The organism is Desulfosoma sp., from assembly GCF_052743555.1.
This window is the reverse complement of sequence record NZ_JBRAHS010000008.1, coordinates 32,619-90,289: the sequence shown is the minus strand read 5'-3', so window position 1 is coordinate 90,289 and position 57,671 is coordinate 32,619. Positions and strand designations below refer to the sequence as shown.

The following is a 57,671-nucleotide window of genomic DNA, read 5'->3' as shown; positions in this document are numbered from 1 at the left end:
CTGCTGGGCATCATCGTTTCCTCGGTTCGGGCTCTGAAACTTTTTCTGGCCAGAGCGGCTCGCGTTCAGCGCGCTCCCGATTACGTGGTGGTGGAAGGTCCGTTGGCTGGCGGGCACCTGGGTTTCGGCCTGGACTGGCATCGATTCGATCTCAAAACGATCTTTCAGGACGTCATGCACTTTTTGAAAAAGGAAAGGCTCTCTATTCCCGTGATTCCCTCGGGCGGCATCTTCACGGGCACCGATGCCGTGGAGTTCATGGAAGCGGGAGCGACAGCCGTCCAGGTGGCCACCCGCTTTACCGTCACCAGGGAATCGGGACTTCCGGATGTGGTGAAACAGCGCTACTTTCAAGCGACGCCGGAAGACATCGAAGTGAACATGCTTTCGCCCACGGGTTACCCCATGCGCATGCTCAAGACCTGCCCGGCCGTGTCCCAAAGGGTTCCACCCGCCTGCGAAGCCTACGGCTACCTTTCGGACGGCTCGGGACGCTGCGCGTACCTGGATGCCTACTATCAGGTGGGTCACAACAGCGGCGCCGAGAAACTCAAAAAGAGTCAAAAAGTGTGCCTGTGCACCCATATGCGCCGCTACCAGTGCTGGACCTGCGGTCATACCACCTCTCAGCTCAAGGACACCACGCGAAAAAATCCCGACGGCACTTACCAAATTCTCAGCGCCCAACACGTTTTTCAGGACTACCAGTTCAGCACCGATCACCAGGTGGCGCTGCCCAAAGAGGTGCCCCGGTCGATCCCCCGATGACCTTGAGCCGCTTGGCTGAAAGTTCCCCCCCTGACGCCGAAAGCGCCCGGCTTCCCCGCCGTATTCTCTGTGAAAACACGGCACGGCGTGACACCACACGGCTTCATGGGGAACGTCAGCTGTGCCGTGATCCTCAGAAGCCTGTCCAAGAATGCCGATTCTGGCCAGTTTCTGCCCCATAACTAGTTGAAATTGCTAGATCGCCGTGGGGCGAAAACGAGTTCTCAAACGGCCTCCTTCGCTGCCGACGCATAACACCCTCTCTCCATGCCTGCACGGGCATTTCCTGACGGCCACACCCCCAAAGGGAGCCGCCGGGGTCGTTTGGGCCAGCCTTGCGGTGTCACTTACGCTGCCCTTGACACAATCCTGCAAAAGCGATAAAGGATCTACGATTCACAACGTGGGGATGTAGCTCAGTTGGGAGAGCGCAGCCTTCGCAAGGCTGAGGCCACGGGTTCGAATCCCGTCATCTCCACCAACCTTCCAAGCTTCACCCCCTGCCATGGCCCTCCATCCCTCAGTGCACCGAGGGTTTTTTATGGTCGTAGGACACACAATTCGCCCTGTCGCTTCAAGCAACGTAGATCTGGAAGCTCATTCAACCCCCAAATCCCTCCAAGACGGCCCGAAGTTTAATTGACTTGCGCCTCTCGCTCGGCTTGGCAAAAGCGGGTCGGAAAGTATGAAAGGACATCGAGCGGCTCCTGGGCCATGGTGGAATGGACTGCGCCATAGAAAAAGTCCGCGCCTCTCGGCCCAAAAGCTTTGGGTAATCATCCCGGTCAGCCCACCTCCGCTTGGTTGCCTACGCTCGATGGCCTGAGAAGCCACTGCAATGGATCCATTCCCAGACCAGTAATCAGGCGTTGAATATCAACACAATTTTTATTATACGCTTTTCAATCCTTGCAGCATCCCCATCACGTACGGAATCGTGGCAAAGCGGTTATACCGTTTAGCGCGGAGCGGAAAGGTATGGAAAGCCAGTACCCTTGGGCAACTTTCGAAAAGGGGTGAAAAATGCTACCGCATTTCGCACAGATACTGGCGGATTTTCTGGTGAGTCGAGCCGGGGTGATCACTATTTGTGTCCTCATTGTCGCCGTCTTCCTATTCCTGTGTTATCGCTTTCTTCGAGATTTAAATCCGCTGAGCGAGGAACTCAATAAAGCTCTGAATCTCGTGACGGCTCAACCGTCAATGAGTGATTTTTCAACATGTCTTCAGGATTTCTCAAATGAAATAGAAAGTTATAAGACTCTTGGCCCCTTCTGGCGCGAGTTTTACGAAACGCTTATTTTTCCGCAATCACAAGATAAAGACCAATCCATTCGAAACACTAAGGAAGTCGCCTCGTGTTTTAATGAAAGCACTATACTTGCTCCCAATATAGACCTTCCCTATTATGCCGCCGTTCCCAACTATCTCACCGGCTTCGGCATCCTGGGAACCTTTATGGGGCTCGTTGCGGGTATCTACAGAGCAAGCCAGGGCTTGGCTTCGAGCGATGCCGAGGAACTGCGCCACGCTCTAGAAGGGCTTCTCGGGGGCGCTTCCATGGCCTTTTGGACCTCGATTGTGGGGTTGGCCACGTCCATTCTTTTTTCCTGGTTTGAAAAGCGGCAGCTTCATGGCGTCAGGCGGCTCATCACCCGTTGGAATGACGAGCTGGAACGAAGAATCAAACGGATCACCCATGAAGATCTCGCCGGACTACAGCTGCAGGAACTCCGCAAGCAATCGGACTTCCTGGAGGAGTTTACGACGCACATTGCCTACAACATCGCCGGTGCACTGGGAGATAAGATGAATGATCGGCTGGTCCCGGCCCTGGAACAGTTGACTCACGCGGTCGAGGAGATGCGCGACCACCGCAACCAGACGAATACAGAAATGCTGGTAGAGATTGTTCGGGAATTCAAGAACACGTTAACGGCGAACGCCGGCGAGGAGATGCAAGCTTTATCCCACAGTTTGGAGAAGATGAACAATTCCTTGAGGCCGCTTTTGCAAGAAATGGCGGATGTCCACAAGCAATTCAAGGATGCCTCGCAGGCGATATCGACCCATATCATGGAATCCTACAAGTCCGGCTCCGAGGAATTTGCCAAGTGCGTGGTGGACACCATGAATCATGTGAGAACGGCTACAGGTGAATTGGGTGAGCTGCTCTCTAACCAGCTTAGATTAACCTTTGAGCAGGGGCGTCGGGAGTTCGAAGCCTTGATGGGTTTATTTGCGGAAAGGTTACATGACTTGGAAAAAGCAGGGCAGACCTTTCGAACTGTGTTGAATGATGCGGAGATCACACTGAAGGGCTTGAAGGAGGCCGTCGAGCATGTCAACGATCTGTCGCAAAAATTTGCATCTGTTTCAGAGCATCTTAGCGATGTGTCTACTCGTATGCAGAGAATCGCCCAAGAAACGGGCCATACCCATGCATCACTTCAAAGTCTGGCCGCCAAAGTCAATGACGGTTTAAACCAGTTTTATCAAGTGCAGGAAACCATCAAAAATCAATGGCATAGTTATTTAAGTCGCTTTGAAAACGTAGATGCGGCGCTCAATCGCGTTTTCATCATCCTGACCAACGGCCTGGAAAGCTTCGCTGCGAATACAAAAGACTACGTGAAAGCTTTGGACGAGCATACGGGGCAAATCACAACCAGCTTTGGCGGCGCAGTGAAAGAACTCCAGGAAGCGATCGAGGAGTTGAACGAAGCACTGAATTCTCGAAGACAACCATCATAGTGCCAGCGAACGGATCACACCTCACGGATGAGTTGCTATCAGTTCATTTTTAACTCATATGGAAGGGAGATATGCAATGAAAGGGGAAGACGGCGGGCAAAGTTATCTGATTTCCGTCAGTGACATGATGTGTGGACTTCTTTTCCTATTTATTATTACTCTAATGGTTTTTGTCATAAATTTTCACGTAGAAACATTGAAGAAGACGGAAGCTCTTGAGCAAGCCACCAGAAACAATGAACATGTCGCAGAGAAGTTGAGAAGCTTGGCGTCGGATTACAGAAAAAAGACACAGGAACTTACCCACACACGCGAAGCCCGCGCCCAGCTGCTGGAGGAGGTCAAAGCGTTTCTTGAAAAACAAGGTCTGCAGGTCTATGTGGATCAGGATCAAGGAGTCCTACGTCTGCCTGAAAAAATTCTTTTTCCTCTGGGATCTGCGGACTTGCAGGCCGAAGGAAAGGAGAATCTGCGCAAACTCGCTCTCGCCCTCCGTGCGACCGTGCCATGCTACGCGGGAAGCCATTCAGCCCCACGGCCGCCCACGTGTTCGCAGGACAACTTTCGGCCTGGGACTCTCGAAGCGATTCTGATCGAAGGTCATACGGACAATGTTCCCATACGGGAGGGTGGGCAATTTAAGAACAATTGGGAATTGTCCGCCAAGAGAAGCATCGTCACCTACTTGGAAATGCTGCGGGCTGAACCAACGCTCGCAGACTTGAAAAACCCCAATGCGGAGCCTCTGCTAGGTGTCAGCGCCTATGCGGAGACTCGTCCCATTGTTCGGCATGAGAAAGAGGCGCCAGAGCCCTTGAACCGGCGGATCGACTTGCGGTTCTTGATGGCTCCCCCATCTCCGGAGCGGATAGAGCTTTTGAAAGAGGTTGAATAAACTGATGGCTGGCTCCTTTAAAAAAAGTTTAGACAACTTTGTCCTCCCGAGAAAATTAACGGACGGTGTGGGACTTCCTCATCACCTTCCCAGAGCCGCGGCTTATATCGAAGAACTCCTTTCCCCTTCAGAACTCAAGCCGCCGGCAAAAATCGATCTGGACCGCACCTACAGCTACCTCAGGATTCAGTGGAAACGGGGAACGCCCTTAGCATCCATGGACAAGAAGCAGCTCAAAATGGCCCCATGGGTTATCTTTGACATGCATCGTCCCCAAGTCCTCGCGGGCGATGGTTCATTCTCCGAAGACTATTTGGATTGGCTAAGGAAAAGAAAAACAACGTCGCTCGTCTCCTCTTTACTCTTCTCTTTCTTAAAAGAATATCCTAAAAAACTTTCTACCTTCAATTTGTGGCGACAGGCCATGCACAATCTTCTTGAGTCTTCAAATACTTTGCGCCTGCGCAAATGGCTCAACGCCGCCTCTCAATATCACCTCCTGGAAGAAAACGGTCCGGAAAAATTCGCCGAAGCTGTGCTGGATGGGGATCAAGCGCCCGAAGAGATCCTGCGATCGGCGAAGCTCGAAGGAGAACTTGAAAACCAGGGATTTTCGAGATGGGCTTATGTGGCGGGGCTCAGAACGGTGGAGTCCCGCTTGTCCTCAGATGCTCTCACCATGAAACAGTTGGACCGCCTGATGCAGTGGTCTCAGCGTGATAACACCACCAAGGGCCTGAGGTATTCCACTGAAAAGAGGTTCTTGGCCGAGTCCTTGCTCCGGCCGTTTATGCGTCGAGCCGCTCCGGAAGAAATGAAAAAGAAAATCAAGTCATTTCTTGTCTACCACTTGGGAGACCCCCGTTTTCAAGGAGAACAATGGTTTGGTGTTTCGGAACAAAGCATGCAAGTGATTCGGTCTTGGATGATCGAAGCGTCTCTGGAATATTTTTTCCGGGTGCTCGACCATACTGCAGATCCTACATGGATGTATCGCAAGGCGTTTTGGGGGGCATTCTTAGATCGGGGGTACATTCGTGAAGCTTGGCCCATTCTCGGCAAGATGGCTCTACGTGCGGTAAAGCGGGCGAAAAACGCGATCGAAGAGGAGGTTCTCTGCGGGACATTGAGCGGTGCTATCATGGCCAATCAGTCCGTCCTCGTCTTGGTCATTGGAGATTTGCTCATTACGGAATGGAGCCACCACGGCAAATGCAGAATCTGGCATTTGGAAGAGGACGGCGCGCAAGCCCTGAAGAAGCGTTGGTTCTACAATACGGATGTGCCTGTGACCGGAGATGAGCTGCGAAGTGGCGCTCATTATGAAGTGATCCACAGCGGGTCGGAATACGGTCGTTGGCAGCAACGTATTTATGCCTATATCAATAAACACACCGGCATAAATATTCCCTACAAAGATTTGATGCCCGGAGATGTCCCATGACGGCTCAACTTATGCATGAAGCGGACGCCCATGGATACGCCTTTACCTGTGTTGCAGCGGGTTTAAAAATCCCGTTCAGGCAATGGATCCAGCACACGCCACTGCTATCCGACGGCGCGCCGGCACGAGTCGGCATTTTGTCTCGACTCGTTGAGGACGAAAAAGCCTCTTTGGATGTTGATGGCTTTGAGGTTCATCTCTCCCACGATGCCGCTTCTCACTTGCAATCTTGGGAATTAAAGGGGCTCGGATTGCCCGATCCGGCTCCTTTCCACCTGGAAATTACCACCAAAGGAGTGCTAACCAGCCAGAATTTCTCGGTTGATTACCGCTTTGTCTATCCTGATTCGCGCCCGGCGGTGGGAACGGAAAGAACGGGGAGCCTTATTCGTCATGGTAACCGCCGATATACATTAGTTCAGCCTCTTTGGGGCGTTATTCAGCTTATAGACGGGTATAAGGAGAAGCCCATTTTGGATATGGATGAGCGATTCCAATGGTGGGCCAGAGTTCAAGAAATTCTTCCCGAAAATACAGAGTTAAACTCCTTCCTTAAGACGATGAAAATCGTTCGGGCAGAGAGATTCACGATAGATTTTATGGATAATGTCACCTTTACGCCGCGTTTTGTAACATTAAGCGGGCGCTCGGATCAAATGGACGTCCCAACGCCAACACCTGTGGAAGCCCAAGATCTCTTACCGCCGGAGGTGCAAAAGGAATTCAATGATCACTTTCTCAAAGCTCAAAGCATTCGAGCGCGATATGGTTTTAAGAACCGATGGTTTATTGCCTTGTCCTCGACGCTGGAAAAAGTGTTGGACAAGGTTCGTCAAATGAACACGCTGTCTTTTAATGAACGCATGCAATTTTTGCACAACCCCAGGGCGTTCTTACGTCAAGCCTTTGAGGGGGTTTTCGATCCTGAAATCCTTGAAGAAATTTTTGTAGAAACGCCCTTTTTCTTGAGCGAGCGCATTAAATTTCTCGGGCAATGGCATCCGAAAAAAGGCTTTTATATTAGGTACGAAGGGGAAGAGTGGTTGCCTGAGCGCATTCAGGAAATTTCGATTCCTACCCCAGAAGGGCTTTTGGTGGTCAGCGGCGATGCTATTCCCATCTTTAAGCAAGCCGTGAGATCGGCTTTAGATCGGGGTGCAAATGAAATCAATTGGGAGAACCGGAAGGTCACCTTAACTGAGGAATTGTGTCGTGCCTTGGAAGAAATTCCAACAAAGAAGATCCATGAAGAGAAGTCCGACAAGGCTGTCCAAGGGCCTCGTGGACCCGACATCAAACCTATCATCGAAGACAACTTGGAAAAAAAGACCTTTGAAAAAGGGATCATCGCCCAATCAAGGCCGCTAAAGGATGTGCCTCCTCGATTAGTCCAGGGCACGACGCTCTTGGATCATCAAAAGCAAGGTTTAGAATGGCTGAAAAAGCATTGGACCAGTGGAAGCTCGGGCTCTCTTTTGGCGGATGACATGGGCTTAGGCAAAACGCTTCAAACTCTGGCCTTCTTGGACGTTCTCAGACAAAACATGGAAATTGATGGCGGACTGCGCCAACAGCCATTCCTTGTGGTGGCTCCCACAGGGTTGCTGTCCAACTGGGAGGCTGAGGCACGCAAGCACCTTCAAGCAGCCGGGTGGCACATACCGGTTCGAGCTCATGGAAGCACAGGGAATAGTTCGTGCTTTCAAAGCCTGAGGCAGGCTGAGCAGACATTCAAACTCGCACTTTGGGTGCTCACCACCTATGAAACGCTCCGTGACAAAATCAACTATTTCCTTTCCACATATTGGGCGGTCGTAGTGTTTGATGAAGCCCAAAAAATCAAGAACCCGCTCTCTGTGGTCAGCGACATGGCCAAGTCCGTGAAAGCGGAATTTACCCTGGCACTCACAGGAACGCCCGTGGAAAACAGTTTGGCAGACCTCTGGTGCATCATTGACACTGTGCAACCCGGACGGTTCGGGTCGCTTAAGGATTTCCAGAGAAAATATATGCCGGATCGATTTCCAGAGGAAGAAAAGCTTCTTGAACTCAAAAGGGAAACGGAAAGGCCACCTTCTCACCCTTTGCTGCTACGACGCAACAAGGAAGAGCACTGGAAAGAAAAACCCAGGAAGATCGAGAAGAAAATTGAAGTGATCATGACCGATTCACAAGCGGAGATCTACACAAAATGGGTCAACAAAGCGCGCATGAGTGACCAGAGTAAAGGGCTTATGCTCTCCACTTTGCAACATTTGAAAGCCACCTCATTACATCCAACCATGCATCCAGAAGGGATGAACGACGAGGAATATATTCGAGCATCGGCGAAGCTTCAGGCAACTTTTCAGACTCTGGACCAAATCCAACAAATGCAGGAGAAGGTTTTAATTTTTCTTGAATATCTGGCAGTTCAAACCATCTTGGCGGAAATCATTGAAAGGCGCTACGGATGCCAGCGCGTTCCCATTATCAGTGGAAACATAAGCGGGCCCAAAAGACAGCAACTGGTGGATGACTTTCAAAAAGATCGCAATGGATTCGGGGTGATGATCTTATCGCCGAAGGCAGGAGGAGTGGGCATAACCCTCACGGCAGCCACCCACGTGATTCATCTTTCCCGCTGGTGGAACCCCGCTGTGGAGGACCAATGTAATGACCGTGCCTATCGTATCGGCCAGAATCGGGATGTAACCATTTATTATCCCTTGGCGGTGCATCCCGAATATGGAGAAAAACACAGTTTTGACATCAAGTTGCACGAGTTGTTGGAGCGCAAAAGAACCATGAGTCGGACACTCCTGATACCTCCGGCTTACACGGAACAAGACACGGAGCAACTCTATCGAAACGCCGTCGAATTTTGATCGGGCTACAAGTAAAGGAGCTCATCAAGCCCTTGACGAGGCGATGCGGGCCGTATTTCTGCACCCCAAAGAAGAGGGCTTCGTTCGGCAGGCAAGATCCATCCAGCTCGAGCAAGAGGGGGGACACTTGGGCGCTTGGTGGAAAACGCCGTTTCTGACTCAATTCGGTTTGTTCTAAGAAGCCCTAAAGGCTTTTGCGCCGTCTGGTCCTGCCGATATTTTTCGGGATGGGATGGAAGACGCCTCCGTCTTCTGCGCATTGTTCACGCCTTGTTCGGACGGCATAGTGCGTGAAGCCGTCGTGAGAATCGTGATGATGGCCTGCTGCGGTGCGGCGAGAAGAATGGTGAACATGACTTACCTTATGGAATGCATGTGGAGGTCGGCTCTTAAGCCGATCCATGTAGGCCTCGGGCGCTTAGGGCGGCCGCGCCATACAAGGCGGCGCCGGCGGCCAGGACCGCAAGGAATCCATAGGTCATGGCGGCCAGGACGGCCACAAGGGCGCTGAGGACCGAAGCGCAACCGTTGACGGCCCAGGCCCATGGCACCAGGTCGGGATGGGTTCGAGCCAGGAAGCCCAGTCCCAAAGGCATGGGCATGCCCAGGAAAAACGCTACAGGGGCGATGCCCACCACCGCGTAAGCCCATCGCAAAAGATCGGGAAGACCCTGAGCCCACGGCACGAGATAAGCCCACGCACCGCCGTAGCTCGCCACGACGAATCCGGCAAAGAAGGCCGTCAAAGTCAGCTTGTTTCGGCGTCGCAGCACACGCTGGGTGTCCAGCCATCGCACCCAACCCCGGGAGGCGAGGCTTCCCAAACCCGCCCACAAAAGAAAAGATCCGACGGTTCCGGCAAAACCGTACACAGGATGCCCCAAGAGAAACACGTTCTTTTGAATGACCACTGTTTCCACCAAAAGAAAGGCCATCCCCAGCGCACCAAAGTAAATAAGGATTATGCCAAAGGGTTTTAAAGATCGCCGAAAGGAGCCTCGAAAAGAAAAAGCTAAGGGTGCGGCGATAAAAATCCCCGCGGCAACCAGCGCCTGTGCCAGGGCCAGCACCAGCACAGGAACGCCCCAAGAAAGCAGCGAAACACTCCGGTCGTGCGGTGCCGAAAGCAGCCTTTGCCACGTTTTCCAGTGAAGGAAATGAAACACATAGGGCCGATTGTCCGTTACGGGATCAAGGGCGAAAGGAGACGCCTTCCTCAACTCCCCGGGTCGGGCGGTCAAAAAAGTTGTTACGGCCTCAGCCAGGGATCCTTCGGAAGAGACGTGAAATCTTTGGGCTTGCTTCGGGCTCATGTCAGGAAGATAAGCCACATCGAAAGAGCGTTCCTCAGCAAACCTTCCAATGAAGTCTTGTTCTTGGGGGGTGATCTCGCTTTTTTTTACCAGCAGCAGCGCCGTGTTCCAGTCATGCATCAGGGCCAAATGGCGATGGGGATGCTTTGTGCCGCGCCGCCTCAGGGCTGCTTGGGCGGTGGCCACGAAACGCAGAGTGGATCGAGGGGGCACCATCAGGCTGTGCGGCAGGGCCAAGCAGCCGTTGGAAGTTAAGCGATCCAGGTACAATGTAAAAGCTTCGACGGTGCCTTCGTAGACTTCCATGAGGCTTGCCGCGCCGGCGGCCGAGGCGCTCAGGGCGCCGAGGGACACGGGGACTATGACGTCATAGTGCTGCGAGTGCTCGCACAGAAAGCGACGGGGATCGGTCACATGAACGGTGACGCGGCCAAGACGGTCATCGGGTGTGAGTCCCCAGGCCAGGCGGGAAATGAGTTGGGTCACATGAGCGTTTCTTTCCACCACCTCCAGATATGAAATGCCCTCCAGAAGAGCCACAACGATTTCCAGATTGCCTTCGAGGCCCAGGAGGAGCGCTCGACGATCCTCTGCATTTCTCGGTTCCAGAGCCGTCAATCGGTAGGGCAGGGTGCCCATGAGGCAATGGCGAAAAGAAAAATCTTCGGAAAAAGCACTCTTGGCAAATAGGGGAAAAGGTCCGGCTCCGTCCACGAAAAGGCCCAATGGCGTCGATGGAGCTTCCGTGGTGCAGGAGAGGCTCCATCCCGAAAGGGATCGAAAGGGCACATGTGGACTTTCCAGCACGGTCACCCAACCCATGGGGCCGAACCGTTCCGCCGCCACGCGACTTTCCGGAAACTGGCGGGCGAGCGCCAACCCCTTGTATGGATAAGGTGTGGGCGTCAAAGCACTGTGGGATACAAGGAGCTGCAGTGCAAGATTGACCAGAACACCCATGAGGGCCCAGGGAAAACGTTTTCCCGAGCGCAAGAACACCGGCGCCGAGGCGGCCAGGGCCGAGACCAGGCGCAAAGCCCAAACGGGATTGACGACATGCAAAAGATTGACGGCCAGCGCCGTGCCCAAGGCCGCTCCTAAAAGATCCGCCAGATACAGCCGGTGGATGCTTTCCGGTCGGGCGCGAAAGACTAAACCCGATGCCATTCCCGCCGCAAAGAAGGGAAGGCTCAACCAGGCATAGAGGGCGGCAAGGCGTACCAGCTGGCGGACGTCCCATAGGATTTCCAAAGGGTTGAACGAAAGGCGGGACAGCCCCGCTGCGGTCACAAGCTGAGCGCAGGAAAGAAAAATCGCCACGCCCGTAAAAGCGGCGACGGGGCGCCGAAGCAAAAAGCGCTGCGCTAAGGTGACCCCTGTGGCGCCGGCGCCGTAGCCCATCAAAGCCAGGCTCAGAATCATCGAGGCAAAGTGATGTTCGTAAACGATGTGCAGAAACCGAACAAGAAGCACCTCATGGGCGAGGGCGGCGCAGGAGACGAAAAATACCGCCGTGAAAGAGATCATGGCGAGCCGGCGCCTCGAGTGAGGGGCACAAAGGCCACTGGCAGCACACGCCGCGTGGTCACCGTGCCGACTTCGGCCTTTTGAACCACCGTGAGATACTGCGTGAGAAACGGCGGCCCCACGGGAGTGACCAATTTGGCGCCGGGTTTTAGTTGTTGCAGAAGCGGTGGTGGTATGTGAGGAACCGCAGCCGTGACCAGAATGCCGTCAAAAGGAGCGTGCTCTTTCCAGCCGAAATAGCCGTCATCGATTTTCACATGCACGTTGGCATACCCCAACGCTTTCAGGCGCTCTTCGGCACTTCGGCCCAACGGCGGAAGAATTTCCACGGTGTAGACCTCCCTGGCGACGTGCGCCAAAACAGCCGCTTGATAGCCCGAACCCGTTCCGATTTCCAAAACTTTGGCGTCTGGGGAAAGATCCAGCAGTTCGGTCATGAGGGCCACGATAAAGGGCTGGGAAATGGTCTGACCGTACCCGATGGGTAGGGGGCGATTCTCGTAAGCCACATTGACAAGATCGGGCGGCACAAACCGGTGGCGCATCACCCGGCCCATGGCCTTCTCAACCGCCGAAGATAAGGCGCCTCGGCCCGTTTCCGCGGCCGTCGCCGCCACATCCTGCAGGACTTCGCGCACCATAGCTTGCCGGGCTTGCACAAAACGGGCATCTTCGGCATCGTGAGAAGCCGAACAAGGCAGGGCTTTCAGGCCGGCCAGGGCCATCGCCATCGGGATCAGAAGTATTCGGGCGGCGATCAATCGGTCGTGCCGGGGAGAATTGTTGCGCACCACCCTTGTCCCCTTTCTACCTAAAGGCCGACGCTTGATGATTTTATACAACCATGGCGTGAAGCCTTCACTGGGGTCAAGCCTTTTATGGAAATTTTTCGGCAGGAGTGACTGGACGTTTCATGACCCAGCTTTTCAAACGCCATACCATGGCGTATAGAAAAATTTCTGAAAGCTCCTTTGGCTCGGCCGTGCCGCCTCACTAAGTTTTTCCGGCCATAAGCCTGGCTTTAGGGAAAAGAGTTCTCCAAACCCGTTTATGGCGGCTTTGCCGCGGAGCTGGCGGTGAAGTGATGTCCACCGAGGAAGGTGCCGACTTCGTGGACCTTAGGCCTTTGAGGTTGTCGGGGCTTCAAGGTGGTGTGCAATGGCTTTCCACAGAGTGAAATGTCTTGCACACGTGATGGTTAAACTCCTGCACACATGCCGTGCAAAGGTCCTCCTGGTCATGCTGTGTATTCTGGGCCTTGCGGCTTCGGCTCACGCAGTGCCTACGCTCCAGGTCGGCGTGTGGACCGGCGCAGGCTATGCGCCTTACACTGACAAGGGGTTCGACGAAGACACCGCCTTCACCGATGCCCCCTCTCCGTTTGAGATCCTTGTGGCGGGAGCCTATGGTTCCAAGACGGTCGACTTGGGAGGCCAACACTGCGAAGGAGCCAACTGCGGCCGGGACTGGAGTGCGTTCGGTTTTCCGGATGTCTTCAACGGGAAGGGCGCCATACTTTTGCTTTCGGTGCCGGATAACGCACCTAACGGTTTGTCGTCCTACAATGATCTTAAAATATTCGTCGACAATGGGGCTCCCATAACGGCTTTCTACTTTGACGCGGATAAGATCTACTTCCCCAACAACCATTATCCTGTGCAGTCGAATGTTTCGGATTTTCTGTTTTTGATATCGGGAAGTTTAAAGACAATGAGACTATTCAAGACTTCTCTAACTCTTCCGGTAACGCCAAAAACGAGCAAAAGACGATCAAGATAACCATCCCTTCATCTTTATCAGACTCACTAACGTGGATGCATTTCGACGTAATGGCCTTGGAAACAACCAAAAAAGGTAAACCGAAAATCGTAACACACTTGGACAATAACCCCGGCTCACACGACGTCACCTGGAACTCCGACGGTGGTTCGCCACCCAATATCATCCCGGAGCCGGCCACCATGGTGCTTCTTGGATCCGGGCTTTTTGGGTTAGGCTGGAGGCAGCGCCGAAGGTCGAAGAACAGATGATGCGTGCGGCACATGGCGAAGGGTTAGGGTAGCTTGCCGTGAATCTTTAAGGGCACTCTGCCTTGGGCGCCTGAATCGGCGCAAGGTTTTCACCTGTTGATCATAGGGGATGAGGATTTTCCTGTGGGGAAAATCCCCATCCTTTTTGGGTAGAAGAGACGGACCGAAAGCGAGCCGTCAGGGGGAGCAGTCGCAGAGCATTCTTTCATTGCGTATTTCCCCCCACTGTGAGCTGTGGCGCGACGGCGTATCACAAAGGGCGCCGGAGAAGGGGCGAACCCTTCCCTGGCAGCCCTTATTCAGCTGTCCTATTTGATCACCTGAACCTGAACGCTGGCGGTGCCGGTATTTCCCGAGGTGTCAGCGGCCGCGGCTTGAATCGTGTGCGCGCCGGCTGCAGCGTTCCTGGTGAACCAGGTGTATTTAAGTGCAGAGCCCGTGGTGGAGGCTTTGAGCACACCGTCGATGTAGCATTTTAGAGACGCCACCTTCACGTCGTCGGTGGCGCTGAAGGAGATGGTCACTTTCCTGCTCACCGTGGATCCGTCGGCGGGGTTCAGAATCTTGACCTGGGGCGGCGTTCGGTCCCCGGGATCCGGAATATTGTCCACCGTGACCGAGACGTTTTTGGAAGTGCCCACATTGCCGGCTTTATCCCAAGCTTTGGCCGTGAAAGTGAGGGATCCGTCGTTAAAATTTAAACTATTCAGGCTGAAGGCGTACGGCGCTTCGCTCGCTTCGGCCACCAGCTGTCCGTTGGCGTAAAGCTCCACGCGCTCGACGCCCATATTATCCGAAGCGGACACATCCACCGCCACCGTGCCAACGACCATGGTTCCGGCCATCGGCGATGTGATGGCAACGGTCGGGGATTGGGTGTCTACACCTGCAATTTCTATAGCCGCCAAAACCGCCCCATGGGCATCCACCCGCCCATGGCCGTAGAAGGTGTCCCAACCGGCTGTGCCCAGGTCCACAGCGGTTTCCTTAAGAAGATTTTCCACCTGATCCGGCGTCAGAGTAGGCTGGACGGAGAAGACCAGAGCTCCGACACCGGCCGCCGCGGGACTGGAAAAGGAGGTTCCAGAGACACTGGCGTAGCCGCCGCCTCGAGCCGTGGTCATAATGCCCGCGCCTGGCGCGGCGACATCCACGTAGTTGCCGTAACTGGACCAGCTGGCTTTCGTGTCGGACCTCGTCGTGACGGATACCGAGATTATGGCCGGATTTTCCGGCGTGCTTTCAAAGGATCCGGTGTTTCCTGCGGAAGCAAACACCACGCCGCCCTTTTGTCGAAAATAATTGGCGGCGCTGGTCACCGTCGAACTTCCGCTAACCATGTAACTGATGTTGGCGATGCGCGCGCCGTGATCGGCGGCCCACATCAACCCGTTGGCGATGGTGCTGTAATAGGCATATCCGTCCGGTTGACTGATGCGCACGGGCATGATGCGGGTGTTCCAGGCAAGGCTGGCCACGCCCAGAGCGTTGTTGGCCGCCGCACCAATGACCCCGGCCACAAAGGTTCCATGCCCGTAGACGTCGGAAGTGTCTGCGTTATTGTCATAGATATTCCAACCCGGCACCAGCTTTCCGGCGAAATCGGGGTGCGTGCCGTCGACGCCCGTATCCAGAACCGCCACGATGACGCCGTCGCCTAAGGCGAAATCCTATGCGGCTGGCGCTTTCATGAGGGGCAAATGCCACTGACTGGCAAACTGAGGATCGTTGGGAAAGGTGTCGTCGGGAGGGATCAGCGCGTCGGGTTCCGCAAAGGCAATTTTTGGATTTTTGGCAAGGGCCTTGGCAATAGCCTCTTCCAGCTGTGGAGGAACCGTGACCACATGCACGCGGATCTTTTGCAGGGCTGCGAGACGACGGGCGCCGTGATTCAAAGGAACGTTATCCAGATCTGCATCGTCGACACCCACACGTGCCTGAACGAGAAGGCGGCCAGGGACCCACTGGGGCTTTTGGGTCCCAGCGGCGACCTGCAGCGCCATCAAGAAAACCATCACAGCAAGCAGGACCAGGAGCGGATAGACGCGGCATATGACACGACGCGCCTGGGGCTGGGTCCGTTGAGGGAAAATGGGTTCTGAAAAACATTTTTTGCGGCCATAGGATTCACCTCCTAAAAGCCAAGAAAGATGTTGATTGAAGTGGCGTTAGAGGAACGGGAAGACGCTGGATTCACGGAGAGATGGAGGTGTTCCCGTTTCTTCGGCAGCCCGGCCGTCCCGGCATTTTGGGGGACCCGTGGCTTTGCGCCCCCGCCTTGCGGCGGGTTTGCCCATTCGGAAACGCGAAGCTTTGAACCCACATTATTGTTATCGGCTAAGGATCTACGGAACCTAAGTGTTTTTTTCCGTTTCGCAAAAAACTGAGGATGGGGGTAGGCTTACTGCGGCGCGCCGGCGCCGTCTCTCAAATTTTCGCCGGTCTGTGAAAATTTTATGTGGCCAGCCTCAAGGCCATCAGGAGCGCCCATAGTAGTCCAGATACCAGGCCACAAACTTTTGAATGCCTTCGCGAATGGGTGTGGCGGGCCGAAAGCCGAAATCGCGACTCAAGTCGTCGATGTCGGCGTAGGTGGCCGGAACATCGCCCGGCTGCAGAGGAAGAAATTCCTTGCGCGCTTTCTTGCCGAGGCATTCTTCCAGAACGCGGATGAATGCCATCAGTTCCACCGGTTGATTGTTGCCAATGTTGTAAAGCCTGTATGGAGCGGCGCTGGAGCCTGGATCCGGGGCGTTTCCGGACCAGTTGGCATTGGGTGCAGCCGGCCGATGCATCACGCGCACAACACCTTCAATAATATCGTCAATGTAGGTGAAATCCCGAAGCATTTTGCCGTAATTGAACACCTTGATGGGTTCATCGTTGAGGATGGCCCGTGTGAACAAAAAAAGGGCCATATCCGGGCGGCCCCAAGGGCCGTAAACCGTAAAGAACCGCAGCCCTGTGCACGGCACGGCGTAAAGGTGCGCGTAGGTGTGGGCCATGAGTTCATTGGCTTTCTTGGTGGCGGCATACAGGGACACGGGATGGTCCACATTGTCGTGGACAGAAAAGGGCATGCGCGTGTTGGCGCCGTAGACCGAACTGGACGAGGCGAACACCAGGTGCTGCACGCCGTACCGCCGGCATCCCTCCAGAATGTTCATAAAGCCCGTAAGGTTGCTGTCCACGTAGGCGTATGGGTTTTGCAAAGAATAGCGAACGCCGGCCTGAGCCGCCAAATGCACCACCACGGAAAAGGCATAATGGTCAAAGACCGCTTCCATGGCCGCTCGGTCTTCCAGATCGATTCGATGGAAGGTGAAGCCGGAAAAGCTTTCCAAGATTTTCAAGCGGTCCCATTTGATGCGTACATCGTAGTAGGCGTTCACGTTGTCCACGCCCACGACGGCGTAGCCTTCGGAAAGGAGCCGTTTGGCCAAATGAAAACCGATAAAGCCCGCCGTGCCCGTCACCAGCACGGGCACAGCCGGATCCAGTAAACCGGCCATGGCGTTTCAATCCTTTTTCTTGAGGCGCACGGTCAGCACAGAGCAGGAAGCCTTGCGCACGACGCGGTCGGCCGTGCTGCCGAAAAGCACATGGGCGATTCCTGTAAGACCCTGGGATCCCATGACCACCAGGTCGATGCTCTGATCTTCCACAAAGCGCACGATTTCTGTGGCCGGATAACCAGAAAGAATGTGGATGGCGTAGGGCTGTTTTTCTCGAAGCTGACGCACGTAGCGCTCTGCAATGGCCGCCTTGGCCCCTTCGGTGGCCCGTTCCACGAAATGCACGTCGATTTCCAGCGGCACGTAGATTTCTCGAATGGGCGCCGTCGTGAACGTGACCAGCACATGCACCAGGTGCAGTGTCGCTCCGTATCGCCACGCCAAATCCTTGGCCGCGATAAAGGCCTCATCGGCGTTGTTGCTGAAATCCGTACAAAAGGCGATGGATTTGTAGAGATTTTCGCCCATGACTTTTCTCCTGTGCTTCCAAGGGTCACAGCTTTGCGGCAGGCTTCAGGCGTCAACAATCCACACCGTCATGCCTCGTGCCAATCTCGTCACGGATTTGGAGACGCTTCCTAGGAAGAATTCCCTCACGCGACTCAAACCCCTTCGCCCCATGACCACGGTGGAACAATCCAGGGCCTTGGCCCGTTCCACGATGATGAAGGCGATATCCTGCCCTTCTACGCCAAAGTCTTCATGAATGGAAGATTCAGAAAAACCGGCCTGCAAAAGCATATCGCGAGCGGTGGCGAAGGTGCGCCGCATTTTTTCTTCATCTTCCGGATGCCAAAAGTAGCCGCTCACGTGCGGATGGGATTCCTGAATGGTTTCGATGCGGCGAATCACATCTCGGGTGAGCAGATTGGGAGAAGCGGGCGGCAGCACATGGAACAAAATGAATTCCACATGGGAGCATCCCTTGAGAAGGCGCGCGGCGTATTCCACGGCTTTTAAGGATCCGGGTCGATCGTCTAGGGCGATGAGCACACGCTCCATGGGGTCGGCTCCTTAAAGGTTAAAGGTCTTTAAACACCTTGGCGAGGGAATCGCCCGCCACGTGGATTTTCCATTCATTCAGATAACCAAAAGGGGTTTCTAAGACCGTAAAACCCGTGCGTTCCAACCGTTGGCGCACGTCCTGCACCATGGCCCGGGCCGTCTCAAAGGATGCCTTGGTGTCCGCCAGATGATTAAAGGAATGAAGAACAATGGTGCTGGTGTCGAACTTTCGAGCGATCCATTTGGCGTTTTTAACCCACTTCTCCACCACCTTGCTCCGGCGGTCATCGTCGTGGGCTTCCGCATGAAAAAAGATGACCACGGCGTTTCGACACTCCTTTTCCTCCTCCCGATCGGGCACCTCGGCCAGAGTCTTTTGAAAGGAGCGGTACCAGAAATGGGGCGCATAAAACATGAGCAGCTTCATGGATTCGCTCGATTCCTGGGCGTCTTGGCGAAGCGGCACGCCTTCCTTGCCCTTCAGGGCACGGCCGTCGGCGTCGACCGCTATCGGGATCCATATACACCGACCGGGACAAAGGGCGCAAGGCGCCGAAACAAAAAGGCCGTTTTTCTTGGGCGCATATTGACATTGGGGGGGGCTGCCGATAGGATGCGGCTTTGCCATGGGTGCGCTGGAAATGTGCGAGTTGTTTCAGATCTTAACCGGCAAAGGATGTGCGTCGTGCCGCGCGATGCGCACATGGAAAAGGGGTGTTTGAGGTGCCGGAAATGAGCAGGCGAGATGGGCAATGGCCCTTCAGAGATCAGCGGTGATCACCTTCATGAAGGTGCGCTGGCGTATTTTGGCCGTTCGATCCGTCCTGGGCCTGGTTTTTGCCGTAATTTTGGGATGGATTTTTTTCCCCGAGGCTTCAGGCGGAAGGATCGCCGTTTTGGCGCTTCTTCTCGTTTTCTCGGCCTACGTTTTGGAAGCGCTTCGAGCCCAGCGCAAATGACCCTTCCACGGACCGTGTTCGGGCGCCCGTTCGAGCGGCGCTCGACGGGCTTTTTTGTTGAAAGCAAGAAAAAAACATTTTCGGTCAGGTGCAGGGGATTGTTGGAAAAGGCGTTTTGTGAAATCGGCGCGAGCCGCCAAGGGGGATGGGGCTGTGCCGGTATCCTGTTTCTGAAACAGCTGAGGGGACGTTGCCGGCTGACGCAGAAGTTGGAATGGACAATTGTGGCGGAAATGATCCAAGAACGATGAAGGGAGCTTTGATCCTACGCCGGGCGCGAACGCCTGGCGGCCTTGCGGCAAGGAAAGGTTTGACGGCTTTGATGCGCCCACAAAGGAGAACGTGATGGATTGGGAAAGACCCCCGCACCGCAGCCGAGGGCCCGGGGTGCCTCCCGACCTGGAACAGGTCATCAACCGATTGCGCCAAAGGTTTTCATTTTCGGGCATGAAAGGCGGGCCCTTTTGGATAGCGGCTCTGGTCATCATTGGACTGGTCTTGGGAGCCAACGCCTACTATACGGTGGCTCCGCAGGAAACGGCCGTGGTCCTGCGCTTCGGTCGGTTTGTGCGCACAGAGGGTCCCGGGTTGCACTTTAAGATCCCCTTGGGCGTGGAAACCGTAACAAAGGTGCTGACGGGCCGGGTATTGCAGCGCGAATACGGTTACCGAACCGTAACGCCCGGCGTGCGGAGCCGTTTTGCCGAACAGGGTTTTGAAGAGGAAGCCCGCATGTTGAGCGGCGACCTCAACGTGGTGGACCTGCAGTGGACCGTGCAATACAAGATCCGCGATCCGCAGGAATACTTGTTTCGGCTGCATGATGTGGAAAGCACGTTGGATGACATTTCCGAGTCGGTGATGCGCCGCATTGTAGGCAACCGTTATGCCGATGAAGTCCTCACGGTGGGGCGCGCTTCCATCTCCGAAATGGCCCGTCAGGAGATTCAGGAGATCATGGACACCTACCACACGGGCCTCCAAATTGTCACGGTGAAGCTGCAAAACGCCAACCCGCCGGATCCGGTCAAGGCCGCCTTTAACGAGGTGAACGAGGCGCGCCAGGAAAAGGAACGCATGATCAACGAAGCACAGCAGGTCTATAACGAACGCATTCCCAAAGCCCGAGGCGAAGCGCGCCAGACCATCACCCAGGCGGAAGGTTACGCGACCCAGCGGATCAATCGAGCGGAAGGGGAGACCACCCGTTTTCGGAGCATTCTGGACGAATACGAAAAGGCCCCGGACGTAACGCGGCGCCGCATGTACCTGGAAGCCATGCGTGAGTTTACCGCCAAATCAAATAACCTTTTGGTGCTGGATGCCAGCGCTGGAGGCATGCTGCCCATTTTGGACCTGAACCAAGTGATTCAAACGTGGGCCGAGTCCGGTTCCAGGCCGGAAAAGGCAAGGGAGTAGGCGCCATGCCGGAAAACCTTCGAATGCCCATTGTTGTCGTGGCCATCGTCCTGGTCGTGCTCGTGTGGGGGTCTCTTTTCATTGTTTCCGAAACGGAACAGGTGGTGATCACCCAATGGGGACGGCCTGTGGGGCGGCCCATCACCGAGGCTGGACTGCACTTCAAGGTGCCCCTCATTCAAAAAGCCAACTTTTTTGAAAAACGTGTTCTGAAGTGGGACGGCAGCCCCAATCAGATTCCCACTCGAGACAAGAAATACATCTGGGTGGACACCACGGCGCGGTGGCGCATCAAGGACCCCCTGCTTTTTTTGCAGCGCGTGGGCACCGTGACCACGGCCATGAGCCGCTTGGACGGGATTATCGATTCTGTGGTGAGAGATCATGTCTCCAATAACCGACTGGTGGAACTGGTGCGCAGCGAAGGCTGGGAACGGGCTCGAGAGAGCCTGTTAGAAGCCGGACTTGGCGATTACCAGATCATGATGGGTGATGAAGCCGAAAACGATCCCGAAGCGTCCGCGGTTTTGGCCAAAGGGCGGGAAAAAATCACAAGGGAAATGGTAGCCGACGCTTCCCGTCTTTTGCCCGAATTTGGCATTGAAATCCTGGACATTCGCATTAAGCGGATCAACTATGTGCAAACGGTGCAGCAGCGGGTTTTTGAGCGGATGATTTCGGAACGCAAACGCATTGCCGCCCAATACCGTTCCGAAGGGGAAGGGGAACGGGCAGCAATTCTAGGCCAAATGGAGCGGGATCTGGCCAGGATTCAGTCGGAAGCCTATCGCGCGGCGGAAGAGATTCGAGGCAAGGCGGATGCGCAGGCCACGCGTATCTACGCGGAAACTTACGGAAGGGATCCGGAATTTTACCAATTTTATCAAACGCTCGATTTCTACAAGAGGTATGAAAATCCTCGAGGCCTGTTCGTCATGGGAACCGACGCGGAGCTCTTTCGGTATTTGCGGGACCGCGAGCCCGAGGGCGACAACCCGTGATACGGCGCGGTGCAACTTTCATGGAAGGGACCTCGACGCAACGGAGCGGACAATGATCGCCGTGGAAGAAAACCCTCAGGGTGTGCAACAAGTGGACATCGTGGTGGCAATTCCCACGTTCAATGAAGCGGCCTTTATTGGGCGGGTTGCGGAAATCGTGGGGCAAGGCCTTCGAGCCCATTATCCGGATCGCTTGTCGGTCATCATCAATTGCGACAACGCCTCGATGGACGGCACGCGGGACGTCTTCTTTCACGCACTGACAGACGTACCGCGCATCTATCTTTCCACGGAACCTCATCGTCGCGGAAAGGGGGCCAACCTGCGCATGCTCTTTGAAAAAATCACGGCCCTCAACCCTCACGCTGTGCTCATTTTGGAAGCGGACATCACCAACCTCACCCCCATGTGGGTGCCCTTGTTCCTTGAACCCATTTTTCGAGGGGCGGCCTATGTGACGCCGCTCTACATGCGCCATAAGTATGAAAGCACCCTCACTTCCGCCATCGTCTATCCCATGCTTCGATGCCTGTACGGTCGTCGCGTGCGGCAGCCCGATGCTGGAGACTGTGCCTTTCGCGGCGACATGGCGGCCGGCTTTCTCAAAGCGGCGGCATGGTCCGAAGCCGTGGAGGGCAGCGGTATTGATGTCTGGATGGCGGGTGTCGCCCTCACCTCGCGGGCTCCCGTCTGGCAGACCATCATCGGGGCCCCCAAGAAACACCGACCCAAGGATCCTTTCACTCAACTAGGCAGCCGTTTTCGCCATGTGTTGGCCGCTCTCTTTGACCAGATGGAAGCCCATGCGGATTTTTGGAAACGGGTCAAATGGAGCAAGCCGACGGCCTTGTTTAATCTGGACGGCCAGGAAATGGACTCGCCACCCTTGGTGGAGATCAACGCCATGAGATTGCATCAGCGGTTTTTGGAAGGCTTTCGAGAATACGAAGCGACGTGGCGTCAAGTGTTGGATTCCGTGACCATGAACAAGCTGGAAGAAATTCGACGCATGCCTTACGAACAGTTCACCTTTCCCAGTCAAACCTGGGCGACCCTCCTTTTTGACACGGCCTGCGCCTACCGGCGTTTCACGGCGGCGGAGCGGGAGCGTTTGTTGGATTCCTTGGTGCCGTTGTATTTGGGCAAGGTGGTGGGTTTCGTTAAACGCACGGAACGGCTGTCCGTGCAGCAGGCCGAAGATTACGTGGAACAGACCTGCGCCATCTTTGAAGAATCCAAGCCGTACCTGGTGGAAAGATGGCCTTCGTGACTCCGGGCGCCGGGGTTGGACGGCGCGTTCGTTTGCGGCAGGAGGGATCCCATGGCCAAGATTTTAGTGGTGGACGATGAAGAGCACATTCGGCTGCTCTATTCGGAAGAGCTTCGAGATGCGGGCTACGAGGTCATCACGGCGGAGAGCGGCTACAAGCTGTTGGAGCGGATTGAGGAGGAAAAGCCGGACCTGGTGATTCTGGACATCAAGATGGTGGACTATGACGGTTTGGACCTGCTTCAGGATATTCGCAGCCGGTTTTACGATCTGCCGGTGATCCTTTCCACCGCCTACGACACGTTCAAGGAAGATTCCAAATCCATTGCCGCCGATTATTACGTCGTGAAAAGCTTTGACTTAACCGAGCTCAAGAAAAAGATTGCCATGGCCCTGGAAACCCAGCTGCCCGGCTGAAAACGCCCCAAAGGGGCTTTCGGCCTCACTGGGGAGCGCGCACCCACAGGGCCGCGCCCACGGCGGCAAAAAGCCCGTTGGGCATCCAGACCCCCAAGGCGGGGGGAAGCATTTGCGATCGGGCAAAGGATGCCCCCACTTGGAGAAGAACCAGATAGGCAAAGGTGAGTCCCAGGCCCACCGCGATGCCAAGCGCGATTCCGGTGCGGTGTCCCAAATGCAATCCGAGGCTCACGCCGATGAGGCCGAGGATCAGCGCCGCGAAGGCGGTGGCGACCCGCAGATGCAGTTCCACGCGATAGGGCACGGCATCGTAGCCTTCAGCAATGAGCCTTTTTATATAGCCGTACAGTTGGTCCCAGCGAAGGTCTTCCGGAAGGGCCGCCGCCACGGCCAGATCCTGTGGATGCACGGTCAAGGGGACGTCCATGTGCTGAAAAGGCCGATGCCGTGCCAGGCCGTCTTCGTAGGCCAGCACGGTTCCCTTTTCGGCCCGCCATCCAGATTCGGCCCAAACGAGCCGCTGAGCGTCCAGCCGCATGCGCAGATGGAAATGCTCATCCAAGTAGAAAACGGAAACGCCGTGAAAGATCTTTGACGAGGCATCGTAGGTTCTGGCCTGCAGGAAAAAGCCCTGCCCACGATACCACACATTTTCCTGCAAAAAGTCAAGCTGCACGTCCTTTTTTTCGACCTTTTGCTGCCACAATTCGGCGGCCTTGCGGGTGAAGGACCGCCCGAGGGTTTCCCCGGCCGTGAAGGTCACGAACGCCAGGGCCAGGGAGCTCATAACCATGGGGCCGGCATAAACCCAGGCTCGAAGCCCGGCGGCCCGCAAGGCAATGATTTCTCGATTTCTTTGCAGAAGCCCCAATCCGATGAGGGTGGCCAAAAGAACGGCCACGGGTATGCCTTGCACGAGAATGGCCGGCACCTTGTAAGCAAAATAAAGGACGGCGTCCAATGCGGCCGCTTTTTTTTCAAGAATGTCATCCAGCTTCTCGAAAAAATCCACTACAAGGTAAACACCTCCAAAGCCGAAAAGGGCCACGGCGAAAACGGCGGCAAAGTGTCTCAGCACGTAACGCGTCAGGATTTTCATCGGCGATGGGCTTTCACCCAGAGCCACACAGCCACAGCGGCGGTCACCGCGTTGGGCAGCCATATCCCCACAGCGGCCGGTAGCAGGCGCTGTTCTCCCAGGGCATTGCCGGCGGAGAGCATAAGATAGTAAGCGAGGAACAAAGCGATACCCAACGTGATCCCGGTCATGCGACGGCCCTGGGCAAAGAGGACACCAAATGGAGCGGCGGCCATTCCCAAAACGAGGCTGGCAAAGGGAAGGGCCAGGCGCTTGTGCCATTCCAGCGCATAACGTCGGTCGTGGGTTTGCACCAGAGTCGACCGCAGTTCCTCCATGCTCATTTCCCCCCTTTTCCAGGACACTTCTCTGTCCGTGCCCAGGAGCGCGTCCAGGGAAAGCACCAGGTCGTAGCTTTGGAAGGTAATGGTTTGACTTGTCTTGAGATCTGTGCCCATGCGCGAGAGCATTCCGTCCTGAATGTGCAAGACCACCTCCTTACCGTCCAAGCTTTCGCGGATCACGGCTTCTCGAGCGGTGATAGTCACACGGGTCTGCGGGCTGCGGGCATCGTGAACGAGCACACCGCGCACGGTGTGCGCCGAGGCGTCCACATGGTGAAAGAAAAAGACCATGTTGGGCAGAGTGTCAATGAAACATCCTTCCCGCAGCAGGGCTGGAATGACGGCTCGACTGAGGGATTTCAGCGTGGTTTTGAGTTCCCGATTGGCGGTTGGCAGGAGCCGAGTGGATGTGTAAAAGGACATAGCGGTCAAGGCCAGAGCCAGGGTCAGCACTGCCGGCGCCATCTGGCGAAAGCTGATGCCTGCGCTGCGCAGGGCGACGATTTCGTTGTCGGCGCTCAGGCGTACAAAGGCCAAAACGGTGCCCATGAGATTAGCCATGGGCAAGGCGTAGAGGACCATCTTGGGGAGGGCCAAGGCCATGACAGTGAGGATGTCTGCCGCGGACACGGAAGCGGCGGTCAAATACTGGAGGAACTGCATGAGGCGGCCCGTGACCAGGATCATGACCAGGCCTAGGAAACATAGGGACGCTGGAATCAGCTGTTCCAGGATTACGTACCGGTAGAGTGTCCAGCCCATCGTGCGTTGTGCGCCCTTTTGAGCAAGGTTCCAAGCGGTGGTTCGAAGCCACAGTCCCTGCACCGCCCTCATTACTCAAAGCCTTAGAGGTGGTCAATGCCCAAAGGCGAAAAGACGGCTCGAAGCGATTTTGCCACCGTGCGCCAATGGTTGGAAGCGAGGGAGTTTGATCTTCTGGCTCCTCAGGCGCAAAAAAGCGTGAACACTCGAGGACGTGTGCGGCCCGATGACCCCGAGTGCCCGTTGCGTACCGCTTATCAGCGGGATCGAGACCGCATCGTGCATTCCAAAGCCTTTCGGCGCCTTAAGCACAAAACCCAGGTTTTTCTCTCGCCCACGGGCGACCACTACCGCACGCGTTTGACCCATACGCTTGAAGTGTCGCAAATCGCGCGCACCATCGGCCGAGCCCTCGCTTTGAACGAGGACCTCATTGAAGCCGTGGCCCTGGGCCACGACCTGGGGCACACCCCCTTTGGCCATGGGGGAGAGCGCGTGTTGAACCAGCTCCATCCTCAAGGCTTTCGGCACCATGAACAAAGCCTGCGCGTGGTGGATTGCCTGGAAAAAGGGGGCCGAGGTCTGAACCTCACTTTTGAAGTGCGGGACGGCATTCTCAAACATTCCAAGGGCAAAACCCATCCCATACTGACGGAGCCCGCCAAGAGGCCTGTGACCTTGGAAGGTCAGGTGGTGCGCGTGGCCGACATCGTGGCTTACCTCAATCACGATTTGGACGACGCCATCCGTGCCCGCGTGTTGTCCCCACAGGACCTTCCGGAGCCCATCCGTTTTCGGCTCGGGGACACGCACGCTCAAAGGATTCACACGCTGGTGGAGGATGTGATCACGGCCAGTGCAGCGGAGGGTTTGAAAGAGATTTGCATGAGCGAGCCCGTTTTGCATCTGGTGGAGCGTCTTCGCGCCTTTCTTTTTGAAAGGGTATATGAATTGGAAACCATTCGCCAAGAGTTTCAAAGGGTGCAAAAGATCCTTGAGGATCTTTATGCGGTGCTGCTTCGAGACAAGGACCTGTTCCGGCGCGAGGTGGGGCAGAGGGACCCGCGGGTGTCGCGGGCTCAGCAGGTCTGCGATCACATTGCCGGAATGACGGATCGGTACGCTCTGGACCTGTATAAAAAGATTTTTCTTCCTCGCCCATGGATGCGCCTGTAGAAGGGGCCGGCGGATCCTCAAAGGCACGGCAGGGTCATGGGGCCGATCATAAGCTGAAAGGCTCGAACGCGAGAAAAACCTGTGAATCCCTTGACACTCAATTTTTCACCGTGCTAACGCTTGCGTGATTTTTTCACAGACCTCGACGGGAACACCGACGCCGTGGCATCGGCATGGCGGTGCAGGCTTTGCTTCGAGGCGTGAGCAGCACAAGGAGGGGCCATGAAAAATCCCAAGAAACAGGATGACGCAAAGGTTCGCCCCGGCAAGGCGACCGACGACCTCGGCGATCTCTTTAAAGAGATTGACAACCTAGGCCCGTCCCTTGGCGATGAAGACGAGGAGGTTTTGGAACTGGACGAGGTGGTCGATGAGGGAGAAAACGGCCTCAAGGACCTTCCCGATTTGGAAGAGGGCCTTTCGGATCTAGACGACCTGGAATCTGCTATGGATGAGCTTGAGGGTGACGAGTCCCTTTTCGATGAAGAAGAGGTGACGGTCGAATTGGCCCCTTCGGGTAAAGCGGCGGAACGTGCGCGCGAACCCTTGGATGAAGGATTTTTCGACGAAAAACTCGGTGAACCCGAAGAGCCGTTGGAACGAGAACCCGAGACTTTGGCTACTGAAGATCAGGAAGGGGCAAGAGAGCTTCAAGACGAGGGGGGGCTTTCGGCGGTGACGAAGGAAGAGGCGCTGTGGGATGAAACCGATGAGGGGGAGGAGCCTAAGCCGCTGGAAACGGAAGTGTGGGATGCGGATGCGGAACTGAACGCCGTGCTCAAAGACACGGTGGCCAAAGAAGAAACGCTGGAGGCGTTCGAGGACGTGATAAGCGATGCGGCTTCGGCCGCGCCGATGGAAGAAGGGGTTGACGGGGAAGTGGAAGGTGCGGCGGGGATTTTTGCCGAAAAGGACTTTGCTCGCGAAATATCCGTACCCGAGAAGGTGGCGGGGGCGATGGGCCTGGTGTCCGACGCCATGGAACGTTACCCCCTAACATTGACCGAACCTGCCGAGGAGAAAATCATGGAAGAACGGCCGGCCATGTTCCAACCGATTGTGGATATCTTGGAAAAAAGGCTGCAGATCATGGTGCAAAAGGCGGTGCAGGAACAGCTGCCTATTGTTGTGCGCAGGGTGTTACAAGAAGAGATCGAACGGCTGAGCAAGATCTTGGGCTAAGAGCGAGAGGCGACGGAAAGGGTGGAGGGATTCTTTTGATGAGTTACGAGCCGTTACCGAAGGCGTATGAGTTCCGTGAGGTCGAGGCGCGTTGGGTTCACGCATGGGTGACCAATCAGAGTTTTCGAGCCGATCCGCAAACATCCAAGCCTCCCTTCAGCATCGTCATACCCCCGCCCAACGTGACAGGGCAGCTCCACATGGGCCATGCGCTCAACAACACACTCCAGGACATTTTGTGCCGCTACAAGAGGCAACGAGGTTTTGAAGTCCTGTGGGTTCCCGGCACGGACCACGCGGGAATCGCCACCCAAAATGTGGTGGAACGCCAGATCGCCAAGGAAGGCCTGTCCCGACACGATTTGGGTCGGGAAAAGTTCCTGGAAAAGGTCTGGGAATGGAAGCAAACCTACGGGGACTACATCATTCGGCAATTGAAACGCTTGGGTGCCAGCTGCGACTGGACTCGAGAACATTTCACCATGGACGAAGGTTTGTCCCGTGCCGTTCGCTTGGTTTTTGTGCAGCTTTACCAAGAGGGGCTCATTTACCGAGGCCACCGCATGATCAATTGGTGTCCTCGCTGCATGACGGCCCTGGCCAATATTGAAGTGGAAGGGGAAGACACCGCCGGGCGCCTCTACCACATTCGCTATCCGTTGGCGGACGGATCCGGCGCTGTCACCGTGGCCACCACGCGCCCCGAAACCATGCTGGGGGATACGGCCGTGGCTGTGCATCCGGAGGATGCACGGTATCAGCATGTTATCGGAAAGACCGTCATCCTGCCCTTGATGCAGCGGCCCATTCCCGTTATCGCCGACCCGTATGTCGACCGAGAATTCGGCACCGGCGCCCTTAAAATCACACCCGGCCATGATTTCAATGACTTTGAAATCGGGTCGAAGCACGGCCTGGCGCTCATCCGCGTCATCGGCGAAGACGGCATCATGACAGCCGAAGCCGGCCGGTACCAGGGCCTGGACCGCTACGCGTGCCGAAAGAAGGTGGTGGCCGATTTGGAAAAGGGCGGCTACCTGGTGGCGGTCCAAGACCATGAACACCGCGTCGGGCATTGTTACCGTTGCAAGAGCTCCGTTGAACCTATGCTGTCTTTGCAATGGTTCGTCAAAACGCGACCTTTGGCCGATGAAGCCATGGCGGCGGTTCGCGACGGCCGCACGCGCATTATTCCCGAAAAGTGGGAAAAAGACTATTTCCAATGGCTGGAAAACATCGAAGACTGGTGCATCAGCCGCCAGATCTGGTGGGGGCATCGCATTCCCGCGTGGTACTGCGCTCAGTGCCAAGGCGTCACAGTGGCCGTGGAAGACCCGACGGCGTGCCACAGCTGCGGGAGCACGGAACTGCACCAAGACAACGATGTGCTGGACACCTGGTTCAGTTCGGCCCTGTGGCCCTTCACCACCATGGGATGGCCCGACAAGACACCGGAATTAAAAAAATTTTACCCGACCTCGGTGCTGGTTACCGGTTTTGATATTCTTTTTTTCTGGGTGGCCCGCATGATGATGATGGGCCTGCATTTCATGAAGGATGTGCCTTTTCGCGACGTCTACGTTCACGCCCTGGTGCGGGACGCTCAGGGCCAGAAGATGAGCAAGTCCAAGGGAAACGTCATCGACCCTCTGGTCATGATGGACCGATACGGGACCGACGCGCTGCGCTTCACCCTCACCGCCTTTGCCGCTCAAGGCCGAGACATCAAGCTCTCCGAAGAGCGCATCGAAGGTTACCGCCATTTCGTGAACAAGATCTGGAACGCCTCGCGACTCGTGCTCATGAACATCCAAGGAGCCGTTTTGCTGGAGCGCATTCCGGAGCGGCCGACCCGGCTGGCGCATCGATGGATTCTCAGTCGATTCCAGTGGGTGCTGCACCAGGTGGAAACAGCCCTGGAAAATTATCATTTCAACCAGTATGCCCAGAACCTTTATCAATTCTTCTGGCATGAGTACTGTGATTGGTACCTGGAAGTCATCAAGCCTGACCTGTACGGTGAAGACCCCGAAACCAAGGTGTTGGCCCAAACCATCGCCGCGACCTTGCTGAAAAACCTCCTGGTGCTGCTCCATCCGGTGATGCCTTTCGTCACGGCAGAATTGTTCCAGAGGTTTTCCGGATCGGCACAGATTCTGACGCAAGCGGCTTTTCCGGCTAAAGAGCCGTGGCGGGCGGATGCTGAGGCGGAAAAGGACATGGCCCTGCTCATGGACGTGATCACAGGGTTGCGCAACATTCGCGGCGAAATGAACATCGCCCCTGGCGTGCGCCTGAAGGCCGTGTGCCTGTGTGCCACTGCTGCGGAAAGGGATCTTCTGGAAACGAATCGACAGATGCTCATGGATCTCGCCCGATTAAGTTCCGTGACCGTGGGATTCCATGGCGAATTATCCAAACCCCGGTTGGCTGCAGGCACCGTTTCGGAAGGCGTGGAAGCCTATGTGATCCTTGAAGGGGTTTTGGACTACGACAGCGAGGCCAAGCGGTTGGAAAAGGAAATCGGAAGGATTCAAAAGGAACTGGAAGGGACGCGCAAAAAGCTAGCCAATGAAGACTTTCTGCGGCGTGCTCCCGCCGACGTGGTGGCCAAGGAAAAAGAAAAGGCGGAACGCCTCGGTGAAAAACTGGGGAAATTGAAAGCCAACCGAGACCGCGTGGAAGCCTTGGTGCGCGAAGCGGCTCAAGGTTGAAGGCGGGCTCTAAAGATAACCTCACGACGTCTAGGCCACGCATGCGACGCATTCCTACGGCCATTTCCGATGTCTTTGTGTTAGAACCCAGGGTGTTCGAGGACGATCGAGGCTTTTTCTTTGAAAGTTACAATCGAAAGACATTAGAGTCCCTGGGCCTGATTGAGGATTTTGTGCAGGACAATCATTCTCGATCGCACCGCGGTGTGCTTCGGGGCCTTCATTATCAAATCGCGCCTCGAGCTCAAGGAAAGCTGGTGCGGGTTGTGGTGGGCGAAATTTTTGATGTGGCTGTGGACCTGCGCCGATCTTCGCCCACGTTCGGTCGATGGGTCGGTGTGCATTTATCGGCGGAAAACAAAAGACAGATCTACATTCCCGCGGGTTTTGCCCATGGCTTTCTGGCTTTATCGCCGTGGGCTGAAGTGTGCTACAAGACCACGGACTACTATTCGCCGGAACACGAACGCTGCGTGCTCTGGAATGACGCCGAACTGAACATCGCATGGCCGCTGAGCCGTGGGGAGGTTCCTTTATTGTCCCCAAAGGATGCGCAGGGAGTGGTTCTGGCTCACGCGGACCTTTTCGACTGAGGCTCGCGCAGGACGGCTCCAGGAGATTTCACCTGAATGAAGACAGTGCTGGTTACAGGCATTTTCGGCCAACTGGGCTGGGAATTGCGCCGTTCATGTCCGGAATCCGTTCGTCTGGTGGGGGTGGATCTACCGGAAGTGGACATCACGCAAGGGGACCATGTGGCGCGCATGTTTGCGGACCATAGTCCTCACGTGGTGGTCAATGCCGCCGCTTATACCGCCGTGGATCGAGCGGAACAAGAGCCTGAGGCGGCCTATGCGGTCAACCGCGATGCCGTGAGGCTACTGGCGGAGGCCTGCGCGCGGCACGGAGCGCATCTTCTTCAGATATCCACGGATTTTGTTTTTGACGGAACCCTTTCCAGGCCGTATAGCCCTGACGATGCCCCAAACCCTCTGAGCGTCTACGGGGCCAGTAAAATGGCCGGAGAGAAGATGACCCTTGAGGTCCTTCGGGACCGATGCACCATTGTGCGCACCGCCTGGCTCTATTCCAGCCATGGAGCCAATTTCGTCAAGACCATGCTGAGGCTCTTTGAGGAACGGGACGAGGTGCGCGTAGTGAGCGATCAGGTGGGGACACCCACATGGGCGGCAAATTTGGCCGATTTCCTGTGGGCGCTCCTCCAAAGAGAACGCGTGCCTTCCGGCATCTACCATTTCACCGACGCTGGAGTTGCCTCCTGGTATGATTTCGCCGTGGCGGTGGAAGAGGAAACCCGGCCCAAACGGAGAAAACGGGTGTGGGTGCGCCCCATTCGCACCGAAGAATATCCCACACCGGCGCGGCGTCCCTCCTACAGTGTCCTGGATAAGCACAGCGCCTGGTCTCTGTGGCCCCGATCTCCCGAGCATTGGCGCGAAGCCCTGCGACGCATGCTTCAGGAACTGGAACAGCCCCCTTCCTGCTGAGGCGCCGCTGAAAAAGACGCCCATCCGCCGGTACGGATATTTCCACCGCGAGGGGGCGGGTCTTTTCTTTGAGGACACATCGGTGGAGCACAAAATTGTTGAACGCTTACATCGTGGCCAAAGAATTCTCAGCGCCGCGGCGAAAGAACAGGTCCCGGTACCGGGCTGCCCGGGAACGAAAAAGCCGAGGCAGTGGTCGGCCGTCAATGGCGCGAATCGGCATGATGCCGACAAGAGCGTTGGTCATCCACAGGGCGTCAAATCGGGCGAGGTTTTCTGCCGAAAGGTCCTCTTCTTTCACAATCCAGCCGTCATCACGAAACAGAGCCACCACGCGGGCTTCCGCCGTGCCTTTGAGGCGGTGAGGGCTTGCGGACACCACACAGCGGCCTTCGTTCAGGAACACAAGGGACCCGGTGGCCGTTTCGGCGATGCGGCCGTCTTTGTCGTATACGAGGGACTCGTCACAGCCCGCATCGGCGGCATCCTGCCGGGCCCACAAATAAAAGAGATAACTGAGGCTTTTGAAGCACGCCGTGGGCGGTGTCCAGCCGTGTCGCAAGGTGCGCAGGGTCCATCCGCGAGCGTAGTCTTCAAGGGAAGGCGGCATGTAGGGTTCGGCCAGGATAAGCCGTGTGAGGGCGGCAGGCCGAGGAAGCCCCAATCCTGGCACGACACCCCGACTGATGATAATCTTGATGCGGGCCGGGCCGCGTTGCAGTCCGTTTCTTGCGAGAAGTTTGGCGATGCGATCGCGCCACACCCAGGGCGCCTCAAGGAGCGACCTGGATGCGCTTTCTCCGCTTGCCTCCTCAAGGCGAAGATGCCGGACGGCCTCACCGAGGCGTTGCACATGATCGGCCACATAAAGAGGCCGGCCGTCATCGGCGCGAAGGGTTTCAAAAAGGCCGTCTCCAAAGAGGAAGCCGCGGTCGAAAGGAGAAAGCCGAACATCTTTTTCCGGCACGAAACGATCGTTCCACCACACAATCCGGCGCGTGGGTGAAGCGGCCTCACCGTTCACCGGCAAACCTCCTCTTGGTGCTGAGCCATGGCCTGAAACAGGGTCCGGCCCTTGTGGAGCGTTTCCTCATATTCGGCGCTTTCCTCGGAATCAAAGACCACACCGCCGCCGACGGCGAAATAGAGGCGGCTGTCTTTAAGGATGGCCGTGCGGATGGCGATATTCATGTCCATGGTGTCGTGCCAGCCCACGTAGCCGATGGACCCCGTGTAGACGTGGCGCACGTGATGTTCCAGTTCGTCAATGATTTCCATGGCTCGAATCTTGGGACACCCCGTGACGGAGCCGCCGGGAAAGGTGGCGCGAAAAATCTGCCCCGCGGAAACACCAGGTTGCAGTTTTCCGGTGATGATGGACACCAGGTGCCACACGTTGGCATAGCCTTCAAGCCGCTTGTGCTCAGCCACCACAATGGAACGGGGTTGACAGACACGGCCCAGATCATTGCGCAACAGATCCACAATCATGGACAGTTCGGCATCGTCCTTGGGATTGGTGCACAAATCCTCGCGCATGGCGCCGTCCTCATCGGCCCTGGCGCCGCGGGGCCGTGTGCCCTTGATGGGACGTGTCTCGAGGGTGTCGCCGCGCCGACACAGAAATCGTTCCATGGACGTGCAAAGGATGTGGTGATGCGGAAGGTGCAGATAGGCGTAAAAGGGCGCAGGGTTTCGGTGAAAGAGCTGCGTCCAAAGGATCCAGGGATCGCCGTGAAAAGATGCCGAAAATCTCTGGGAAAGATTAACCTGGTACACATCGCCGTTTTGAATATAGCGGCGGATGCGAGCAACGGCGTTGAGGTATTCGTTACGCGAAAAATCGCTGTGAAGATCGCCGTCTTCACCAGAAGAAACCAGCCTGTGGGCAACGGCCGGCATCGCAGGCCGTGGTATGGGCGCCAATGCCGTTGTTTTCAAGGTCAGGTGCAGGGTTTCTCCCGTAAGGCGATCAAAGACCATGAAGTCTTGCGGAAGAAAAAAAAGACTTTCCGGGAGTTCCAGATCATCGGCGGCGGTTTGTGGAAGCACTTCCAACACATTTTTCAGTTCATAGGCAAGGTAACCCACAAGGCCGCCGGAAAAGGGTTCCACAAGCATGGGAAAATGGGGGCGTGTGGCGTCGAGAAGCCGGTCAAGGGCTTCCAGAGGATGCCGTTCCTCGATGAGGTGGCCTTCGGCCGTGGTGAGCGTGACGCGTTGGCCTTTTGAGGACATCATAAGGACCGGATTCCAGAACACCATGGAATGGCGCGCGCAGTCCAAATCGGTGCCGCTCAAAAGCACCGCGCCGTACGAAGTGCGCATCAAAGGAGCGACTTTTTCCAGAAACGAGGCATCGGTTTCTTGGTGAAAGACCTTCGCGAGCCGTACACCTCGAACTGTACCCCGCACCATGTCTTCCAAAACCATCGGCGGATCCCTCAGAGATCATGAGTTCGTCAAGGCTTGAGGCCTTGACCTTTCATGCATACGAAAAGGGTGCGGGGAACGTCCAAGGGATTTTGATGAAGAAAGCGAAAAGTTCATCCCCATTTTCGTCCACCGAGTGCCGAAGCTGTGTTGGGAATCGGGGTCCGTGGCGTCGAGCCATCGAGGGAATCGAGCATTGGAAGCACGTTCTGCGCAAAGGGAAGGGGAAAAGGCCTCATGGGAGGCGAGAAACCGTGCGGCGATTTCCAGCCCATATTCGGAAAGAAAAGATTCCGGATGAAACTGCACGCCCCATACGGGAAGATTTTTGTGCTGCAACGCCATCACGACGCCGTCTTCGGCCCAGGCGGTTTCTTGAATATCCGTGGAGGCCACCTGGCATTGCAAAGAATGGTACCGGGCGACGCGAAAGGGGGAAGGCAGTCCTTGAAAGAGCCCCAGGCCCGCGTGATGCACCCAAGAGCGCTTTCCGTGGACGGGCACAGGAGCGCGCAGCGTGGATCCGCCATAGACTTCATTGATCACCTGCATGCCGAGGCACACACCCAAGATGGGCACGCGTCCCGCGAAGGTTCGAACCACAGCCTTGCTGATGCCGGAATGGGCCGGTGATCTCGGACCGGGGCTGATGACAATCCAGTGCGGGGACAAAGACGCAATGGCCGCAACAGAGATGGTGTCGTGCCGGTAGACCAGCACCTCCACGTGCTCGAATTCATAAAAGAGTTGAAAGAGGTTGTAGGTAAAGGAATCGTAGTTGTCGATGAGAACGAGGCGCATCGGTTTTGCCTGACTTCTCAGAGCGGGCCCGCCATGGGCACGCTGGGCGTTTCGGCCGAAAAGGGCACGTTACGGCCCCTTGGTTGTCGGGGAGGTTCTTGGGGGCCTGCGCCCATATCCCGCACCGCGAGAACGCGGTCACCACGGTGGGACGCACGCACCCGTCTGGGGAAATAAGGCGCGGGCCAACACGCTCCCGGGCATCTGTTGTTTTATCTAAAAAGAAGAAAAGCCACCCGCCGTGAGGCTGGGTGGCTTTCGCCTGGCATACCTCACTTTCCTTTATGCCCTTTTTGCCCTTTGTTCGTCAATGCCCAAATCCGTATTTTCCTCGGAAGCTTTTCTCAAGCCTTTCTTAAAAGTTCACCCCAGAATGCCTGTTTTGGCCTTCCCGCGAAGGGCTTCACGCAGGGACCGCATCCTCGCGATTTTAGAGTTTCTGGACAGGTGGAAGAGCGTTCCTTCAAAAGCATCGGCGAGGAAAGCTGTGATCCGCGCCCAAGAACCCGCGCACAGCATTTTCAGGCATGATCTGAGACAAAAGCCTGAACGAGGCAATCCATCTGAGGGCCTTTGCGCACCCACGCCACTGTGCGGAAACCCGCTTCTTGAAGGGCCGCCTTTGTCTCTTCAAAGGTGTAGGTGTCTCCACCTTGGGTATTGACCAGCATATTGATAGCGAAAAGCGCTCCGGCAGGAGGATGAGTTCGGTCAGGTTCCATAATATGGTCGCGAATCAATAGGCAGCCGCCAGGTTCCAAAACATCGTGAATTTTTCGGTACAAAGCCAGGTTTTCTTCGTGGCTGTTTTGATGAATGATGGCCGAAAGAAGGGCCAGGTCACATCCCGTCGGCAGAGGATCCTTGTAAAAATCCCCTGCCACCAGGCGCACTCGATTCAAAAGGCTGTGGGCTTCAAGACGCTTTTGGGCCATGGGCAGCACTTCGGGAAGATCGTAGATCACGGCCCGAAGGGACGGCTGACGTTCCAGAAAGGCGATGGTGTAGGTGCCCGAGGCGCCGCCGATGTCCAGAAGCTGTTTGAAAGGCGAAAGATTCAAAGAGGCTGCGATGTCGCGCGCAAGATTTTTTCCCACTACATGCATGGCACCGATGAAGGCCGTCAAGGCCTCGCTTCCCGAATGGACAACGGATTGCCGATGTGGGTTTGTTCCTCGGCGAACCGTTTCCGTCAAATGATGCCAGTTCTGCCAAATATGAGTGAGGTGCAGCACCATGGGCAGCACCGAGTCTGGGTGGTCTGACGAGAAAAGAGCGCCTTTGTCCGTCAAGGCATAGATGTCGTCCGTTTTGGTCAAGTGGCCGAATGTGACCAGGCAGTCAAGAACACGGGTCAAAGCCCGAGGTCGGCTTTTGTGGTCTGAGCCAGCGTTTGCGCCGAGGAAGGGTTGCGATCCAGTAGGGTGAAAAGGTCCAGTTGGGCCGCGGATAGGATCACGCGGCTTTTCATGAAGTGTCGCACCTCGTCCAAAGGATCCCCATGCTGGTTGGTCATGTTCCCACTCCATGCATCGAGTTCAGAAATGCACAAAATAACCGGGCACTCTTGGCGGCCCCTCTCGCTGCCGTTAATGTTCGGCCGATTTTGTGTATGGTGGAGGCAAAAGCCGACATTGCCTAGCAGATTCTTAAGGATTCTGTCCATGGGTTTCAGGCAGGCTCGACCCATCGTGGAAATCCAGGAAGCCGAGCCGGTGAGCGCGAACCGCTTTGGCAACAGATGGGGACTCAGAAGACGGTAGAGGATGCAGTATGCGGACGTGGTATGCGTTTTTGACGGGACCGGCGCTGTGGGTGACGTTCATTGTTTTTCTGGGGGGTCTTGGATTGCGGCTGGCCTTTCTTTATGGGCTCAGCCGGGGCGGGATCGCGTGTTTTACAACCACATGGACTGGCGGTGGGCGTTCAGGTCCATCATACACTGGCTCGTGCCGGGGGCAAGTGCGTCCATGGGCTCGCAACCGGTGTTCAGTGCCGTCTTTGTTCTGTTTCACGTAGGGCTGCTGGCGGTGCCTCTTTTCCTTTCAGCACATAATCTTTTGTGGGAGGGGACCCTCCGATCTCATGATGGTTTTGCATGTCCTTTCGGGAGAAGTTCTTCTCGTCCTCATTCCATTCACCAAATTGGGGCACATGGTGCAGTTTTTCTTTGCGCGTGCCTTCATCGGCTTTGAGATGGGGGCGCGGCGTGGGGCCAGAGCGTGGTAAGACCAAGTACTGTCTGAAGGGTGGAGCGAAAAAAATGAGTAATCAAGCGGCGACTGCGGAACCTGCAAAGGTTGAAGGGCGTCCTGTAGACGTAAAAAAGATACAACAACTCTTGGCTGCCAATAACGGAACGCGCATTCGCACCTGGCTCAGCACCTGTTCCTGATGCAGCCTGTGCGCGGAAAGCTGCTTTTTTTATTTGGCCCATAGCCGCAACCCTCGGTTGAGCCCGGCGTACAAGTTCAAGGCTACCTTCGGGGAACTGTACCGGCGCAAGGGCCGGGTGGATTGGGATTTTTTGCATCGATGCGCGGAGATTGTCTGGGGAAAATGCACCACGTGCAAGCGCTGCTCCATCTTTTGCCCCTTCGGTATCGATGTGGCCACCCTCACTGCCACCACGCGAACCATTCTCTATTCCCAGGGCATCACCCCCCAAGGGCTGGCTCGAGCCGTGGTCAGTTACCGAGAAACGGGCAACCAAATGGGCATGAGCACCGAAGACTTTGTGGACACCTGCGAGTGGATGGCGAAGGAAAGCCGGGATGAAATCAAGGGAGTGACCATCCCCATCGACAAAAAAGGGGCCAAGTACATGTACACGGTCAACCCTCGAGAGCCCATGTTTTACCCTCAGGACTTGGCCATGGCCGCCAAAATTCTTACCGTGGCCGAAGAGGACTGGACCATGCCGTCCACGGGAGGGGACTGCACCAATCTGCCCATGTTTGCTGGTGATCGAGCTTTGGCCGGACAGGTGGTGCGCACCATGTACGAAAAGGCGGTGGAATTGGGTGTGCAGGCCATTCTCATTACCGAATGCGGCCACGCGTACCGCTCGGCCCTTTTTGAAGGCCCTTATCTGGCGGGTTACCCCGATGGCAAGCCGCCGGTGCCCATCGTGCACTCAGTGCAGCTGTTTTATGAGTACATTCGAGACAGCCGCATTCGCATCGATCCGGCCAAGCGATTGAAGGAACCTGTGACCTATCAGGACCCCTGCAACGCCTCCCGCAACGGCGGCCTGTGGGAAGAGGGGCGGAAGCTGGTGCAATTTCTGGCCGAAGACTTTCGGGACATGCAACCCAATCGGGACCATAACCATTGCTGCGGCGGCGGAGGCGGCTACATTCCCATGGGGTCGGAATACAAAGCGCGCCGCATGGCCTCAGGGCGTGTGAAAGCCGAACAGATTCGAGCCACCGGGGCAAAGATCGTCATTGCCCCGTGTCACAACTGCTTCGATCAACTCAGTGACCTCAACAAGGAATACCAGCTGGGTGTCAAGGTCATGTCGTTCAAAGAAATCATCTGTGAATTGATGGTGGTTCCGGAAAAATCTCAACCAGAAGAGCTTCAAGAGGCCGAACGGGAAGCCTAGGGGCGCCGGCGCGCCTGGTGTGTGAAGGTGCGAGGAAAGGTCCTCTCGGGCAGTCCTGCTTCCAGCCAACGCGGTTCAATCCACAGGTGTGAAGGTTTGAGGGAAGGCATTCTCGGGCAAAATGTGGGAAGACCGTTTTAGCATCCTTTGCTGGGAGCGGCGCACGCCGCGACGCTTAATCGCCTCGTGCGACGACGCGCCTTCAGCATTGAGCCGAAGGGCCGGCGCGAAGCCATTTTCGGACTGCTTTCGGCCCCTGAAGCCCGCGCGATCGCTTGTCTGAGAAGGTGCGGAATGCACGAGGGCTTGGTTTTTCCATCGCGGCATGTGAGACGTGTGAGCACGAACGAACAATGGAAAAAGGACTTAGTGGCCTATCCGGGCATTTCGAAATGGTTCAAATAGGGTGTGAGAAAAAATTGGATCCGTTCAAGCCCCAGCGCTTGTCCGGCATCGGCGTTTCGCACGGCGGTGCGTTTTGGTGTGTGGAAACAACTGAGCGCTTTTATTACGCTGGAGGGGTAGGGAGCTCCGCGGGCTGCGATGGGCTATGGCGGCTCGCGCCATTCCCGCGGAGAACATTCTAGAACCGACCGGTGGCGTGTCAGAGAAGGCTTCAAGGAACGAATCGGCCGGGCCCTAGTGAAACCATCCGTGAGCTCCGGGCATGGGGGACCTTGGGAACGAAGGGAGGGAGGAGCATGTATCAAAAGATACTCTTTTGCGCCGATCTCTACGCCAGTTCGGATTACGCCTTTGCCGCGGCACTGGATCTTGCGGAGCGGTCCGAAGCGGAACTGATCATCCTCCATGTGTTGGAGTCCCGGCACAGGTATTCAGGGCACGTGATCACCGAAGACGGTGAAACGTGGGCGGGACCGGAAGTCATTGAGAAACTCAAGAAAAAACTTCGAGAGTACTACCTGATTCGCATTGAACGAGAAGATCCACCCAATGTGCGGGTGAAAATGCGGGCGGGGGATTCCTTGGATGGAAATCTGTCGGTTGGCGCGTAAAGAAAAGGTGGACCTGATTGTCATTGGCCCTTACACCCTCCACGATCCTAAAGCACCCCTGGAATTGGAAAAGTCCCATCTAGGCCAAAACGCTCAGGAGGTATCCCTGCGCGCACCTTGTCAGGTCTCCATTGTGACTTCTCCTAAGCAACGGCTGGCTCTGGAAAAAGCCGAGGAACACGGGCGATCCAAAAAGCGAAGACGAAAGACGATGTAACAGGAAGGCGAAAACGGGTTACAAGAAAAAGCCATCTCGAAGAGCGGCGTGATCCAGGCAAAACGGCAGGAGGTTTCATGAGACGGGGTGCTCAAATCTTTGTGGTGTGCTGTATCGCGGTGTTTTTAGGAACGTGGGCGCGGTGTCAGGACGAGGTGATCGTCTTCGAGAAAGGCGGCGGGAAAGCCGTGCAGCGGCCGGCTGTTTCCTTTCCCCATGAAACGCATGCCCAGCTGGTGGAGTGCACGCGGTGCCATCACGACTACGATGCCTATGGTGTCAACAAGGGCAGCGAAGGCCAGAAATGCGCCGACTTCCATGGTAACCTATCTGTGACCAACCCTGTGCCTCTTCAAAGCGCTTTTCATGACCAGTGCTTGTCGTGTCATGAGCGCCTGCACGCCCGTGAGGGGCGAAACCTTCCTGTCATGTGCGGCCAGTGCCATGTGCGCTGAGACGTAAGCCTTGGCCGATGCCGTTGCCCCGTCATTCGGCGCCTTTCGTCAAGGTCAAGGCAAAAATCGAACACGGGGCGTGAAGACTCCTTGGATTCTCCTTGACATTTCCTTGTGGGCAAAGCAGTAGGAGCGTGTTCGAAAATGGCTTTTCAAGGCCGTTTTCGTTTCATTGTGTAGGAGCGCCGCAAGGCGCGATCAGGCGTCGCGGGTTGCGGCGCTCCTAAAGTCCTATAGGAAGGGGTTCTCGGACGGCCCCCTTCGAGGCCTTCCGAGAGCGTGTTTTCGCCGGTTGACGGCCCAATCATTGGAGCGAATGACAACGCCGTAAGCGGCCGAAGTTTGCCTTCTCTAACGGCCTTTCAGGATGGTCGTGGTGCCGCCGTGAAAACAGGGCGCACGGGCTTTGTATCCTGGTTCCGGTGGACCCCCTTACGGCGCCGGCCAGCTGCCGAAACTCAGAATCGAAGGAGGACCTGCAAGGATGGAACGGACATTATCGATCATCAAACCGGACGGTGTGCAAAGGAGTCTTGTGGGCAACATCGTGGGGCGCTTTGAAAGCGCAGGGTTTCGCATCGTGGGCATGAAACGGCTTTCCCTGAGCAAGAAAGAAGCGGAGGCCTTTTATGCCGTGCACAAGGAGCGGCCTTTCTTTGACAGCCTCACTTCTTATATGTCTTCGGGACCCGTGGTGGTCATGGTCTTGGAAGGCCCCAATGTGATTCAACGCAACCGTGAAATCATGGGCGCCACCAATCCGGCGCAGGCCGCTGAGGGAACCATTCGCAAAGATTACGGGTTGGATGTGGAAAAGAACACGGTCCATGGCTCTGACGCGCCGGAGACGGCGGCCAAGGAAATCGCGTTCTTTTTCAGTGAACTGGAACTCATGCGTTAGAACGATCGATCTCAAGGAGGCGTGCCATGCGCTGGCATATTGTGCTGACGGCCATGATGAGCCTGGTGGCTTTTTCCTGTTCGGGCATTGGGACCAAGCAAGCCCAGGAACCGACGGCGATTGTGAGCGCGCCGCCCGTCCACTCTTCCATCCCGTCTCAGCCTCCGACCTTTATGGCGCCGTACGTGGCACCCCCTTCAAACATGGACCTGTGCGGAGAACCCGTTCCCTTGCACGACCGTGATGTGCTGGAAAGGTTCGATCGGGAATTTACCATCGTGGTGTATTCTCACGCCCAGGTCTATTTGTGGTTAAAAAGGGCGGAACGCTTCTTTCCATGGTTTGAAGAGGAACTGCGCCGGCGAGGGCTTCCTGAGGATCTTAAATATGTGGCTGTGGCTGAAAGTGATCTGCAGCACGGCGCCGTGTCGCCGGCGGGAGCTGCCGGGATGTGGCAGTTCATTCCATCCACGGGATCTCGTTATGGATTGGATCAAAATCCACAGCTGGATCAACGGTACGATTTTGAGATGGCCACGGACAGTGCGCTTCGATACCTGGCCGACCTGTACCGGCGTTTCAATAATTGGACTCTGGCCATTGCGGCCTACAACTGCGGGGAAAAGCGGGTTTCCGATGAGATGGCCTTTCAGAGGGTGAGCGACTACTATCAGTTGAAGCTTCCTCTGGAAACGGAACGCTACGTGTTCCGTATCTTGGCCATTAAGGCCGTTCTTTCCAACCCGCAAAGGTACGGATATGCCCTGCCCTCCGGAGCGGGGTATCCTCCGGAGCGTTTTGATGTGGTCACCATCACCACGCGATATGCGGTGCCCATCGTGGCGTTGGCTCAAAGAGCCGGCATTACGTACAGGGAATTCAAGAGGCTCAATCCGGCCTTCACCACCACGAGCATTCCACCGGGAACCCATCGCGTGCGTGTGCCGGAAGGACACGGCAAAGCCTTGGAACAGGGGTTGGAGTCTTTTTTGGCGAGCTACAGAGTGCCGGAAGTGATTCTCCACAGGGTGAATCGGGGAGAAACTTTGACCGAAATAGCGAAGCGCTACAATGTGTGTGTCTCTGATATCAAGCAATGGAACGGCCTAAAGGATTCAACGGTCAAACCCGGCCAGACGCTTCGCATCCAACGCTGAAGCTTCATGGGGGATCCTTGACAATGCCGGAAAACCCCCGTTACGATGGGTAGATTGGTTGGGTGTTTTTCCACGCCTTGACACGAGGGTTTGAGGCATGCGGCCATCGGTGATCGATGAGGCGGCCAAACGATTGCAGGCCAGTTCCTGGGCTGTGGCGCTCACCGGTGCCGGCATTTCCGTGGAAAGCGGCATTCCGGATTTTCGAAGTCCGGGTGGTTTATGGTCCAGGTACGACCCTTTGGAATACGGGGATATTCGCTCTTTTCGCACTAATCCCTGTAAAGTTTGGCGCATGCTGATGGACATGGACCGCATGCTTCACGAAGCGGAACCCAACCCAGCCCATTACGCTTTGGCGGTGCTTGAAAGGGAAGGCGTGCTGAAAGGGGTCATTACCCAAAACGTGGACAGCCTGCACCAGAGGGCGGGCAGCCGTCATGTGGTGGAATTTCACGGCCACGGCCGCAGTGCCCGATGTGATCAGTGTGGGCGGGAGGTGCCCCGAAAGGCGCTCAAGGTGCAGGACTTGCCTCCGCGGTGCGCCTGTGGAGGGCCTATGCGGCCCAATTTTGTTTTCTTTGGGGAGGACATTCCACGAGCGGCCTACCTCCAAGCGATGCACATGATGGAGCGGTGTGATCTCTTGTTGGTGGTGGGAACTTCCGCCACTGTGGCGCCGGCTTCTTATTTGCCTCTTATGGCCAAGAACCGAGGCGGGTTTCTCATTGAGGTCAACCCGAACGCGACCGACCTGACATCGATGCACACAGATCTTCACGTGCCCTTGCCGGCAGGTCAGGCGCTGCCGGCCATCGTTTCAGCGCTGGGACTGTCCATGGAATGATGGCGACAGAAAGTGAGTGTGGTGGCCATGGCTTTTTTGACGATGTTTTCTCCCGTGTGGGCAACGGTGGCGTTAGCGGCGCCGGAGGCTGGCGCCGCTAACGGCGTGACAAATATGATTTGGAACGCCGGCCCCATGGTCAAGCTGGTGCTGCTGGCGCTGGTGGCCATGTCCCTGGGCTGTTGGGGAGTGGTCCTGGTGAAATTCAAGTCGTTTCGTCGCGCAGAAAAGCAATCGGAAGATTTTTACGAGCTCTACCGCCAAAAAAAGAGCTTTGCATTATTGTACCGGGAAAGCCAGGCGCTGGATGAAAGTTACCTGGCTCAAGTGTTTCGCTCCGGCTACACCGAGTGGGGACGGGTGACGAAGATGCTGGAGTCTTTGGGTTCGGTGGAACCGGCTGCGTGGAGTGGCGAGGAGGCTTTGAGCACGGTGGAAAAAGCCATGGAGGGGGCGATGCTTTTGGAAGTGCGGCGGTTGGAGCGGTTTCTTCCCCTGTTGGCCACCACAGGCAACACGGCCCCGTTCATCGGCCTCTTCGGCACAGTCTGGGGCATCATGACCTCCTTTCATCACATCGGCTTGAAAGGAGCGGCCAATCTGGCCGTGGTGGCGCCGGGTATCTCCGAAGCACTGGTGGCGACGGCCATCGGTCTTTTTGCCGCTATTCCCGCTGTGATTTTCTTTAACTATTTCATGAACCGCATTCAGGCCATTCAGGGACAGATGCAATACTTCGCGGGGGATCTCTACGCCGTGCTAAAGAGGGAATGGGTGCGACGATCCGTGGTGCACTCCAAGGAGGGGGCGGAAGAGTCCCCAGCGGTCATTCGCACCACACGTTGAGAGTTGCCCTTATGAAAACCCAAGGTCCTTCTCGACATCTTCTGTCCGAAATCAACGTCACACCCTTTGTGGACGTGATGTTGGTACTGTTGATTATTTTTATGGTGACCGCCCCCATGATGATGCAGGGCATCGATGTGGACCTGCCCGATGCCGAAGCGCCGGCCATTCCTTCGGAGCAAGAAAGGCTGGTTGTCACGGTGGACGCCCAAAGGAAAGTGTACATCAACGAATACGCCGTGGACATGGACACCCTTGGACCGAAACTGAGCGCCATTTACCGAAACAGAGGAGGCAAACAGGGGGTTTTTTTAAGGGCCGATGCTTCCCTTCCCTATGGCTTTGTCATGGAAGTCATGGGCACGATTCGACAGGCGGGCATCGATCAAATCGGCATGGTCACGGAATCGGGCGAAAACCGGGCAAAGGCACCGGGTGGATAGGTCATGAGGACGGCTGCAGACGCTTTTGATCGCTTGCGTCTTCCGCGCCAGGACGTGCTTTGGGGCATGGCGGTTTCCGTCATCGTGCATGCGGTCATGGTCTTTGTGGTGGTTTTTTTGCCGCATATGCTTCCAAGAAAGCCTGTGGAGATGCCCTTTTACGCCGTGAAGTTGGTGAGCGCGGGGGAAGTGGGTCTGGATGCGGTGGGGGGTGGCCAGGGGCTGCCAGCCCAGGTTAAGGCTCCCAAGGCCCCGACGGGTGCGCCGCAAAAGGCGACCGCGCCGGTTCCCGTAGTGCCCGTGAAACGTCTTGCGGATGGGTTCAAGGTTGCCGAGGCTAAAGTGGAAAAGCTGCAAGGGACAGCCGGCCCCAGCCTGGAACCTGTGGGAAAGCCGTCCATTGAAAAGAGTGTGGAACAACTGCTGCCCAAAGACAGGGCCGAGCGACCCAAGGCACCGGCCATGTCGCAAGGGGCGTCGACGGATGCACGATCGGTCTCATCTTCGGACGCCAAGGAATCCGCCGCCAAGGGTTCGAGGGCGGGTTCCGGCACAGGCGGTGCGGCCAAGGGCGTTTCGGGACCTTCGGGTTTGGAAGGCGCAATGGACCAGCTGGCTCTGGCGCGGCGTTTGTACTACACCGAAGTCTGGGCCGCCATCAAGAGACAGTGGGTGCTACCCAAATCCCTCATCAGTGTGCAGGGCTTGGAAGCCGTGGTCATCATTGTGGTGCGCCGGGACGGCAAGATCGAAAAGATGCAGTTTGAAAAAAAGTCGGGAAATCCGCTGTTTGACGAGTCGGTGCTTCGAGCCATTCAAAAGGCGGATCCATTGCCGAAGTTTCCGGACATCTACAGTCCGCCACGAGACGAAATCGGTGTGCGTTTTCGGCCTGAAGATCTGGCGTGAGGACTCTCTTGGGGAAAGGAAACGAAAACAGAGTGCGCAGAGGAGGGCTTTCCTGGATACTGTTTTTCGGGGTGTGGACAGCCTGCATGAGCCTGCCAGTTTTTTCGGCGCGGGCGGCCGCCGAACGGGTCTACATTGATATCACACAGCCTGGTTTCGTTAAACTGCCGATCGCGGTTCCAGACTTCAAGATGCAAGGAAGTGGAGAGCTGGCTTTGGCGCATCGGATGGCTGAGGTGATTGGGGCCGATTTGGATTTCTCCGGCTATTTTAAGGTGCTGGACCCTGCAGGTTTTCTGGAATCTCCGCAGCAGATGGGTGTTTTGCCCTCGGAAATCCGCTTTGATACCTGGAAGGCCATCGGCGCTGAATTCCTCGTGCGAGGTCTTTATGAAGCTCGAGGCGCAAGCCTGAATGTGGAGTTTCGACTTTTCGATGTGATCTCGCAAAAGATGCTGGTCGGCAAGGCCTACGAAGCAGGGGTGGCCGATGCCGTCAGCGTCGCCCATCGCATCGCCAACGAAATCATCGCGGCACTCACGGGAGAGGCTGGCATTTTTGATACGCGCATTGCTTTCGTTCAGGCCGAAGGAGACGCTAAAGAAATTTATGTGATGGATCTGGACGGCCGAAACCCCACCCCCATCACTCGGGACGGCAGCACGGCCCTGTCTCCGGCATGGAGTCCCGACGGAACCCAGTTGGCTTTTGTGAGCTACCTGGAAGGGCAGCCGAAGATTTTTGTGGCCGACGTTTTTTCAGGGGCGCGGCGGGCCCTGAGCGGGTATCCAGGGATCAACATCACACCAGCATGGCATCCGAAAGGAGGGCGCCTGGCCGCTACCTTGTCTAAGGATGGAAATCCGGACATTTTTCTCCTCGACGCTCAGGGATCCATCGTGCAAAAACTCCTGGGCGGATGGGCCATTGAAGTGTCACCATCGTGGTCTCCGGACGGATCGAAGCTGGCTTACGTGTCCAACGAAACGGGAAATCCGCACATCTACATGCTGGATGTGGCCAGCGGAAACAAGAGGCGTTTGACCTACGAAGGCAAGTATAATACGTCACCGGCTTGGTCTCCAAAAGGGGACTGGATTGCCTTTTCCGGTATGGCCGGCGGCACGCATAACATTTTCATCATTCGTCCCGACGGTTCGGATTTGCGAGCCTTGACGCATGGGGAAGGTTCCAACGAAAGTCCCACCTGGTCTCCCGATGGACGGCTCATTGCCTTCAGTTCCACTCGAGAAGGCACGAGCGCCATTTGGGTGACGGGTGTCCATGGCGAGGGAACACGGCGGTTGACTCGACTGGGGGGGGCGCAGAGCCAGCCGAGTTGGTCGCCGCGAAGGAATCGTTAGAAGCGAAAAGTCGTGATTCACCGACGAGGGAGGAAATCATGCAGCATGGGATGAAGGCGGTTGCGGTCTGGTGCGGTCTGCTGGTTATGTTCTTAACCGTGTCGGCGTGTTCCAAGAAAGCTGTGCCCGGACAGGCGGCGTATCCTTCGGCGGCTGCCACGCCTGCGGGCCCTGGAACGGGTCGGTACACGCCGAGCGGTCCCATTGATGAAGCCACGTGGCAGAAACTGGGGTTGCGTACGGAAGAAGAGCGGCAGAGATTTCTGCAGGAAAAGGATCAGTTTCAAAACGAGGACATTTATTTTGAATTCGACGCCTATGTGCTTATGGACGAAGCAAAAACCATCTTGGACAAAAAGGTGGATTTTCTGCGTCGCTACCCTGCCGTGCACGTGACCATCGAAGGCCATTGTGACGAACGCGGCACCAACGACTACAATCTTGCGTTGGGAGAACGACGGGCCAACAGCGCCTGGCAGTATCTGGTCAATTCCGGCATCGAACCTCATCGGTTGAGCATGATCAGTTACGGCGAAGAACGGCCCATCGCGCTGGGTCATGACGAAGCGTCCTGGGCCAAGAATCGACGGGCTCATTTCGTGGTGCAGTTTTAGGAGGATAAGGGGCGGCCCATGGGCGGGACGACAAGGCGGCGAAGAAGCCTTGGATGGGGAGCTGTGCTGAGCGTATCCACCCTCCTTTGGGGATGCGCCTCCACGCAAGAAATCACGCTGCTTCAGAACAACCTTTCCAGCCTTCAGGTGCAGGTCCGCGAACTGGACGCCCGCATGCAAAAACTGGAGCAGGCGGTCTTCGGCGCCAAAGGCTCCACGGGCTCCGCAGCGGGAGGACTGGCCGCCTTGAATGCTCGCATGGATCAGATGCAAATGGATGTGGGGCAGATCAAGGGGCAGGTGGAAGAGCTGCGCCACTTTCAGCAGCAGGCTTTGAGGGAGCTATCGGTGCCCAAACCAGCTTCGGACCAGCCGCTGATTTCCATTCCGGGCACCCCCCCCTCGGCCCCGGCCTCTGGAACCACGCCGCCTATAACGACCACCGCACCCACGGCGCCGGCACCAGACCCTGAAAAGGAACTTTATAACGGTGCTCTGGCCCTTTACCAAAAGGGGGACCATGCGGCGGCGCTGCAAAAATTTAAAGAGTTCACGAGTCGGTATCCCACGTCGAAATTGTCCGAGAACGCCCTGTTTTGGGCGGGAGAATGCCATTTCATGATGGGCAATTACCAGGAGGCCATCAACAGTTACCAAGAAATTCTAGATCGGTTTCCCAAAGGAAACAAGGCCCCCCATGCGCTCCTCAAGCAGGGGGCGGCCTTTGAAAAGCTGGGCGACACCACCGCGGCACGTATTCTTTATGAACGTGTCCTGCAACAATATCCCAAGAGCCCTCAAGCCCAGGTGGCCAAGCAATGGCTTGAAAGGCTTAAATAGCACAGGGCCTTGACGTGAACGACCTCCCTTGGAATATGTCCGAGAATGCTTTGTTGTGGCATTAGCCTGGGCCTCGATGTCCCAACCCAAGGACCGCTCCCGGGCGGTCCGAACGGCGGCCGGCTTCAAAGCCGTTCCTTCAAAAGCGTGGGCGCCGGAAAGGCTGGATCCGCTTACAAAGATTCAAGAAAAGCATTGTGGGACAAGCTCCTTTGTCGGTTGTGTCTAGGCATGGCTATTTCCCTTTTGACGCTCTGTGGAGCGCCGCTGCTTGACGCCCAGTCGGAGGTTCCCCCCGCCGTTCGGTTTATTCGCTTTGTGGGTGTCAAGAGTCTGGATGCTGGCCGTCTGGAAAAAATCATGGAAACCCAAGCGAAACGTTTTCGCTGGGGGCAGGGCGCCCCCTTGGATGAGACCGTCCTGCGCAGGGATGTGGAGCGGATTGAGAAATTTTATAAGAGCCAAGGATTTTATGACGCTCGTGTCTTGGGACATCGTTTGATTCCCTTGGGAGGCCGCGAAGTGATCCTGGAGATCACGGTGGAGGAAGGGCGGCCCGTCATCGTGGAAAGTGTGGATTTGACCGTGGATAACGCCCCTTTGGGCCCGTGGCATGACGACCTTCTCCAGGTGATTCCCCTCAAACCTAGGCGCCGCTTCACCTCCTCGGATTTTTACGACACGGAAAAGCGGGTGCGGGAGTTCTTGAGCGATTGGGGGTACCCTCGAGCCACTGTGGAAACCCAAGGCATCATGGACAAGGAGGCGAAGACGGCCCACATCCAAGTGCACGTGGCGCTGGGACCCGCGTGTTTTTTTGGCCCCGTGCGCGTGGAAGGGAACCGACGCGTGGAAACGGCCCTTATTGTCAATGAGCTCACCTTTCGACCCGGTGAGCGATACCGGGCCAAGGCTCTGCACGATTCCCAAAAGCGCCTCATGGATCTCCATCTTTTTACCTTCGTGGACATTCAACCCCAGTTGGATGCCTCATCTGAAGGTGAAATCCCGGTTTCCGTGGTGGTCAAGGAAGCCAAAAGCCAAACGGTGCGCTTGGGGGCGGGTTATGGGACGGAAGATCAGCTGCGAGGGCGCGTGGGGTATGAATATCGGAATTTCCTCGGACAGGGTCGAAAGCTGGAGCTGGATGCCAGGGCAAGTTCTCGGGCGCGGTTTTTCGAGGGTCGATTGACGCAGCCCCACTTTCTCTACGAGCCCTTTCGGCTGAAGGTCTCCGGCGGTGTGTCTCGAGAGATGCAGGAAAGCTACACCAACGAACAGTACTTTTTCCGACCTCAAGTAACCTGGCAGGTCAATGAACATTGGCTGCTCAATGCCGGACCGAACGTGGAGGCCAACCGCCTCCTGGACGTGGATCTCACCTCCCAAGCCATACGACCCAGTGATCAAAAAGGAGAAGAATACTACGTCTCCTCTTTGGTGTTTGGGGCCACTTACCAAAGGGTGGACAACATTTTGAATCCTCGGCGGGGCGTGCAGTTTTTACAAAGGTTGGAGTGGGGCGGTTCACTTGTGGGTTCCGAAGTGGCCTTTGTGAAATTGGGTCTGGAAGGCCGCTCGTACCTGCCCATCGATCCTTTGGGCGTGCTGGCTTTTCGTGCCAAATGGGGCAGCATCGCCGAACTGGAAGACACGGCTCGCGTGCCCATTTTCAAACGCTACTTCAGTGGCGGAAGTACCAGCATTCGGGGATATCCTTACCAAAAACTGGGACCCTTGGACGACGACGGAAACCCTCTTGGAGGACTCACCCTGCTGGAACTGAGCGGCGAATGGCGTTTCCCCCTCAAGAATTCCTGGGAAGGCGTGCTTTTTGTCGATGCGGGCAACGTCTATGAGAACCGCTATCAGCTGCTCTGGAACCAGCTCCGTTCCAGTGTCGGCACCGGACTTCGATACAAAACTCCCGTGGGACCTCTGCGCCTGGATTTCGGATACCAGCTGAATCCTCCCGACCAGGATTTTTTCAACCGCTACCAGATTCACTTGAGCATCGGGCAGGCTTTTTGACGCCATCTCGATACCTATTGTCTGAAAACACCTTCGGTAGGAGCGGCGCAAGCCGCGATCCTTATCGCGCCGTGCGCCGACTCTACAGAACATCTTCTCAAAGACACTCCGAAGGAAGGAGGACTCCGGCGCCCTCGATGCGATCCGCTTTGAGGTCCCGCAGGGCCTCGTTGGCCGCCGTCAAAGGGTAGGTGCGCACCGTGGCCCGTACGGGCACCGCGGCCGCTGTGGCCAGAAGTTCCAAAGCATCCTGTCGTGTGTTGGCCGTGACGCTGTGCACATTCTTTTCATAGAAAAGATGCCTCTCGTAGTCCATGGGCGGAATCTGGCTCATGTAGATGCCAGCAAGGGCCAGAGTGCCACCCTTGTCCAAGTGTTCCAGGGCCTCGGGAACCAGAGTGCCTGCGGGTGCGAAGACGATGGCATGCTGGACTCTGACGGGAAGATCTTTGGCGGAAGCCCCCGCCCACACGGCGCCAAGATCCCGAGCAAGCTTTTGATGGCGTGGGGTGCGCGAGACGGCATACACGTCATAGCCCCAATAGCGAGCGATCTGAATGACGATGTGCGCGGAGGAACCAAAGCCGTAGAGGGCCAAGGTGCGAGGGTGTTCGGCAGGTCGCGGATCCGGAGGGCCGCACAGGGCCCTCTTAAGGCTGCGATAGCCGATGATGCCGGCGCATAGCAAGGGAGTGGCTGCAGCGTCGGAAAGGTTGTCCGCGATGGGGTAAGCGAAATCCTCATGGACCACCGCATGGGTGGCGTATCCACCGGGGGCATGGTAGCCGGTAAACAGAGCTTTTTCGCAAAGGTTTTCAAAGCCGTGTCGGCAATAACGGCACGTGCCGCAGGTATGCCGCAGCCAGGCGATGCCCACACGGTCTCCTTCCCGAAACCGATGGGTTCCAGGGCCTTTCTTGTCCACCCGTCCCACGATCTGATGTCCCGGAATGACGGCATGGCCCAAGGGAGGCAGTTCTCCTTCGATTATATGCAGATCCGTTCGGCACACGCCGCAGGCCGAAACCCTGATGCGAATTTCCCCTTGGGAAGGCTCGGGGTCCGGAAGTTCTTCCAAAACGAGCGGACGGTGTTCCACGGGAGCGCAACGGTGTAAGACCATGGCTTTCATGGGGCATCCTTTCCCTTGCGAGCAAGAAACCATGAACATCAGTTGATTTGACAGGCTGCGTGATTGATAATTGATTTAATCTGAGACAGCTCGCAGAGTCAACCCATCGAGGAAGATCCAAACGTGGGATCCATCAAAGGTCAAGCAAAAACGCCGCCGAATGCCTCAAGAAGCCGTCGACCCTTTCATGGCACACCGATTCTTTCAGGCTTTCCAAGGACCGTGATCGTCCTGGGTGTCCTGGGCCTTGGTCTTTCGCTTTGCATCGTGCTCCTGATGCACACACCCTGGGTCCAAGACTGGATGACCAGGGTGGTGGTGGAGCGCGTGCACCAAGCAACAAGCCTTCAGGTGGCTGTGCGCGGATTTCGCTGGTCCCCTTGGAAAAGCGTTCGCTTTAATGACGTTTCCCTGAAGTCCGGTGAAACCGTGGTATTGTCGGCGGATTCTCTGGACATGCACTACAGCCTCAGCTGGTCGAAACCGCATGTGACCCTGCGCCATGTGACCCTGCACAGGCCCTTTGTGCGACTGGAAAAGTCGGATGACGGGCGGTGGCGCATTCCTCTGCCTAGGGACGAAGGCAAGGGAAACGGGAACGAGCCGGCCAGGCGGTGGGTTCTAAAACTTCTTGGGCAGGTAACGGTGGTTTCCGGTCGAGTTCAAGGTTTTGAAGGCGAACGATGCATTCTGGATGTGTCTGAAATGACAGGAACGTTGTGGGTGCGCCAGGAATCCGAGAATGGGTCTTTGGGTGTCCAAGTGAGCCTTGACCCGTGGCGCATGGAATTACAGGCGCCCGTGCGCAGTGAGGTTTCCTTGACTGCGGGGGCTCTTCTCCACGACGGAATCCTTCGCGTGGACACGTTGCAGGTGACAGTCAACGAAACGTCACACATAGCGCTGAGTGGAACCTGGTATGATTTCCCCGCAGGAAGCTTCTCGGCACAGGTTCGGCTGATGCCGTGGTCATGGACCATCAAAGGCTGGGGACCTCGCCAAGGGGAGCACGCGCTGTCCGTTGTCCTGAAAGGCTCCCTGGATCTCGAAGGCACACCGGCACGGCTCTACGGCCGATATGATCTTCAAGGCGGTCATGGAAACCTTGTGGGCACGGCTCTGTGGACGATCACCAAAGAGAAGGCCATGATCACGGCAGACATGTCGATCACGGAGCTGCTGGTGCCATGGGACATTCAAGGGGCATCGACCTTTTCGGGAAAAACGCACCTTGTCTTGGAGCGCAAGCGAGGGGGCGAAACGAAAATAAGCTTTGCCCTCCGTCAGGGACGCTACAGTGCCGAAAAGATGACCCTGCAGGATCTGACTTTGAATGTGGATTTTCAGGAGGGAATCTTCGTTGTGCGGCGGGCTGCGGGCCGATGGGACAATGGGGGCCTCGTGGAAGCGTCCGGAACCATCGTCGGCATACCATCTGCACCCGTGGGAACCCTGCGTCCGACCCTGGACCTTGACGTCAAAGCGGACCGCATGCCTTTGGCCCTTTTGAAGCACGCGGTGCCCGACCGTCCCTTGGCGGGCATGGTTTCGGGACAGGGGAAACTGCAAGGGACCTGGCCGCATTGGACATGGAAGGGGCGAGTCAGCGCACGGGATGTGATCATCGATGCCTTTCGGGCCAAGACCGTGCGCATCGATGGCACGTCCACCCTTTCGTGCCTGAAGGAGGCGCGAAAACTCACCATGGAACTCTCAGCCTTTGCTTACGGAGAATATACCGGAGACTTTCTTTCGGTCACTTTGCACCAGCAGGGCGAGGCGACTATGGCGGACATGGAAGTTCACGGGCGCCGCCTCGCGGCCCTGGACCACCTGAACCTCAAGGCCAAGCTGACTTCCTTGCAGGACCCTCACAAAAGGCTCCGGATCGAAGAGGCGGAATTTTCCGTCGCCGGTGATCAATACACGGCCCAGGGAGAGCTCCGCATTGGTTCAGGGGCGGTACAGGTGTCTTCACTTCGTATGAGCCGCGGCGACGAAGAGGTGCAGGTTCACGGAACCCTGGGAATTCCTGAGCCCCTGGATCTTTCTGCGCGCATAAAAAATGTGGATATGGCTTCGTGGCTGCCGCGGTTTTTGCCGGAAGCTTCGAGGAAGGACGAACTCAACAAGTGGCTTCGAGGACGCCTGGACGCTCAAGTGCGTCTTCAAGGAACGGTGGAAAAGCCCGTCATGGTTCTGGACGCCTCGGTCAGCCAGCTGGCCGTACCGGACCAGGAACGTTTCTTCCTCGCCCTTTCGGGACGTTATGAAGCGGAAAAATTGACCCTTCACGGCGAGCTTTTCGCCCCCTTCCTGAACAATCCCGTTCTTATGGAGGGAACCTGGCCCTTGGAGCTTCGACTTGTGCCCTGGACGTGCAGCCTTCGTCACGGGGCGGAGGGACAGGTGCGATCCTCGGCGCAGAATGTGCCGCTGGAAAGCCTGCGCGCGATCATTCCTTTAAAAGAACTCAAAGGTTCGGCTTCTTGGGATGTGCGCCTTAGAGGTTCCTTGAAAAATCCCCATCTGGAAGGTTCGGGCACGGTGCATGGCGCATCCTTTCTGTGGCCTGGTTGGACGGAGAAGGTGCAGGATCTTGAGGTGCAGTGGCGGGCTGAAGAATCGTCCATTCGCTTGGAGGCCGCCCAATGGACGATGCTCGGCAGCCGCGGGCAGGCTCGAGGGGATGTTTTTTTTTCATCTGCTTGCCGTTTTGACGGCTATACCGTTCACGTGGTCGGGGATGATGTGCGGTTTCCCGCAATATTCGGGATCCAAGGGCAGGGGGCGATACGCGGAACCGTGAACCAGAAAGGTCATGACTTTGCGCCGGAGATTGTGGGCGAGGTGATTCTTCACAAGACCGCCATCCATTTGGGTGAATTGGAAAAGGACGTGGCCCGTCAGATTCGCCTCGTGGAAGAAACCGGCCGAGGTCCCAAGGTCATTCTTGGGACACGCCGAAACCAGCCCCAAAAGCTTAAAGGGTTTCAAAACGTGGCGATGCAGCTCAAGATTCAGCTGCCTTCAAAGGATGCCTGGGCGCGTGGATTCGGCTTGGAAGCCGAGGTGCACGGTGCGGCGACCCTGAGTAAGGCACGAGGCGGCCCTATCCAGCTGCACGGCACCCTGTGGACTTCTCGAGGGGAATACACCTTTCAGGGCGTGCGCATGCGCGTGGTGGAAGGTGAGCTCACGTTTCGAGGGGAGACGCCGCCGGATCCCTTTCTGTCTTTGACGTGCCAAAAAGATCTTCGGGATGTGAGCGTCACAGCGTCGCTTACGGGCCCGCTCAGTCGCCCGACGCTGGTCTTCTCTAGTTCTCCGGAAATGGACCAGGTGGACATTGTCTCTGTGCTGCTCTACGGCCGCCCGGCCAGGGAACTCAACGCCCGACAAACCCAAGAGCTTCAGGATCGGGGCGTGCAGTTTGTTTTGGGAGGCACCACGCCCATGGTGAAAAGCCTTTTTGGCGGCATTGCCCTTTCACCCGATGCGGTGGACATCAAGGGGACTGAAAACGGCAGTGTGCTGGAAATCGGCAAGTACCTGACCCCGGCGCTTTATGTCAGGTACCAAAAGAGCCTGGAAGGCAATGAGAAGGATGAGCTGCGCACGGAATACCGCGTGAACCGGTTCCTTTCCGTGGAAAGCGAGGTGGGACGAGAAGACCGGGCAGGTGTAGACGTGTTTTTCCGCTACGATTTCGGCCAATGACAAAGGAGGAGTTGGGCCATGAAAATGCAGGAAATTCGAGCCAAAGCCAAGGCGATGGGCATCAACTCTTTTGGCAAGAAAAAAGCGCAACTCATTCGAGAAATTCAAAAGGCGGAAGGCAATTTTGACTGCTTCGGCACCGCTCAAGGTTATTGCGATCAGCTGCAGTGCTGTTTTCGCAGCTTGTGTCTTGCAGCATCTCAAGACAGCAGGCCCTGACTGCCCTGTGGGACCACGGCTTTTGGCTTTCTTTGTGCGGCCGTACCGCAAGGTGCGGTGAGGGTGCCGAGGCCCTGGCCGGTGAGACCTCGGCGACACGGGAACACTTCAAGGAAAGGCAAAGAATGATGATGGAAACTGCGGCTTCCGAGAGAAAAATCGAGTTGCTCAAAGTGCAGAACCAAAAAAAAGCCCGAACAGGTCATTTCCGTCGTTCGCGACCCTCATACTGAAGGCTTTCACACGGAAGGCCTTAAGCGCCTATTCGGTCTGAAAGAAATATGGATTGATACACGAAACATTTCCGAATCCGTTCTAGAATACGCTCAGGTGCTCTCTTTTATCATGGAAACCATCTCCGAGGCCCAGGACTTGAACCTGCCCTATGGATACCAGGACACCTTTACCTTTCGAGGGCTCACGTATGCTTTGAAAGACGCCGGAAACTACCGCGTGCTTCGGCGCATTCCCGAATTCGGCCAAGCCGCCTACGACGAGTGAAACAAGAACGTGCCGGATAAGTCATCTTCGAGTTCTTGGGTGGACCGCCCGTAGGGGCTGAGACCTTTTTCGCGCAGGGTCTGGATCAGTCTTTGGCATGGGGCATTCGGCCTTTGAAGGCGGCTGTCCAGCGCGGGCTCAAGATCGTGTCCAGTACGGGTGGGAAAGGTCCTCAAAGATAGTCATGGCCGCTCCGGCTCCGGCACCAACGGCCGTGACGATCTGTTTGTAGCCGCCTTCCACATCGCCGGCACAATAGATTCCAGGGACGGTGGTTCGGTGAAAACCGTCGTGCTGAATATAGCCTTCGGGGGTCAGGGCAGCGCCGACGGCCTGAGCCAGGCGGTTTTCCGGCACGTAGCCCACGGCCACAAAGACGGCGTCAGCCGGCACATGAAAAATCTCTTCGGTTTTATTGTTTACCAGCTCCACGTGAGTGACTTTCTTGTCCCCGTGGATCTCCTTGACCTCTGTGTTCCACAGCACGGGGATGTGCGCTTCGGTCACGGCCTTGACCAGGTGTTCCTGGGCCCGCAGATAATCGCGGCGATGGACCAGGGTCGTGTGCACGCCGATGTGGTGCAGGTGCAACGCTTCCGTGACGGCACTGTTGCCGCCTCCGATAACCAAAGCCTTTCTCCCTTTATAAAGCGGACCGTCGCAGGTGCTGCAAAAACTCACACCGCGACCGGCCAATCGGCTTTCGCCGGGTACGCCGAGCCGCCGATAGGTGGCTCCTGTGGCGAGCAGCACGGCTCGAGTGTGAAAAAGGCGTCTATTGGTCTTGACGACCATGGGTGCAGAAGGAGAAATGTCCACCACTTCCTCGTTTGGAAAGATTTCCACGTATTCCATGGCATGGGCGACCATGATGTCCACCAGCGTCTTTCCCGCGATGCGTGTAAAGCCGGGGTAGTTTTCCACAACAGGCGTCGTGGCCACCTGGCCACCCAGGGTTCCGCGTTCCACGACGGCGGTGCGAAGGCCGCTGCGCACGGCATAAATGCCCGCCGTCAATCCCGCCGGGCCGCCTCCGACGATGACTAGATCCACCTTGATCTCTTCGGCGTCGCTTTCCGGAATAAAAAGGCTCTGCTGTTCCATTTTTTCCAAGGAGGCCATGAAAAGCTCTTCCGGTTGGGCTCCTTGGGCAATCAGGGTCTCATTGGCAAAGGTTTGAGGGACACTGAAGGCTGAATATTTTTCCGCCAGATCCGGGTGGAATTCAATGTCCACAATCTGGACGGACATTTTGTCGGGGCGTTCCAGCGCGGCCTTGACGGCATTGACAGCCTGTTGCGGACAATAGGGACAGGTGGTGCTGACAAAGACACGGACTTTTCGGGTTTCGGAAATCCGCTGCAGAATTTTTTGTGATTGAGGGCTGAGGGCGCTACGGCGGGAGCCGAGGAGCATAAGGATTTCCACAAAGGTTCGCCCTTCTTCTCCCAGGGGCACGCCCAAGTAGCTTAGTCGGATCCGTTCCGGCTCAAAGACAAAGGCGGGCGCTCGGTCGATACCCCAGGCGGACGTTCGAGGATCTTCCAAGTCTATTTCGTGGAACGTGATGGTATTCGAAAGGGGGCGAAACAGAGCGACGTATTCTCGAACCATCTGCGTCAGGGTTTCGTGCTGTTTTTTGTCCGTGACCACGTAAACGGCAA

Annotated in this window: 51 protein-coding genes, 1 tRNA gene, 1 pseudogene and 1 riboswitch (1 of these 54 only partly in view); of the genes and pseudogenes, 36 read left to right on the top strand and 17 right to left on the bottom strand. The window is 56.3% G+C overall.

The window, feature by feature from the left end; translation table 11 throughout:
• From ACUVSA_RS06700 to ACUVSA_RS06675, 6 genes are all read left to right on the top strand, one after another.
• Positions 1-768 carry the 3' portion of a nitronate monooxygenase gene (locus ACUVSA_RS06700; RefSeq protein ID WP_445894273.1) on the top strand. Its footprint begins 441 nt before the window's first position, so 768 of the gene's 1,209 nt are visible here — the last part of the coding sequence; its start codon lies off the left edge, out of view; its stop codon occupies positions 766-768.
• Between the two features lie 405 nt (positions 769-1,173).
• Positions 1,174-1,249, top strand: a tRNA-Ala gene (locus ACUVSA_RS06695).
• A 542-nt stretch (positions 1,250-1,791) separates the two neighbouring features.
• Positions 1,792-3,522, top strand: a complete 1,731-nt coding sequence (gene zorA, locus ACUVSA_RS06690) for an anti-phage ZorAB system protein ZorA (protein WP_445894232.1) — start codon at positions 1,792-1,794, stop codon at positions 3,520-3,522.
• A gap of 76 nt (positions 3,523-3,598) precedes the next feature.
• Positions 3,599-4,417, top strand: a complete 819-nt coding sequence (locus ACUVSA_RS06685; RefSeq protein WP_445890444.1) for an OmpA/MotB family protein — start codon at positions 3,599-3,601, stop codon at positions 4,415-4,417.
• Positions 4,410-5,861 (top strand): EH signature domain-containing protein, encoded by a 1,452-nt coding sequence (locus ACUVSA_RS06680; protein WP_445894231.1) that lies wholly within the window; start codon positions 4,410-4,412, stop codon positions 5,859-5,861. Before ACUVSA_RS06685 ends, ACUVSA_RS06680 begins: the two co-directional genes overlap by 8 nt.
• The gene (locus ACUVSA_RS06675) at positions 5,858-8,728 is read left to right on the top strand and encodes a DEAD/DEAH box helicase (protein WP_445894230.1); all 2,871 of its coding nucleotides are present in this window, start codon (positions 5,858-5,860) and stop codon (positions 8,726-8,728) included. The genes ACUVSA_RS06680 and ACUVSA_RS06675 overlap by 4 nt, the downstream gene beginning before the upstream one ends.
• Positions 8,729-9,117: 389 nt before the next feature.
• Here the strand turns inward: ACUVSA_RS06675 and ACUVSA_RS06670 are convergent, their stop codons facing one another.
• Together ACUVSA_RS06670 and ACUVSA_RS06665 are read right to left on the bottom strand one after the other, a co-directional pair.
• Positions 9,118-11,568, bottom strand: coding sequence for a hypothetical protein (locus ACUVSA_RS06670; RefSeq protein ID WP_445894229.1), 2,451 nt, complete (start codon positions 11,566-11,568; stop codon positions 9,118-9,120).
• Positions 11,565-12,299 carry a protein-L-isoaspartate(D-aspartate) O-methyltransferase gene (locus ACUVSA_RS06665; RefSeq protein ID WP_445894272.1) on the bottom strand — a complete coding sequence of 245 codons (735 nt, stop codon included), beginning with the start codon at positions 12,297-12,299 and terminating at the stop codon, positions 11,565-11,567. The genes ACUVSA_RS06670 and ACUVSA_RS06665 overlap by 4 nt, the downstream gene beginning before the upstream one ends.
• 508 nt (positions 12,300-12,807) lie before the next feature.
• On the opposite strand from ACUVSA_RS06665, the gene ACUVSA_RS06660 reads away from it, so the two are divergent.
• Entirely contained in the window at positions 12,808-13,347 is a 540-nt protein-coding gene (locus ACUVSA_RS06660) for a hypothetical protein (RefSeq protein WP_445894228.1), read from the top strand.
• Positions 13,260-13,598 carry a choice-of-anchor N protein gene (locus ACUVSA_RS06655; protein WP_445894271.1) on the top strand — a complete coding sequence of 113 codons (339 nt, stop codon included), beginning with the start codon at positions 13,260-13,262 and terminating at the stop codon, positions 13,596-13,598. The genes ACUVSA_RS06660 and ACUVSA_RS06655 overlap by 88 nt, the downstream gene beginning before the upstream one ends.
• A gap of 308 nt (positions 13,599-13,906) precedes the next feature.
• Here ACUVSA_RS06655 and ACUVSA_RS06650 read toward each other — a convergent pair whose 3' ends face one another.
• The 6 genes from ACUVSA_RS06650 to ACUVSA_RS06625 all read right to left on the bottom strand — a co-directional run bounded on the left by ACUVSA_RS06650 (position 13,907) and on the right by ACUVSA_RS06625 (position 18,746).
• The gene (locus ACUVSA_RS06650; protein ID WP_445894270.1) at positions 13,907-15,244 is read right to left on the bottom strand and encodes a S8 family serine peptidase; all 1,338 of its coding nucleotides are present in this window, start codon (positions 15,242-15,244) and stop codon (positions 13,907-13,909) included.
• A gap of 24 nt (positions 15,245-15,268) precedes the next feature.
• Entirely contained in the window at positions 15,269-15,601 is a 333-nt protein-coding gene (locus ACUVSA_RS06645) for a S8 family serine peptidase (RefSeq protein WP_445890449.1), read from the bottom strand.
• Positions 15,602-15,820: 219 nt separating this feature from the next.
• Positions 15,821-15,902: riboswitch (cyclic di-GMP riboswitch) on the bottom strand.
• Between the two features lie 173 nt (positions 15,903-16,075).
• Entirely contained in the window at positions 16,076-17,110 is a 1,035-nt protein-coding gene (locus tag ACUVSA_RS06640; RefSeq protein WP_445894227.1) for an NAD-dependent epimerase, read from the bottom strand.
• A gap of 6 nt (positions 17,111-17,116) precedes the next feature.
• Entirely contained in the window at positions 17,117-17,581 is a 465-nt protein-coding gene (locus tag ACUVSA_RS06635) for a universal stress protein (protein ID WP_445890451.1), read from the bottom strand.
• Between the two features lie 45 nt (positions 17,582-17,626).
• Positions 17,627-18,115, bottom strand: coding sequence for a universal stress protein (locus ACUVSA_RS06630; protein ID WP_445890452.1), 489 nt, complete (start codon positions 18,113-18,115; stop codon positions 17,627-17,629).
• Positions 18,116-18,134: 19 nt separating this feature from the next.
• Entirely contained in the window at positions 18,135-18,746 is a 612-nt protein-coding gene (locus tag ACUVSA_RS06625; RefSeq protein WP_445894226.1) for a threonyl-tRNA synthetase editing domain-containing protein, read from the bottom strand.
• 124 nt (positions 18,747-18,870) lie between these two features.
• Between ACUVSA_RS06625 and ACUVSA_RS06620 the strand changes: the two genes are divergently transcribed.
• From ACUVSA_RS06620 to ACUVSA_RS06600, 5 genes are all read left to right on the top strand, one after another.
• Complete coding sequence (locus ACUVSA_RS06620) at positions 18,871-19,077, top strand: hypothetical protein (protein ID WP_445890454.1); 207 nt, start codon at positions 18,871-18,873, stop codon at positions 19,075-19,077.
• A gap of 345 nt (positions 19,078-19,422) precedes the next feature.
• Positions 19,423-20,496, top strand: a complete 1,074-nt coding sequence (gene hflK, locus ACUVSA_RS06615; RefSeq protein ID WP_445894225.1) for an FtsH protease activity modulator HflK — start codon at positions 19,423-19,425, stop codon at positions 20,494-20,496.
• 5 nt (positions 20,497-20,501) lie between these two features.
• A complete protein-coding gene (gene hflC, locus ACUVSA_RS06610) occupies positions 20,502-21,497 on the top strand; it encodes a protease modulator HflC (protein ID WP_445890456.1) in 996 nt (331 codons plus the stop codon).
• 52 nt (positions 21,498-21,549) lie between these two features.
• Positions 21,550-22,767, top strand: coding sequence for a glycosyltransferase family 2 protein (locus ACUVSA_RS06605; RefSeq protein WP_445890457.1), 1,218 nt, complete (start codon positions 21,550-21,552; stop codon positions 22,765-22,767).
• A 51-nt stretch (positions 22,768-22,818) separates the two neighbouring features.
• Positions 22,819-23,184 (top strand): response regulator, encoded by a 366-nt coding sequence (locus tag ACUVSA_RS06600; protein WP_445890458.1) that lies wholly within the window; start codon positions 22,819-22,821, stop codon positions 23,182-23,184.
• A 25-nt stretch (positions 23,185-23,209) separates the two neighbouring features.
• Here ACUVSA_RS06600 and lptG read toward each other — a convergent pair whose 3' ends face one another.
• Entirely contained in the window at positions 23,210-24,286 is a 1,077-nt protein-coding gene (lptG, locus tag ACUVSA_RS06595; RefSeq protein ID WP_445894224.1) for an LPS export ABC transporter permease LptG, read from the bottom strand.
• Positions 24,283-25,443: an LptF/LptG family permease gene (locus ACUVSA_RS06590; RefSeq protein WP_445894223.1), complete on the bottom strand. Its 1,161-nt coding sequence runs from the start codon at positions 25,441-25,443 to the stop codon at positions 24,283-24,285. The genes lptG and ACUVSA_RS06590 overlap by 4 nt, the downstream gene beginning before the upstream one ends.
• 24 nt (positions 25,444-25,467) lie before the next feature.
• On the opposite strand from ACUVSA_RS06590, the gene ACUVSA_RS06585 reads away from it, so the two are divergent.
• The 5 genes from ACUVSA_RS06585 to rfbD all read left to right on the top strand — a co-directional run bounded on the left by ACUVSA_RS06585 (position 25,468) and on the right by rfbD (position 31,951).
• Positions 25,468-26,547, top strand: a complete 1,080-nt coding sequence (locus ACUVSA_RS06585) for a deoxyguanosinetriphosphate triphosphohydrolase (protein WP_445894222.1) — start codon at positions 25,468-25,470, stop codon at positions 26,545-26,547.
• 222 nt (positions 26,548-26,769) lie between these two features.
• Entirely contained in the window at positions 26,770-27,729 is a 960-nt protein-coding gene (locus ACUVSA_RS06580) for a hypothetical protein (protein WP_445890463.1), read from the top strand.
• A 38-nt stretch (positions 27,730-27,767) separates the two neighbouring features.
• Positions 27,768-30,443, top strand: a complete 2,676-nt coding sequence (locus ACUVSA_RS06575; RefSeq protein ID WP_445894221.1) for a valine--tRNA ligase — start codon at positions 27,768-27,770, stop codon at positions 30,441-30,443.
• 41 nt (positions 30,444-30,484) lie between these two features.
• The gene (rfbC, locus tag ACUVSA_RS06570) at positions 30,485-31,036 is read left to right on the top strand and encodes a dTDP-4-dehydrorhamnose 3,5-epimerase (protein WP_445894220.1); all 552 of its coding nucleotides are present in this window, start codon (positions 30,485-30,487) and stop codon (positions 31,034-31,036) included.
• Positions 31,037-31,072: 36 nt separating this feature from the next.
• On the top strand, positions 31,073-31,951 hold the full coding sequence (gene rfbD, locus ACUVSA_RS06565; RefSeq protein ID WP_445894219.1) for a dTDP-4-dehydrorhamnose reductase: 879 nt from the start codon (positions 31,073-31,075) through the stop codon (positions 31,949-31,951).
• A 106-nt stretch (positions 31,952-32,057) separates the two neighbouring features.
• On the opposite strand, the gene ACUVSA_RS06560 is transcribed toward rfbD, so the two are convergent.
• The 5 genes from ACUVSA_RS06560 to ACUVSA_RS06540 form a co-directional block, all read right to left on the bottom strand.
• Positions 32,058-32,975, bottom strand: a complete 918-nt coding sequence (locus ACUVSA_RS06560; protein ID WP_445894218.1) for an aminotransferase class IV — start codon at positions 32,973-32,975, stop codon at positions 32,058-32,060.
• Positions 32,972-34,384 carry an aminodeoxychorismate synthase component I gene (pabB, locus tag ACUVSA_RS06555; protein WP_445894217.1) on the bottom strand — a complete coding sequence of 471 codons (1,413 nt, stop codon included), beginning with the start codon at positions 34,382-34,384 and terminating at the stop codon, positions 32,972-32,974. The genes ACUVSA_RS06560 and pabB overlap by 4 nt, the downstream gene beginning before the upstream one ends.
• 18 nt (positions 34,385-34,402) lie before the next feature.
• A complete protein-coding gene (locus ACUVSA_RS06550; RefSeq protein WP_445890469.1) occupies positions 34,403-35,185 on the bottom strand; it encodes an anthranilate synthase component II in 783 nt (260 codons plus the stop codon).
• A gap of 521 nt (positions 35,186-35,706) precedes the next feature.
• Positions 35,707-36,543 (bottom strand): methyltransferase, encoded by an 837-nt coding sequence (locus tag ACUVSA_RS06545; protein WP_445894216.1) that lies wholly within the window; start codon positions 36,541-36,543, stop codon positions 35,707-35,709.
• Complete coding sequence (locus tag ACUVSA_RS06540) at positions 36,540-36,701, bottom strand: hypothetical protein (protein ID WP_445894215.1); 162 nt, start codon at positions 36,699-36,701, stop codon at positions 36,540-36,542. Before ACUVSA_RS06540 ends, ACUVSA_RS06545 begins: the two co-directional genes overlap by 4 nt.
• A 569-nt stretch (positions 36,702-37,270) precedes the next feature.
• Between ACUVSA_RS06540 and ACUVSA_RS06535 the strand changes: the two genes are divergently transcribed.
• The 15 genes and pseudogenes from ACUVSA_RS06535 (at position 37,271) to bamA (ending at position 50,435) form a co-directional block, all read left to right on the top strand.
• Positions 37,271-37,414 carry a hypothetical protein gene (locus ACUVSA_RS06535; RefSeq protein ID WP_445890471.1) on the top strand — a complete coding sequence of 48 codons (144 nt, stop codon included), beginning with the start codon at positions 37,271-37,273 and terminating at the stop codon, positions 37,412-37,414.
• Between the two features lie 34 nt (positions 37,415-37,448).
• A pseudogene (locus tag ACUVSA_RS06530) lies at positions 37,449-38,795 on the top strand ((Fe-S)-binding protein).
• A 701-nt stretch (positions 38,796-39,496) separates the two neighbouring features.
• Positions 39,497-39,811: a universal stress protein gene (locus ACUVSA_RS06525; RefSeq protein ID WP_445890472.1), complete on the top strand. Its 315-nt coding sequence runs from the start codon at positions 39,497-39,499 to the stop codon at positions 39,809-39,811.
• Positions 39,786-40,028, top strand: a complete 243-nt coding sequence (locus tag ACUVSA_RS06520; RefSeq protein ID WP_445894214.1) for a hypothetical protein — start codon at positions 39,786-39,788, stop codon at positions 40,026-40,028. Before ACUVSA_RS06525 ends, ACUVSA_RS06520 begins: the two co-directional genes overlap by 26 nt.
• Before the next feature lie 77 nt (positions 40,029-40,105).
• Positions 40,106-40,483 carry a cytochrome c3 family protein gene (locus ACUVSA_RS06515; RefSeq protein ID WP_445890473.1) on the top strand — a complete coding sequence of 126 codons (378 nt, stop codon included), beginning with the start codon at positions 40,106-40,108 and terminating at the stop codon, positions 40,481-40,483.
• Between the two features lie 484 nt (positions 40,484-40,967).
• Positions 40,968-41,384 carry a nucleoside-diphosphate kinase gene (gene ndk / locus ACUVSA_RS06510; RefSeq protein WP_445894213.1) on the top strand — a complete coding sequence of 139 codons (417 nt, stop codon included), beginning with the start codon at positions 40,968-40,970 and terminating at the stop codon, positions 41,382-41,384.
• Between the two features lie 26 nt (positions 41,385-41,410).
• A complete protein-coding gene (locus ACUVSA_RS06505; protein WP_445894212.1) occupies positions 41,411-42,541 on the top strand; it encodes a transglycosylase SLT domain-containing protein in 1,131 nt (376 codons plus the stop codon).
• 97 nt (positions 42,542-42,638) lie between these two features.
• Entirely contained in the window at positions 42,639-43,388 is a 750-nt protein-coding gene (locus tag ACUVSA_RS06500) for an SIR2 family NAD-dependent protein deacylase (protein ID WP_445894211.1), read from the top strand.
• 27 nt (positions 43,389-43,415) lie between these two features.
• Positions 43,416-44,234, top strand: coding sequence for a protein TolQ (tolQ, locus tag ACUVSA_RS06495; RefSeq protein WP_445894210.1), 819 nt, complete (start codon positions 43,416-43,418; stop codon positions 44,232-44,234).
• Positions 44,231-44,677, top strand: a complete 447-nt coding sequence (tolR, locus tag ACUVSA_RS06490; protein ID WP_445894209.1) for a protein TolR — start codon at positions 44,231-44,233, stop codon at positions 44,675-44,677. The genes tolQ and tolR overlap by 4 nt, the downstream gene beginning before the upstream one ends.
• A 3-nt stretch (positions 44,678-44,680) precedes the next feature.
• The gene (locus tag ACUVSA_RS06485; RefSeq protein WP_445894208.1) at positions 44,681-45,586 is read left to right on the top strand and encodes an energy transducer TonB; all 906 of its coding nucleotides are present in this window, start codon (positions 44,681-44,683) and stop codon (positions 45,584-45,586) included.
• Positions 45,587-45,672: 86 nt separating this feature from the next.
• A complete protein-coding gene (gene tolB / locus ACUVSA_RS06480) occupies positions 45,673-46,950 on the top strand; it encodes a Tol-Pal system beta propeller repeat protein TolB (protein ID WP_445894207.1) in 1,278 nt (425 codons plus the stop codon).
• Between the two features lie 38 nt (positions 46,951-46,988).
• The gene (gene pal / locus ACUVSA_RS06475; protein WP_445894206.1) at positions 46,989-47,564 is read left to right on the top strand and encodes a peptidoglycan-associated lipoprotein Pal; all 576 of its coding nucleotides are present in this window, start codon (positions 46,989-46,991) and stop codon (positions 47,562-47,564) included.
• 18 nt (positions 47,565-47,582) lie between these two features.
• Complete coding sequence (gene ybgF / locus ACUVSA_RS06470; protein WP_445894205.1) at positions 47,583-48,404, top strand: tol-pal system protein YbgF; 822 nt, start codon at positions 47,583-47,585, stop codon at positions 48,402-48,404.
• Between the two features lie 231 nt (positions 48,405-48,635).
• Positions 48,636-50,435 carry an outer membrane protein assembly factor BamA gene (gene bamA, locus ACUVSA_RS06465; RefSeq protein ID WP_445894204.1) on the top strand — a complete coding sequence of 600 codons (1,800 nt, stop codon included), beginning with the start codon at positions 48,636-48,638 and terminating at the stop codon, positions 50,433-50,435.
• A 97-nt stretch (positions 50,436-50,532) separates the two neighbouring features.
• Here the strand turns inward: bamA and ACUVSA_RS06460 are convergent, their stop codons facing one another.
• Positions 50,533-51,567 (bottom strand): zinc-dependent alcohol dehydrogenase family protein, encoded by a 1,035-nt coding sequence (locus tag ACUVSA_RS06460; protein WP_445890484.1) that lies wholly within the window; start codon positions 51,565-51,567, stop codon positions 50,533-50,535.
• Between the two features lie 303 nt (positions 51,568-51,870).
• Between ACUVSA_RS06460 and ACUVSA_RS06455 the strand changes: the two genes are divergently transcribed.
• The 3 genes from ACUVSA_RS06455 (at position 51,871) to ACUVSA_RS06445 (ending at position 56,007) form a co-directional block, all read left to right on the top strand.
• On the top strand, positions 51,871-55,287 hold the full coding sequence (locus ACUVSA_RS06455; RefSeq protein WP_445894203.1) for a translocation/assembly module TamB domain-containing protein: 3,417 nt from the start codon (positions 51,871-51,873) through the stop codon (positions 55,285-55,287).
• A gap of 18 nt (positions 55,288-55,305) precedes the next feature.
• Positions 55,306-55,506 carry an SAP domain-containing protein gene (locus ACUVSA_RS06450; protein WP_445890486.1) on the top strand — a complete coding sequence of 67 codons (201 nt, stop codon included), beginning with the start codon at positions 55,306-55,308 and terminating at the stop codon, positions 55,504-55,506.
• Positions 55,507-55,851: 345 nt separating this feature from the next.
• Complete coding sequence (locus ACUVSA_RS06445; protein ID WP_445894202.1) at positions 55,852-56,007, top strand: hypothetical protein; 156 nt, start codon at positions 55,852-55,854, stop codon at positions 56,005-56,007.
• A 138-nt stretch (positions 56,008-56,145) separates the two neighbouring features.
• Here the strand turns inward: ACUVSA_RS06445 and ACUVSA_RS06440 are convergent.
• Positions 56,146-57,671: FAD-dependent oxidoreductase (locus tag ACUVSA_RS06440; RefSeq protein ID WP_445894201.1), on the bottom strand; the 1,526-nt coding region annotated here is incomplete at its 5' end.

Bases quoted from the DNA above. Each gene is read 5' to 3' on its own strand.
- zorA (WP_445894232.1), top strand. From the start codon at position 1,792: ATGCTACCGCATTTCGCACAGATACTGGCGGATTTTCTGGTGAGTCGA.
- ACUVSA_RS06685 (WP_445890444.1), top strand. From the start codon at position 3,599: ATGAAAGGGGAAGACGGCGGGCAAAGTTATCTGATTTCCGTCAGTGAC.
- ACUVSA_RS06675 (WP_445894230.1), top strand. From the start codon at position 5,858: ATGACGGCTCAACTTATGCATGAAGCGGACGCCCATGGATACGCCTTT.
- ACUVSA_RS06670 (WP_445894229.1), bottom strand. From the start codon at position 11,568: ATGATCTCTTTCACGGCGGTATTTTTCGTCTCCTGCGCCGCCCTCGCC.
- ACUVSA_RS06665 (WP_445894272.1), bottom strand. From the start codon at position 12,299: ATGGCGATGGCCCTGGCCGGCCTGAAAGCCCTGCCTTGTTCGGCTTCT.
- ACUVSA_RS06660 (WP_445894228.1), top strand. From the start codon at position 12,808: ATGCTGTGTATTCTGGGCCTTGCGGCTTCGGCTCACGCAGTGCCTACG.
- ACUVSA_RS06645 (WP_445890449.1), bottom strand. From the start codon at position 15,601: ATGGCGCTGCAGGTCGCCGCTGGGACCCAAAAGCCCCAGTGGGTCCCT.
- ACUVSA_RS06640 (WP_445894227.1), bottom strand. From the start codon at position 17,110: ATGGCCGGTTTACTGGATCCGGCTGTGCCCGTGCTGGTGACGGGCACG.
- ACUVSA_RS06635 (WP_445890451.1), bottom strand. From the start codon at position 17,581: ATGGGCGAAAATCTCTACAAATCCATCGCCTTTTGTACGGATTTCAGC.
- ACUVSA_RS06630 (WP_445890452.1), bottom strand. From the start codon at position 18,115: ATGGAGCGTGTGCTCATCGCCCTAGACGATCGACCCGGATCCTTAAAA.
- ACUVSA_RS06625 (WP_445894226.1), bottom strand. From the start codon at position 18,746: ATGGCAAAGCCGCATCCTATCGGCAGCCCCCCCCAATGTCAATATGCG.
- ACUVSA_RS06620 (WP_445890454.1), top strand. From the start codon at position 18,871: ATGGCCCTTCAGAGATCAGCGGTGATCACCTTCATGAAGGTGCGCTGG.
- hflK (WP_445894225.1), top strand. From the start codon at position 19,423: ATGGATTGGGAAAGACCCCCGCACCGCAGCCGAGGGCCCGGGGTGCCT.
- hflC (WP_445890456.1), top strand. From the start codon at position 20,502: ATGCCGGAAAACCTTCGAATGCCCATTGTTGTCGTGGCCATCGTCCTG.
- ACUVSA_RS06605 (WP_445890457.1), top strand. From the start codon at position 21,550: ATGATCGCCGTGGAAGAAAACCCTCAGGGTGTGCAACAAGTGGACATC.
- ACUVSA_RS06600 (WP_445890458.1), top strand. From the start codon at position 22,819: ATGGCCAAGATTTTAGTGGTGGACGATGAAGAGCACATTCGGCTGCTC.
- lptG (WP_445894224.1), bottom strand. From the start codon at position 24,286: ATGAAAATCCTGACGCGTTACGTGCTGAGACACTTTGCCGCCGTTTTC.
- ACUVSA_RS06590 (WP_445894223.1), bottom strand. From the start codon at position 25,443: ATGAGGGCGGTGCAGGGACTGTGGCTTCGAACCACCGCTTGGAACCTT.
- ACUVSA_RS06585 (WP_445894222.1), top strand. From the start codon at position 25,468: ATGCCCAAAGGCGAAAAGACGGCTCGAAGCGATTTTGCCACCGTGCGC.
- ACUVSA_RS06580 (WP_445890463.1), top strand. From the start codon at position 26,770: ATGAAAAATCCCAAGAAACAGGATGACGCAAAGGTTCGCCCCGGCAAG.
- ACUVSA_RS06575 (WP_445894221.1), top strand. From the start codon at position 27,768: ATGAGTTACGAGCCGTTACCGAAGGCGTATGAGTTCCGTGAGGTCGAG.
- rfbC (WP_445894220.1), top strand. From the start codon at position 30,485: ATGCGACGCATTCCTACGGCCATTTCCGATGTCTTTGTGTTAGAACCC.
- rfbD (WP_445894219.1), top strand. From the start codon at position 31,073: ATGAAGACAGTGCTGGTTACAGGCATTTTCGGCCAACTGGGCTGGGAA.
- pabB (WP_445894217.1), bottom strand. From the start codon at position 34,384: ATGGTTTTGGAAGACATGGTGCGGGGTACAGTTCGAGGTGTACGGCTC.
- ACUVSA_RS06550 (WP_445890469.1), bottom strand. From the start codon at position 35,185: ATGCGCCTCGTTCTCATCGACAACTACGATTCCTTTACCTACAACCTC.
- ACUVSA_RS06540 (WP_445894215.1), bottom strand. From the start codon at position 36,701: ATGACCAACCAGCATGGGGATCCTTTGGACGAGGTGCGACACTTCATG.
- ACUVSA_RS06535 (WP_445890471.1), top strand. From the start codon at position 37,271: ATGATGGTTTTGCATGTCCTTTCGGGAGAAGTTCTTCTCGTCCTCATT.
- ACUVSA_RS06525 (WP_445890472.1), top strand. From the start codon at position 39,497: ATGTATCAAAAGATACTCTTTTGCGCCGATCTCTACGCCAGTTCGGAT.
- ACUVSA_RS06520 (WP_445894214.1), top strand. From the start codon at position 39,786: ATGGAAATCTGTCGGTTGGCGCGTAAAGAAAAGGTGGACCTGATTGTC.
- ACUVSA_RS06515 (WP_445890473.1), top strand. From the start codon at position 40,106: ATGAGACGGGGTGCTCAAATCTTTGTGGTGTGCTGTATCGCGGTGTTT.
- ndk (WP_445894213.1), top strand. From the start codon at position 40,968: ATGGAACGGACATTATCGATCATCAAACCGGACGGTGTGCAAAGGAGT.
- ACUVSA_RS06505 (WP_445894212.1), top strand. From the start codon at position 41,411: ATGCGCTGGCATATTGTGCTGACGGCCATGATGAGCCTGGTGGCTTTT.
- ACUVSA_RS06500 (WP_445894211.1), top strand. From the start codon at position 42,639: ATGCGGCCATCGGTGATCGATGAGGCGGCCAAACGATTGCAGGCCAGT.
- tolQ (WP_445894210.1), top strand. From the start codon at position 43,416: ATGGCTTTTTTGACGATGTTTTCTCCCGTGTGGGCAACGGTGGCGTTA.
- ACUVSA_RS06485 (WP_445894208.1), top strand. From the start codon at position 44,681: ATGAGGACGGCTGCAGACGCTTTTGATCGCTTGCGTCTTCCGCGCCAG.
- tolB (WP_445894207.1), top strand. From the start codon at position 45,673: ATGAGCCTGCCAGTTTTTTCGGCGCGGGCGGCCGCCGAACGGGTCTAC.
- pal (WP_445894206.1), top strand. From the start codon at position 46,989: ATGCAGCATGGGATGAAGGCGGTTGCGGTCTGGTGCGGTCTGCTGGTT.
- ybgF (WP_445894205.1), top strand. From the start codon at position 47,583: ATGGGCGGGACGACAAGGCGGCGAAGAAGCCTTGGATGGGGAGCTGTG.
- bamA (WP_445894204.1), top strand. From the start codon at position 48,636: ATGGCTATTTCCCTTTTGACGCTCTGTGGAGCGCCGCTGCTTGACGCC.
- ACUVSA_RS06460 (WP_445890484.1), bottom strand. From the start codon at position 51,567: ATGAAAGCCATGGTCTTACACCGTTGCGCTCCCGTGGAACACCGTCCG.
- ACUVSA_RS06455 (WP_445894203.1), top strand. From the start codon at position 51,871: ATGACCAGGGTGGTGGTGGAGCGCGTGCACCAAGCAACAAGCCTTCAG.
- ACUVSA_RS06450 (WP_445890486.1), top strand. From the start codon at position 55,306: ATGAAAATGCAGGAAATTCGAGCCAAAGCCAAGGCGATGGGCATCAAC.
- ACUVSA_RS06445 (WP_445894202.1), top strand. From the start codon at position 55,852: ATGGAAACCATCTCCGAGGCCCAGGACTTGAACCTGCCCTATGGATAC.